Source organism: Pedobacter sp. GW822-FHT03F06, assembly GCF_058801365.1.
In genome coordinates this window covers 1-57,671 of sequence record NZ_JBXANE010000012.1, presented here as the reverse complement: position 1 = coordinate 57,671, position 57,671 = coordinate 1, and the positions used below count along the sequence as shown (strand labels likewise).

The 57,671-nt window shown below is 38.8% G+C and carries 46 protein-coding genes and 1 tRNA gene (1 of these 47 running past the window's edge); 20 read left to right on the top strand and 27 right to left on the bottom strand.

The features are described 5' to 3' along the window. The 8 genes from proC to AC1RJ8_RS19735 all read right to left on the bottom strand — a co-directional run. Window positions 1-66, bottom strand: partial view of a pyrroline-5-carboxylate reductase gene (proC, locus tag AC1RJ8_RS19770; protein ID WP_492955275.1) — the 5' portion only. 747 nt of this gene lie to the left of the window's left edge; only the first 66 of its 813 coding nucleotides appear in the window; it begins with the start codon at window positions 64-66; its stop codon lies off the left edge, out of view. 168 nt (window positions 67-234) lie between these two features. Further along, window positions 235-1,065: an acetylglutamate kinase gene (argB, locus tag AC1RJ8_RS19765; RefSeq protein ID WP_492955274.1), complete on the bottom strand. Its 831-nt coding sequence runs from the start codon at window positions 1,063-1,065 to the stop codon at window positions 235-237. Between the two features lie 99 nt (window positions 1,066-1,164). Further along, entirely contained in the window at window positions 1,165-2,136 is a 972-nt protein-coding gene (locus tag AC1RJ8_RS19760; RefSeq protein ID WP_492955273.1) for a Rossmann-fold NAD(P)-binding domain-containing protein, read from the bottom strand. 47 nt (window positions 2,137-2,183) lie between these two features. Next, window positions 2,184-3,314, bottom strand: coding sequence for an aspartate aminotransferase family protein (locus tag AC1RJ8_RS19755; protein WP_492955272.1), 1,131 nt, complete (start codon window positions 3,312-3,314; stop codon window positions 2,184-2,186). A gap of 52 nt (window positions 3,315-3,366) precedes the next feature. Further along, window positions 3,367-3,735: a four helix bundle protein gene (locus tag AC1RJ8_RS19750; RefSeq protein WP_492955271.1), complete on the bottom strand. Its 369-nt coding sequence runs from the start codon at window positions 3,733-3,735 to the stop codon at window positions 3,367-3,369. A gap of 45 nt (window positions 3,736-3,780) precedes the next feature. Next, entirely contained in the window at window positions 3,781-4,761 is a 981-nt protein-coding gene (gene argC / locus AC1RJ8_RS19745; RefSeq protein ID WP_492955270.1) for an N-acetyl-gamma-glutamyl-phosphate reductase, read from the bottom strand. An 83-nt stretch (window positions 4,762-4,844) separates the two neighbouring features. Then, the gene (gene argG, locus AC1RJ8_RS19740) at window positions 4,845-6,032 is read right to left on the bottom strand and encodes an argininosuccinate synthase (RefSeq protein WP_492955269.1); all 1,188 of its coding nucleotides are present in this window, start codon (window positions 6,030-6,032) and stop codon (window positions 4,845-4,847) included. A 1-nt stretch (window position 6,033) separates the two neighbouring features. Continuing rightward, window positions 6,034-6,732: a GNAT family N-acetyltransferase gene (locus tag AC1RJ8_RS19735; protein WP_492955268.1), complete on the bottom strand. Its 699-nt coding sequence runs from the start codon at window positions 6,730-6,732 to the stop codon at window positions 6,034-6,036. 580 nt (window positions 6,733-7,312) lie between these two features. Here AC1RJ8_RS19735 and AC1RJ8_RS19730 point away from each other — a divergent pair. Then, on the top strand, window positions 7,313-8,014 hold the full coding sequence (locus tag AC1RJ8_RS19730) for a DUF4397 domain-containing protein (protein ID WP_492955267.1): 702 nt from the start codon (window positions 7,313-7,315) through the stop codon (window positions 8,012-8,014). A gap of 60 nt (window positions 8,015-8,074) precedes the next feature. On the opposite strand, the gene AC1RJ8_RS19725 is transcribed toward AC1RJ8_RS19730, so the two are convergent. Further along, the gene (locus AC1RJ8_RS19725) at window positions 8,075-8,545 is read right to left on the bottom strand and encodes a hypothetical protein (RefSeq protein WP_492955266.1); all 471 of its coding nucleotides are present in this window, start codon (window positions 8,543-8,545) and stop codon (window positions 8,075-8,077) included. Further along, window positions 8,545-9,765 (bottom strand): DUF4221 family protein, encoded by a 1,221-nt coding sequence (locus tag AC1RJ8_RS19720; protein WP_492955265.1) that lies wholly within the window; start codon window positions 9,763-9,765, stop codon window positions 8,545-8,547. Before AC1RJ8_RS19720 ends, AC1RJ8_RS19725 begins: the two co-directional genes overlap by 1 nt. 1,046 nt (window positions 9,766-10,811) lie before the next feature. On the opposite strand from AC1RJ8_RS19720, the gene AC1RJ8_RS19715 reads away from it, so the two are divergent. The 8 genes from AC1RJ8_RS19715 to AC1RJ8_RS19680 all read left to right on the top strand — a co-directional run bounded on the left by AC1RJ8_RS19715 (window position 10,812) and on the right by AC1RJ8_RS19680 (window position 24,668). After that, the gene (locus AC1RJ8_RS19715; RefSeq protein ID WP_492955264.1) at window positions 10,812-13,250 is read left to right on the top strand and encodes a TonB-dependent receptor domain-containing protein; all 2,439 of its coding nucleotides are present in this window, start codon (window positions 10,812-10,814) and stop codon (window positions 13,248-13,250) included. A gap of 25 nt (window positions 13,251-13,275) precedes the next feature. Next, window positions 13,276-15,693: a TonB-dependent siderophore receptor gene (locus AC1RJ8_RS19710; RefSeq protein ID WP_492955263.1), complete on the top strand. Its 2,418-nt coding sequence runs from the start codon at window positions 13,276-13,278 to the stop codon at window positions 15,691-15,693. 66 nt (window positions 15,694-15,759) lie between these two features. Beyond that, window positions 15,760-16,470 (top strand): DUF4198 domain-containing protein, encoded by a 711-nt coding sequence (locus AC1RJ8_RS19705; protein WP_492955262.1) that lies wholly within the window; start codon window positions 15,760-15,762, stop codon window positions 16,468-16,470. A 78-nt stretch (window positions 16,471-16,548) separates the two neighbouring features. Then, window positions 16,549-17,769 carry a PepSY-associated TM helix domain-containing protein gene (locus AC1RJ8_RS19700; protein ID WP_492955261.1) on the top strand — a complete coding sequence of 407 codons (1,221 nt, stop codon included), beginning with the start codon at window positions 16,549-16,551 and terminating at the stop codon, window positions 17,767-17,769. 8 nt (window positions 17,770-17,777) lie between these two features. Beyond that, window positions 17,778-18,716, top strand: a complete 939-nt coding sequence (locus AC1RJ8_RS19695) for a DUF6607 family protein (RefSeq protein ID WP_492955260.1) — start codon at window positions 17,778-17,780, stop codon at window positions 18,714-18,716. 535 nt (window positions 18,717-19,251) lie between these two features. Beyond that, window positions 19,252-20,391 (top strand): M28 family metallopeptidase, encoded by a 1,140-nt coding sequence (locus AC1RJ8_RS19690; RefSeq protein WP_492955259.1) that lies wholly within the window; start codon window positions 19,252-19,254, stop codon window positions 20,389-20,391. 157 nt (window positions 20,392-20,548) lie between these two features. Next, window positions 20,549-21,625 carry a DUF5694 domain-containing protein gene (locus AC1RJ8_RS19685; RefSeq protein WP_492955258.1) on the top strand — a complete coding sequence of 359 codons (1,077 nt, stop codon included), beginning with the start codon at window positions 20,549-20,551 and terminating at the stop codon, window positions 21,623-21,625. A gap of 268 nt (window positions 21,626-21,893) precedes the next feature. After that, the gene (locus tag AC1RJ8_RS19680; protein ID WP_492955257.1) at window positions 21,894-24,668 is read left to right on the top strand and encodes an outer membrane beta-barrel protein; all 2,775 of its coding nucleotides are present in this window, start codon (window positions 21,894-21,896) and stop codon (window positions 24,666-24,668) included. Between the two features lie 131 nt (window positions 24,669-24,799). Here AC1RJ8_RS19680 and AC1RJ8_RS19675 read toward each other — a convergent pair whose 3' ends face one another. The 4 genes from AC1RJ8_RS19675 to AC1RJ8_RS19660 form a co-directional block, all read right to left on the bottom strand. Continuing rightward, complete coding sequence (locus AC1RJ8_RS19675; protein ID WP_492955256.1) at window positions 24,800-25,804, bottom strand: LLM class flavin-dependent oxidoreductase; 1,005 nt, start codon at window positions 25,802-25,804, stop codon at window positions 24,800-24,802. A gap of 73 nt (window positions 25,805-25,877) precedes the next feature. After that, window positions 25,878-26,615, bottom strand: coding sequence for a class I SAM-dependent methyltransferase (locus tag AC1RJ8_RS19670; protein ID WP_492955255.1), 738 nt, complete (start codon window positions 26,613-26,615; stop codon window positions 25,878-25,880). Between the two features lie 205 nt (window positions 26,616-26,820). Next, complete coding sequence (locus AC1RJ8_RS19665) at window positions 26,821-28,221, bottom strand: MBL fold metallo-hydrolase RNA specificity domain-containing protein (protein WP_492955254.1); 1,401 nt, start codon at window positions 28,219-28,221, stop codon at window positions 26,821-26,823. A 62-nt stretch (window positions 28,222-28,283) separates the two neighbouring features. Then, window positions 28,284-28,511 (bottom strand): YtxH domain-containing protein, encoded by a 228-nt coding sequence (locus AC1RJ8_RS19660; protein WP_131032139.1) that lies wholly within the window; start codon window positions 28,509-28,511, stop codon window positions 28,284-28,286. Between the two features lie 79 nt (window positions 28,512-28,590). Here AC1RJ8_RS19660 and AC1RJ8_RS19655 point away from each other — a divergent pair, with 79 nt between their 5' ends. Continuing rightward, the gene (locus tag AC1RJ8_RS19655) at window positions 28,591-29,214 is read left to right on the top strand and encodes an HAD family hydrolase (RefSeq protein ID WP_492955253.1); all 624 of its coding nucleotides are present in this window, start codon (window positions 28,591-28,593) and stop codon (window positions 29,212-29,214) included. Between the two features lie 508 nt (window positions 29,215-29,722). Here AC1RJ8_RS19655 and AC1RJ8_RS19650 read toward each other — a convergent pair. Beyond that, complete coding sequence (locus AC1RJ8_RS19650; RefSeq protein WP_492955252.1) at window positions 29,723-31,408, bottom strand: DUF6600 domain-containing protein; 1,686 nt, start codon at window positions 31,406-31,408, stop codon at window positions 29,723-29,725. 279 nt (window positions 31,409-31,687) lie between these two features. Between AC1RJ8_RS19650 and AC1RJ8_RS19645 the strand changes: the two genes are divergently transcribed. Together AC1RJ8_RS19645 and AC1RJ8_RS19640 are read left to right on the top strand one after the other, a co-directional pair. Continuing rightward, window positions 31,688-32,389, top strand: coding sequence for an SAM-dependent methyltransferase (locus AC1RJ8_RS19645; protein WP_492955251.1), 702 nt, complete (start codon window positions 31,688-31,690; stop codon window positions 32,387-32,389). Between the two features lie 180 nt (window positions 32,390-32,569). Continuing rightward, a complete protein-coding gene (locus AC1RJ8_RS19640; RefSeq protein ID WP_057931837.1) occupies window positions 32,570-32,749 on the top strand; it encodes a hypothetical protein in 180 nt (59 codons plus the stop codon). Between the two features lie 89 nt (window positions 32,750-32,838). Here the strand turns inward: AC1RJ8_RS19640 and AC1RJ8_RS19635 are convergent, their stop codons facing one another. Together AC1RJ8_RS19635 and AC1RJ8_RS19630 are read right to left on the bottom strand one after the other, a co-directional pair. Beyond that, window positions 32,839-33,363: a DinB family protein gene (locus AC1RJ8_RS19635; protein ID WP_492955250.1), complete on the bottom strand. Its 525-nt coding sequence runs from the start codon at window positions 33,361-33,363 to the stop codon at window positions 32,839-32,841. A gap of 137 nt (window positions 33,364-33,500) precedes the next feature. Continuing rightward, window positions 33,501-33,818 carry a hypothetical protein gene (locus tag AC1RJ8_RS19630; RefSeq protein ID WP_492955249.1) on the bottom strand — a complete coding sequence of 106 codons (318 nt, stop codon included), beginning with the start codon at window positions 33,816-33,818 and terminating at the stop codon, window positions 33,501-33,503. A gap of 308 nt (window positions 33,819-34,126) precedes the next feature. Here AC1RJ8_RS19630 and AC1RJ8_RS19625 point away from each other — a divergent pair, with 308 nt between their 5' ends. Next, complete coding sequence (locus AC1RJ8_RS19625) at window positions 34,127-34,885, top strand: M57 family metalloprotease (RefSeq protein WP_492955248.1); 759 nt, start codon at window positions 34,127-34,129, stop codon at window positions 34,883-34,885. Between the two features lie 88 nt (window positions 34,886-34,973). Here the strand turns inward: AC1RJ8_RS19625 and AC1RJ8_RS19620 are convergent, their stop codons facing one another. Next, entirely contained in the window at window positions 34,974-35,645 is a 672-nt protein-coding gene (locus AC1RJ8_RS19620; protein ID WP_492955247.1) for a Rossmann-fold NAD(P)-binding domain-containing protein, read from the bottom strand. A 139-nt stretch (window positions 35,646-35,784) separates the two neighbouring features. Between AC1RJ8_RS19620 and treF the strand changes: the two genes are divergently transcribed. Continuing rightward, window positions 35,785-37,362: an alpha,alpha-trehalase TreF gene (gene treF / locus AC1RJ8_RS19615; protein WP_492955246.1), complete on the top strand. Its 1,578-nt coding sequence runs from the start codon at window positions 35,785-35,787 to the stop codon at window positions 37,360-37,362. Window positions 37,363-37,480: 118 nt separating this feature from the next. Here the strand turns inward: treF and AC1RJ8_RS19610 are convergent, their stop codons facing one another. The 4 genes from AC1RJ8_RS19610 to ppsA form a co-directional block, all read right to left on the bottom strand. Further along, window positions 37,481-38,989 carry a RagB/SusD family nutrient uptake outer membrane protein gene (locus AC1RJ8_RS19610; RefSeq protein ID WP_492955245.1) on the bottom strand — a complete coding sequence of 503 codons (1,509 nt, stop codon included), beginning with the start codon at window positions 38,987-38,989 and terminating at the stop codon, window positions 37,481-37,483. Between the two features lie 18 nt (window positions 38,990-39,007). Then, window positions 39,008-42,034: a SusC/RagA family TonB-linked outer membrane protein gene (locus AC1RJ8_RS19605; protein WP_492955244.1), complete on the bottom strand. Its 3,027-nt coding sequence runs from the start codon at window positions 42,032-42,034 to the stop codon at window positions 39,008-39,010. Window positions 42,035-42,906: 872 nt separating this feature from the next. Beyond that, window positions 42,907-45,042 (bottom strand): S9 family peptidase, encoded by a 2,136-nt coding sequence (locus tag AC1RJ8_RS19600; RefSeq protein WP_492955243.1) that lies wholly within the window; start codon window positions 45,040-45,042, stop codon window positions 42,907-42,909. Between the two features lie 335 nt (window positions 45,043-45,377). Beyond that, window positions 45,378-47,993: a phosphoenolpyruvate synthase gene (gene ppsA / locus AC1RJ8_RS19595; protein WP_492955242.1), complete on the bottom strand. Its 2,616-nt coding sequence runs from the start codon at window positions 47,991-47,993 to the stop codon at window positions 45,378-45,380. Window positions 47,994-48,364: 371 nt separating this feature from the next. Between ppsA and AC1RJ8_RS19590 the strand changes: the two genes are divergently transcribed. Together AC1RJ8_RS19590 and AC1RJ8_RS19585 are read left to right on the top strand one after the other, a co-directional pair. Continuing rightward, window positions 48,365-49,168 (top strand): SDR family oxidoreductase, encoded by an 804-nt coding sequence (locus AC1RJ8_RS19590; protein ID WP_492955241.1) that lies wholly within the window; start codon window positions 48,365-48,367, stop codon window positions 49,166-49,168. Between the two features lie 60 nt (window positions 49,169-49,228). Next, window positions 49,229-50,137, top strand: coding sequence for a helix-turn-helix domain-containing protein (locus AC1RJ8_RS19585; RefSeq protein ID WP_492955240.1), 909 nt, complete (start codon window positions 49,229-49,231; stop codon window positions 50,135-50,137). Between the two features lie 19 nt (window positions 50,138-50,156). On the opposite strand, the gene AC1RJ8_RS19580 is transcribed toward AC1RJ8_RS19585, so the two are convergent. The 3 genes from AC1RJ8_RS19580 to AC1RJ8_RS19570 form a co-directional block, all read right to left on the bottom strand. Then, window positions 50,157-50,241 (bottom strand) — tRNA-Ser (locus tag AC1RJ8_RS19580). 88 nt (window positions 50,242-50,329) lie between these two features. Then, on the bottom strand, window positions 50,330-51,760 hold the full coding sequence (pyk, locus tag AC1RJ8_RS19575; protein WP_057931851.1) for a pyruvate kinase: 1,431 nt from the start codon (window positions 51,758-51,760) through the stop codon (window positions 50,330-50,332). Between the two features lie 147 nt (window positions 51,761-51,907). Then, window positions 51,908-52,327 carry an IPExxxVDY family protein gene (locus AC1RJ8_RS19570; protein ID WP_029274996.1) on the bottom strand — a complete coding sequence of 140 codons (420 nt, stop codon included), beginning with the start codon at window positions 52,325-52,327 and terminating at the stop codon, window positions 51,908-51,910. Between the two features lie 158 nt (window positions 52,328-52,485). On the opposite strand from AC1RJ8_RS19570, the gene AC1RJ8_RS19565 reads away from it, so the two are divergent. The 3 genes from AC1RJ8_RS19565 to rnc all read left to right on the top strand — a co-directional run bounded on the left by AC1RJ8_RS19565 (window position 52,486) and on the right by rnc (window position 54,821). Continuing rightward, window positions 52,486-52,722: an acyl carrier protein gene (locus AC1RJ8_RS19565; protein WP_008508386.1), complete on the top strand. Its 237-nt coding sequence runs from the start codon at window positions 52,486-52,488 to the stop codon at window positions 52,720-52,722. A 21-nt stretch (window positions 52,723-52,743) separates the two neighbouring features. Beyond that, window positions 52,744-53,997: a beta-ketoacyl-ACP synthase II gene (gene fabF / locus AC1RJ8_RS19560; protein ID WP_029274997.1), complete on the top strand. Its 1,254-nt coding sequence runs from the start codon at window positions 52,744-52,746 to the stop codon at window positions 53,995-53,997. Window positions 53,998-54,092: 95 nt separating this feature from the next. Beyond that, complete coding sequence (gene rnc / locus AC1RJ8_RS19555; RefSeq protein ID WP_025145353.1) at window positions 54,093-54,821, top strand: ribonuclease III; 729 nt, start codon at window positions 54,093-54,095, stop codon at window positions 54,819-54,821. Window positions 54,822-54,993: 172 nt separating this feature from the next. Here rnc and AC1RJ8_RS19550 read toward each other — a convergent pair whose 3' ends face one another. Together AC1RJ8_RS19550 and AC1RJ8_RS19545 are read right to left on the bottom strand one after the other, a co-directional pair. Beyond that, complete coding sequence (locus tag AC1RJ8_RS19550; RefSeq protein ID WP_492955239.1) at window positions 54,994-55,704, bottom strand: hypothetical protein; 711 nt, start codon at window positions 55,702-55,704, stop codon at window positions 54,994-54,996. Between the two features lie 6 nt (window positions 55,705-55,710). Then, window positions 55,711-56,427 carry a hypothetical protein gene (locus AC1RJ8_RS19545; RefSeq protein ID WP_492955238.1) on the bottom strand — a complete coding sequence of 239 codons (717 nt, stop codon included), beginning with the start codon at window positions 56,425-56,427 and terminating at the stop codon, window positions 55,711-55,713. Window positions 56,428-56,645: 218 nt separating this feature from the next. On the opposite strand from AC1RJ8_RS19545, the gene AC1RJ8_RS19540 reads away from it, so the two are divergent. Further along, a complete protein-coding gene (locus tag AC1RJ8_RS19540) occupies window positions 56,646-57,374 on the top strand; it encodes a lysophospholipid acyltransferase family protein (RefSeq protein WP_492955237.1) in 729 nt (242 codons plus the stop codon). Window positions 57,375-57,671: the final 297 nt, after the last annotated feature.

Sequence of the window (57,671 nt, the reverse complement as noted above, 5' to 3'; positions counted from 1 at the left end):
TACCAAACCTTTCGCTAAAGATAAACCGATATTTCCGCTACCAATTATGGTTATTTTTTTTGTCATGATTATTTTCCCTTTAGTTTGCTTACACAGATTTTATTTCTTTTTCTCCTTCGGTTTGATTGCACCGATTATTTGATTGCACCGATTTTTTTGTGTTTGAAAAGCAAACGATAAGTTTAGGCACCTCGACTAAAAACCTTACACCCTCAACCTACTTACCTTCTACCTTTACTTCAGCATTTTTGTGCCAAAAGTTCCCTCAGCAAGTTCAGCGAGCTCATCGGCTTTGCCGATATAAACCGCAGAAACTCCTTTTTTAATCGCTTCAAAGGCATTGTGCAGTTTAGGGATCATTCCACCTTGCACAGTTCCATCGGCTTTTAAATCTTCAAACTCATCAGCTTTGATTTCTCTTACAACAGAAGCATCATCATTAACGTCCCGAAGTACTCCCTTTTTCTCAAAGCAATATACCAAACGTGTTTCATATAAGTTCGACATCGCTACTGCAACAGAAGAAGCAATGGTATCAGCATTGGTATTTAGAAGCTGAGTGTCACCATCATGTGTAATGGCACATAAAACTGGAACCAATCCGGCTTTTAGCAAATTATCTAAAGTTGTTGAAGACACCGAATTTTCATCCAAATCGCCCACAAAGCCATAATCGATTACGGCTCCAGCCATAGGACCAGCTTCCGGCCCATAGGTTTTGGTACTAACCGGTCGTTTTTTTGCTTTGATCACATTACCATCAGCACCACTTAAACCAATGGCATTACTACCTTTGGCCTGTAGTTGGGCAACCATGTTTTTATTGATCAAACCCGCATAAACCATCGTCACAATCCGCAGCGTTTCGATATCGGTTATTCTTCTCCCCTCAACCATTTTGGCTTCAATGCCCAACGATTCGCCCAGTTCAGTTGCAATTTTACCCCCGCCGTGCACCAGGATTTTATCTCCTGGCAATGCAGTAAAATCCAATAAAAACTGGTGTAGGTTTTCTGAATTATCGATTACGTTTCCGCCGATTTTTATGATAGTGAGTTGTTTCATAATTTATTCTTACCGTGGTTCGTGTCTCCACGAACCACATTAATAGTTTTGTTTCACCAATAATTTCGGTTCGTGAAGACACGAGCCGAGGCATATGATTTACAATTCCTCCAACATTGCTTTTATCACCGCCTGTGCTGCCCATAAACGGTTACCTGCTTCGTGGATAACCAATGAATTTGGTCCATCCAAAATCTCTGATGATAATTCCAGATCACGACGAACTGGCAAACAGTGCATCACTTTCGCATCGTTTGTGAACTTTAACTTCTCATTATTCATCATCCAGCCATCGGGATAAGTTAACACTTTTCCATACTCTTTATAACTGCTCCAGTTCTTCACATACACATAATCAGCACCTGCTAAAGCTTCTTCTAAATTATATTGAATATTGGCATTTGGTGTAAAATCTTCCGAAAGCTCGTAACCTTCAGGCTGAGCGATGGTAAAATCGATCATACCTTCTGCCTGAGCTTTGCACATCCATTCTGCAAAAGAATTCGGCACCGCCTGAGGCAACGCTTTAACATGAGGTGCCCAGGCTAAAACTACTTTGGGTTTACGGCCATCAGGTTTCTTTGTCCAGGTTTCGTGAATGGTAATGATATCGGCAAAGCTTTGTAAAGGGTGACGTGTTGCACTCTCTAAACTCACTACTGGCACAGCACAATATTTCACAAATTTATTGAAGAAATCTTCGCTATAATCTTCCTCGCGGTTATTCAGTTTTGGAAAAGAACGTAAACCTAGGATATCGCAGTATTGTCCCATCACCGCAGCAGCTTCGCGGATATGTTCAACTGTAGAGCCATTCATCACCACGCCATCCTGTGTTTCTAAAGCCCAGCCTTCTTTATCCAGATTCATCACCATTACATTCATACCTAAGTTTAAGGCCGCTTTTTGGGTACTTAACCGGGTACGTAAACTTGGATTCATAAAAACTAAACCTAAGGTTTTGTTCTTACCTAAATCTTGGTGCGCATAAGGATTCACCTTTAACGCTAGCGCATCATTTACAAACTGTTTGATGCTTGGAACATCGTGTACGGAAGTGAAAAGTTTCATTTTTTAAAGCTTAAAAGGGTGCTTCGACAGGCTCAGCATGACAATATCTATTTTACTAATTCTCTAAAAGCTGCCAAAAACTCGTCAGCATGTGCTTTTGTTAAATTTAAGGCCGGCAATAAACGGATCACGTTCGGTTTTGCCTCTCCAGTAAAAATATGGTGTGTAAACAATAATTCTTTTTTAACATGCGCCAGTTCGGCAGATAGCTCGATACCGATCATTAATCCACGGCCACGTACTTCTACCACCTGCTCAAATTTCTTCAATTCGCTAATTAAGTAACTTCCCACTTCTTCAGCATTTTTCATCAGGTTTTCCTGTTGCATTACCTCTAAAACAGCTAAAGCCGCAGCGCAAGCTAAATGGTTACCACCGAAAGTTGTACCCAACTCTCCATGCCAAGGTTTAAATTTAGGCGCAATAGAGATCCCTGCCACTGGAAAGCCATTACCCATTCCCTTTGCCATGGTATAAACATCTGCTTCAACCCCAGAATAATCGTGCGAGTAAAACGTTCCTGTACGTCCGTAGCCGCATTGTACGCTATCGGCAATGTAAACCGCATTATATTCATCACAAAGTGAACGGATTTTCTGTAAGAAACTCTTCGAAGCTTCTTTGATGCCGCCAACACCTTGAATGCCCTCAATAATAACGGCCGAAATTTCATTGCCTTGTGCTTTAAAAATTTCCTCTAACGCAATCTCATTATTAAAAGGTAAAAAAATTACATTTTCGGTCTGGTTAACCGGTGCCACAATTTTAGGATTATCGGTTACGGCAACTGCCAAAGATGTACGTCCGTGAAAAGCACCTGTAAAAGCGATCACCTTTTTTCTTCCGTTGTAAAATGAAGCTAATTTTAAAGCATTTTCATTTGCCTCAGCTCCAGAATTACATAAAAAAAGCTGAAAGTCTTTCTTACCAGAAACGGTTCCCAATAATTCTGCAAGCTGAACCTGCAAAGGGATTTTTACTGAATTTGAATAAAAACCAACTTTATTTAACTGATCGGTTAAACGGTTTACATAATGTGGGTTGGTATGCCCGATTGAAATTACAGCATGGCCGCCATATAAATCTAAATATTGTTGATCGTTAGCATCCCAAACATTGCTGCCTGCCGCTTTTGTTATTTCTATATCGTTAAGTGGATAAACGTCGAATAAGTTCATTTTTTAATAAGGTTTGAAGGTCGAGGGCTGGAAGGTAGAAGGCTGATACTGCCTAACCTTTTCCACCGCCTCTCAAAAATTTAATAAATGCGATTAACATCGCCTTAATTTCATTAACACTTTTATTCACAGCTTCGTAAACTTCTAAACTGATATAAGCTAAATCACGTATGAGAATAAAAGTATATTCTATTTCTTTTGTAGAGCCAAGTGCGTTATCAAGATAATGAACAAAATCCTTATCTGTGTTTTTACCGCTTCCTTCTACAATATTTAAAGGGATAGAATAGGTGGCCCGCCGAATTTGTTGGGTTAAAGCAAATTTTTCTTCAATAGGCATGATAGGTAGGATTTCCTTATAAACCTGTAAAGTAAATAAGTGAGCCTTTTTCCAAACATCTAGTTTTTGATAGTCTCTCATACATTTAAAATTTTAGATCTGAATCCAGACCTTTTTGCCTTCCGCCTAAAAGTTGGCTGCTTTTAATTTGAGTCCCACTGTTTCATCCAAGCCGAACATTAAATTCATATTCTGAACCGCTTGTCCGCTGGCACCTTTTAACAGGTTATCAATGATACTGATGATAAATAATTTACCACCGTGTTTTTCTATATGTACCAATGCCTTGTTGGTGTTCACAACCTGTTTTAGATCGATGTTTTTCCGGCTTACATGCGTAAAAGGATGAGTACTGTAGTACGCTTCGTAAATGTTTTGCGCTTCTTCTAAACTTAAATCACTTTCCAGGTACATTGCAGCTAAAATACCTCTGGTAAATGCACCACGCTGTGGGATAAAACTTAAAGCTTCAGAAAGTGATGGTTGCAACTGCAACAAACTCTCACTAATCTCATTCAAATGCTGGTGTTCAAATGCTTTATAGACAGAAAGGTTATTGTTTCTCCAACTGAAGTGCGAGGTGGTAGATAAACCCTGCCCCGCTCCTGTTGATCCCGTAGTTGCATTAATATGAACCTCATTTTTAATCAGCCCTTTAGCAGCCAATGGTAACAAACCCAATTGGATACAAGTTGCAAAACAACCAGGATTAGCAATATTTTTAGCTGCTTTAATTTTATCGCGGTTTAGTTCGGGTAATCCGTAAACAAAGTCTTTGGTCGAAAAGTTGGCATTTGCATGCAACCTGAAATCTTGCGACAAATCGATGATTTTAATGCTGTCGTTAATTGGATTAGCGGTTAAAAACGTCTTCGCATCCCCATGGCCAACACAAAGAAAAAGCACATCAATATCCTGTGGAATATCGCTTACGAACTTTAAATCTGTATCGCCAATTAAGTCAGTATGTACATCAGAAATTAAGTTTCCGGCATTACTCGTACTGTTTACAAAAGCAATTTCAACATTTGGGTGGTTAACCAAAATGCGTAACATTTCGCCTCCGGTATAGCCCGCACCACCAATTATTCCTGCTTTAATTTTCATATTTAAAAGGGTTTAGGGTTTGAGGTTTAACGTTAGGGCGCTTTAACCTTACGCCTTCAACCTTATACCTCAAACCTCCGAGGTTATGCCTCGTTGTTTACTTTATGCCAGATCATTACCTGGTTACCAAATATTTTAGAGAAACCTTTAACGTCTTCTCCGCTCCAGGCGTTATTCATTTCGCCATAGCTACCAAATTTATTGCTCATTAAATCATGGTTAGATTCAATTCCGATAACCTGGAAACGGTACGGCAACAACTCTACAAATACTTTACCGCTCACAAATTTTTGTGTATCGGCTAAAAAAGCCTCAATATTCCGCATAATTGGATCGTGAAACTGGCCTTCGTGCAGCCAATTGCCATAGAAAGACGATAGCTGTTCTTTCCAGCTTAACTGCCATTTGGTTAAGGTGTGTTTTTCTAAAGTATGGTGTGCTTTGATAATAATAATGGGGCCAGCAGCCTCAAAACCTACGCGACCTTTAATACCAATGATGGTATCACCAACGTGGATATCTCTACCGATGCCAAAAGGCTGAGCGATTGCCTGTAATTTTTGGATTGCACTAACAGGTGCTAATTTTTCACCATCAATAGCAACCAGTTCACCTTTTTCGAAGGTTAATTCTACCCTGCGCGATTCGGTTTCCGAAACCTGGGTTGGCCAGGCGCTTTCTGGTAAGGTTTCGTGAGAAGTTAAGGTTTCCTTTCCTCCTACCGAAGTTCCCCATAAACCTTTGTTTATCGAGTATCTTGCTTTTTCTGCACTATATTCTACACCATGTTGTGCTAAATATTCTATTTCCGCTTCGCGGGATAATTTTAAATCTCTAATTGGGGTAATGATTTCAACCTCTGGAATAAGGATATTGAAGATCATATCGAAACGCACCTGATCGTTACCTGCACCGGTACTTCCATGGGCTACATAATCTGCACCAATTTTTTTCACGTAGTTGGCAATAGCCGTTGCCTGACTAACACGCTCTGCACTTACGGATAATGGATAAGTAGCATTTTTTAATACGTTACCAAAAACCAGGTATTTAATACACCCTTCATAATAACTTTCAGTTTCATCTACAACAGCATGCGATTTTACGCCTAAAGCATATGCTCTTTTCTCAATTTCCTGTAACTCTTCATCAGAAAAACCACCAGTATTTACAATTACCGAGTGAACTTCCAATCCACGGTCTTGTGCCAGGTAAATACAACAAAATGAGGTATCTAAGCCTCCGCTAAATGCTAAAACAACTTTTTTCATGCTATTTAAATAAAAAGGTAAATAAAAATAAAAGGGCTTTTAAGCCAGTTTTTGGCTTAGGTTTAACAACTAAACGCTGCTTAATGCGCATAAAACGCTCGTATAATTTGGGTTTCTTCTGCAGTTCTTCGGCAAACTGCTTGGCTACCTCATGTTTCTTCTCGGCCGGATCGTAAAGCATAGCAGTACACATACAGTTTTTGCGTTCCTTCATTTTTAAAATTTCGAAGTTTACACAGCTTTGGCAACCTTTCCAAAACTCTTCATCCTGGGTAAGTTCGCTGTAGGTTACAGGCTCATAGCCTAAATCTGAATTGATTTTCATTACGGCCAAGCCTGTTGTTAAACCAAATATTTTTGCCTTTGGATACAACTTTCTCGATAAACCGAAAATCTCATTTTTGATGGCTTTTGCTAATCCAGCTTTGCGGTACTTAGGACTTACCACTAAACCACTATTGGCCACAAACTGTCCGTGGCTCCAGGTTTCTATATAGCAAAATCCTGCCCAAGAGCCATCTTTATGGAAAGCAATAACCGATTTGCCTTCTTGCATTTTATTAGAAATATATTCCGGCGAACGCTTAGCAATCCCTGTTCCACGAGCTTTTGCCGATTCTGCCATTTCGGTTACTATTTCTTCTGCAAATACACGATGTTCAGGAAGTGCAACCTGCACTATAAATTCGTTAATATCCATTCGTTTTCTAACGAAAAATTATAAGTATTCTTGTTAATTGGGTTTTTAGAGAGGATCAATTCCTCGTTACGTTTAGTGTAGGTACTAAATACGCGGAGTGAAATTTTGCCGGCTTGTGGGATAATAAAATACAGGCTGAAAATGATTAATAAACACACCTTTTCCAGACACATTTTGTGCTGTGGAAACAGAAAGTTTATGTAAAATTTGTTTAATCATTTCTTGCGTATTAAAACGGCTTTAACTCTATTGAGGTGCAAAGGTTTAAATAAAAATCGAGTTACACAATAATATCATCATTTTTTTATGTTAAGCTTTCCATTTTATTGAACTAATCTGACTTAAACAAGTATTGAGGCTATTTATAAATTTAAAAAAATTCGTGTATCGTACATTTAAGCTACAGGTTCTATTGCCAATTTTAACATTGTTAAAAAAATGCGACGAACTTTAACATCTGCTTAACATCATTTAACATCCTGGAATATGGTTTAAACTCAATATTTGTATGTCTGTAGCGAATGCAATCTGGCTATCGTTTTATGGATACTCTTTAAATATTAAATCAAATTTTAACCGTATGAAGAATTTTACTCCATTCCATTTCAAATCGATCCCTTTATTTGTTCTAATTGCTTTTACAGCATTAACTTCATGTAAAAAAACTGAAACTGCCGATCCTACAATATCTTATTTAAGGGTAATTAATGCATCACCTTCTCTGGCTACCTACAATGCTTACTTTAATGGCAGCATGGTTAATTCGGCAGCTTTACCATTTGGAGGCTCTGCTGCTTATCTTTCTTATGCCGCAGGCGCTTACAGTTTAAAATTTACGACGGCCAGTAGCGCAGAGAGCTTGTTAACCAAAACCGTTACTTTAAATGCAAGCACTTATTACTCTGCTTACTTAATTAATAAACCGGCTGCGCTAGATGTTTATACCATTAGTGATGATCTTTCCATTCCATCAACGGATAAAGCTTACATCCGTTTTATCAATTTATCGCCTGATGCACCGGCTTTAGACCTGGCCAAAACCAGCGCAACTACCATGCTGGTTACGAATAAAGCCTATAAAAGTGCGAGTGGTTTTATTGCTGTAGATGCAGGAACTTATACATTGGATGCAAAAGAAACTTCATCGGGAACAGTTAAAGCTACTTCCGCCAGCACCAGTTTTACAGCGGGTTATCACTATGACATTATTTGTGGTGGTTTGGTAACACCTGCAAATGAAACTGAACGCCCTTTAAGTTTACAGGTGATATTGATCAAATAATAGATAAAAATATTTTATGATCGCTTTATATTATTGGGGTTCAATATATAAAGCGATTTTTTATTTGAGCATGAAACTGTATTTTTTTGCCACCGTATCAACGTTATCCAGATACAACCAATCTTTATAAACCAGTTTGGCATTCTTAAATTCAAAAAAAGCATTTCGTTGAAAGTTGACTCCATATTTTTCCAATTCAAATCCTTCATCAACGATGAATTGTATGTTGGAATTTTTTATCGAATCTAAAACCTCAGCATTATTGCTGGGGATTACAACTATTTTTTTATAATCCCTAAATTTATTTTCCTTCTTGTCTCCAAGCTGCTTGAGAAATTTAATAGTCTTTTCTGTACAAGATCCACAGTTTCCTGAAATTACAACTATGAAAAAATTATTTAATTTAAGTAGATCTGTGTTTTGCTTTTCTTTAAAATACATATTAAGATGTTCCTCGTCTCCCGACATCTTGCGCTTGTTGCATGCGGTAATTATTAATAAGACGACTAAAATAAAGCAGTACTTTTTCATTATGGTTTACTTTTTATAACCTTTATAATATCGAATCTCAAATGTAATGGATCCACAAATTTACTTTTTCTATGCGTTGGTGAAATGAATAAGCCCTCTTTTGTAATAAACCATGTATTTGGCGAATATTTATACATGGGCAATTCTATTTCCTTAATTACTTCGAACTTTTCATTAAAAATCATTAACACCAAAGGCTTATCCAAAATGGAATTAAAATATTTACCATTCTCCTGTAATATATTTCTTAAGCTAAACCTATAATAGACATGCCTGTATTTATCATACATTACATTGAAGAACTGGCTGTTTTCTATATTATGGGTTACCCATTTTTTAGGATCTTCACCTTTAATATAAGATACTGAATCAGCCAGATACTTGCCTTTTGAAGGTGTTCCACCATAACTAGTGATGGTTGAATTTCTAGGGTTATACTGATAGATATTAGATTCATAGAGATAGCTATACGTCAGAACGCCCTGTTTTTGATGTTCACTCGTAACAATAGATGTTAAAAAACCTGCGCTCCCCTTAATTTTGTATAGATAATCAGAATAAGAAATTGGAAGAAATGTGAGTTTCCCAGTATTCATATTTAAAGAAACAAAAGCGGGCATTTTTTTATTCCAATTAAAATCGTAATATACCTGATTCAAAACAAGCCTATTATTATAAAGAAACATTTTAAAATCATGACTGTATGAAATAGGTTTCCCAGGCATATTATTTTTAATTGATATGCTGTCCATTGAAATCTCTTGCTTCTTGTGCAGATTCGTATCAATTATAACCAGTTTTTCATTGCCATAATTAAGTATAATAGAATTAAAATTTATTATAGAAATATCCGCTATACTTCTACTTTTATCTAAATCCTTCTTATCCAGGTTTTTGAATGACCAGCTTTTACCAACTAAATTTAATTGTTTAACTAAAGTTCGGTGCGTCAAATCAAAAATATCAATACTTGATAAGGCAGGATTATATCCAATGAGATAATCTACATTATGCTCGCTATATTGTGTATAAGTAAAATATGGGCCACTATACTCTTGTTCAACTGGGATCTGAATTGAATCTGTGTTAACTTCATATTTCCAGGTATCTTTAGCTGATTTCGAACTTATTATGTATTTATCTTGATCAGTGTTTTTACAAGAAATAACACAAGTACAAATCAAACTAAATAGGCAAAAAACAAATAGGTATTTAAACATAAAAACTATTTAGTCTGGTGGAGTTTGGCAATTCACCAAAGGACTACAACTAGGTCCACCGATTGGTGACCCAGAAAAACATCCAAATGCTATACTTCCAAAATTGCATGGAGATGGATGATTTTCCCCAGGACATATTATTGCAGACGGACAAGTAGGACCGCTTTGGAGGCCAGCTTTGCAACCAATTAAACCTGAGCCCGAACAAGGATATTGACGGAGTATAGGTTTTGGTGGAGTGGTACAAGGTTGTTGAGAGATTTCGCACACTATCCCGGATGTAGCACCACAGCCACTAAATCCATCTGGACATGCCTTTACATAATTTCCAGTATCACCACTAGTGATATTATTTGACGAACTTATACTTTGTTCAAGTGACATTGCCTTTGTTACTTTGTAATTCATTTCATCTTCCTTGCTACAGGAGAACAAACAAATAGTTGCAAAAAAGAGCGAGATAATAAATACTGTTTTCATAAGGTTATAGTTTGTGAGTGTTATTTAAATTATAATATGTTCCCAATATCTGTTTTACAGATATTGATTTTTACATTTCCCTCTTCCAACATATTCACTAATACAGCTTTTCAGTTGATTTAGAATTAGTTACCCTTAATTAATACATAAATATATATGCATTTCACATCGTATTCTAATTTTATTTTAACCATAAATCCCCACATTTTAACACAAAAAATACAACTCTTCATATTTAATTCTACATTACAATGCTGTTATCATAGATAAAAAATAATATTAATCATACTTATACTCACATTCTCAGCTCACGAATTGGCATGTACCTGCTTTTAGCAACACTAATTCATTGGTTTACTTCAAACCCAAATTTCAAAAAACCTAGACAATCATATCCAATAGCTCATTAGTAGAAAAATCAAGGTTTGTTAATTGGATTATGTTATCAAACCACATCTTCTTATTATCGAAACATTACTATTTAGAATAATTCAAAATAATTTGGATAATAAGATTTTCTACCGTTATTTTGCAGCAGTTTAGAATTAATCCAAATAAATATTATAATGCTTAAAATCAGACTTTTCTGTATATCATTTTTTTTAACTCTTACCAGCCTACTCTCCTTTGCCCAGCAGTTTTCGACCATTAGCGGTACAGTTACCACTTCAGATGGTAAACCAGCCGCTTATATTTCGGTTGGTTTAAAAGGCAAAGGACTAGGAAATGTGACCAATGAAAAAGGCATTTTCGAAATCCAAAGGGTTAAACCTGGCTCTTATACCTTAAGGGTATCGGCTGTTGGTATCCAAAATATAGAAAAACCGGTAGTGATTGCCGCCGGAGAGCACAAAACTGTTGATTTTGTAATCAACCAAAATTCAAATCAGCTTAATGAAGTAAATATTAACCAGGGCGTAAATAAGTACATCGCAAAGAAAAGTGAATTTATTTCGAAAATGCCGTTAAATAACTTAGAAAACCCTCAGGTATATACCACGATTACGAAAGAAACAATGGCCGATCAGCTTGTGTTTTCGGTTGATGATGCAGCCCGTAATGCAACCGGCGTTCAAAAAATGTGGGAATCAACTTCGCGCGGTGGCGATGGTGGTGCTTATTATGCATCAAGGGGTTTTATTGTACAGGCAAAATTAAGAAACGGAATTGCTGGAAATGTAACCGGCCGTAATGATGCTGCTAACTTAGAAAATGTAGAGTTTATTAAAGGCCCATCTGCTACCTTATTCGGTAGTACATTAACCTCATATGGTGGCTTAATTAACCGCATAACCAAAAAACCTTTCGAAGGAATGGGAGGTGCGGTTAGCTTTTCGACGGGTAGTTACGATTTTAACCGGGTTAGTACCGATTTCAATTTTCCTGTTGATAAAGATAACCACATTTATGCCCGGTTAAACACTTCTTACAATTACAAAGGTTCTTTCCAGGAGAATGTTTATGATAAAGGTTTCTTTATTGCACCTAGCTTGTCATATAAAGTAAACGATAAATTAGACTTTCTTTTCGATGCCGAAATTGCGAACGGTACAAGCACCTTAAAACCTTTCGTTTTCTTCTATTTTCCCGTAAAAGACCTTGGTTTTGATAGGGCTGATCAATCCGGAATAGCTTACGACAAATCCTTCACTGCTGATGCGATGAAGCAAAAATACAACAGCTCAAACTTTTTCGGGCAGGCCAATTATAAGTTTAACGAAAACTGGTCTTCGCACACCAGCTTTTCAAGCAATTATAGTTTCTCTAACGGCCGTGGTACGTATTTGTTCTTAGTCCCGAACAACTACCCTCCATTGGGCAACCCAACGGCTGCACCAGGTGCCGATTTGATATCAAGAGCAGATCAGTCAACTGATAACAGTAAGGTTTTTACTTACGAGGTACAGCAAAATTTTAATGGCACTTTTAACTTAGGTTCGGTAAAAAACAGAATGGTTTTAGGCCTTGATTATTTACGCCAAAACTCCGATCAATTGTTTTATTCGATCGACACTTTTGATCTGACCAATAAAGATGGAAGCGGCGCTAACTACAATAATTTCACTGAACACAATCTAGCGGCATTTTATGCAGCACTCCCTAGTGTTCCGAAATATCCGTATAACTTCAAAACCAATACATACAGTGCTTATGTTTCTGATGTGATTAATGTAACAGATAGGTTAATCGCCTTAGCTGCATTAAGAGTAGACCGGTTCGACAATAAAGGCAATTCTGATCGGGCAGGTTCGGCTCCAAAAGGTGCCTACAAACAAACTGTTTTTTCTCCAAAATTCGGTTTGGTATTTCAGCCGATTAAAGATCAGCTATCCTTATTTGCCAATTACCAGAACGGCTTTAACAACTTAAACGGTATAGATTATCAAGGTAATGCTTTTAAACCAGAGCAAGCAAACCAAATTGAAGGTGGGGTTAAAACAAACATATTTAATGGCAAGTTAACAGGCGCTGTATCTTACTATTATATTAAAGTTAAAGATATTGTTAGGGGCTATAACGGAGATCCATCAAATCCAAATGCACAAATCCAGGATGGCAATAAAATTAGCAAGGGTATCGAAGCTGAAATTATTGCAAATCCCGTTGACGGTTTAAATATTATTGCAGGTTTTGCATATAATGATAATCATTTAGAAAATGCATCGCCGGATGTAGAAGGCAGAAGAGATGCTTATTCTGCAGCACCCTACTCAGCAAACTTATGGATCAGTTATAAATTCCATGCAGGCTCGCTTAAAGGTTTTGGATTGGGCGCCGGTGGTAATTATGCCAGCGATAATAAAATTGTAAATAGTGTAAGCCAGGGTGTATTTATATTACCTGCTTATGAGGTTTTCAATGCCTCTGTATTTTACGATCATTCAAGATTCAGAATCGGAGTAAAAGCAGACAACTTTACCAACCAAAAATACTGGACAGGTTACAGCACCATGAACCCTCAGGACCTGAGAACCTTTACCGGAAGTGTTACTTATAAATTTTAATTAAAAACAACATAAATATTAAAAAATGAATAAAATTAAACCCATTAGTTTAACGTTCTTACTCGCTCTTTTTAGCTTATTCTCATTTGCGCAACAATTTGGAACAATAAAGGGAAAGATTAGCACTTCTAATGGAAAACCAGCGGCCTTTATTTCAATTGGCTTAAAGGGCAAGGGTCAAGGAACTACATCAGATGATGATGGTTTATACACCATAAACCGTGTTAAAGCCGGTACTTATACAATTAAAGCTTCTGCAGTTGGTATCAACGCCTCAGAAAAAAGCATTACAATCGCTGCAGGTGAGACTAAAATTATCGATTTCATATTGAAAGAAAATGATCAGGCGCTTGAGGAAATTACCATAGCAGGAATTAATCAGAAATACAAAGTAAGCTTACCTTCTGCTACACTTAGATTAAACGAACCATTATTAGAGGCACCACAAAACATTCAAATCGTAAGTAATGGAATCCTTAAAGACCAACAGATCATTAGCATGAGCGATGGGTTGATTAGAAATGTAAGTGGTGCAGTTCGTCTTGAACACTGGGGAGACATGTACACCAATATTTTAATGCGCGGATCGCAAATTCAAGCCATGCGTAATGGTTTCAATGTAGTTTCATCTTACTGGGGACCATTAACCGAAGACATGAGCTTTGTTGACCATATTGAGTTTGTTAAAGGTCCTGCAGGATTTATGTTGGGCAATGGCGATCCAAGCGGGATGTATAACGTGGTGACCAAAAAACCTACTGGTTTAAACCAGGGCGAGGTTTCGTTTACTGCTGGAAGCTTCGATTTATACCGTACAACAATTGATCTTGACCACAAACTAACAGCTGATGGCAAATTCTTATTCAGGTTAAACGCAGCTGCACAAAATAAGGGATCGTTTAGACCTTTCGAACAAAATGATCGCTACAGCTTTGCACCCGTGTTAAGTTATCAAATAACGCCCAGCACTAAGCTAACAGCAGAGTATACTTTACAAAATGCAAAAATGACCGAAGTAGGTTCCTATTACATTTTTAATACCACTGGGTATGCCAGCTTACCAAGAGAGTTTACCTTAACACAACCTGGTGTACAGCCTACCCGAATCAACGACCATAGTTTAACATTGAACCTAACCCAACAACTAGGTCAGAATTGGAAATTAACTGCACAAGCAGCTTATTATAAATATTTACAAAATGGCACAAGCTCATGGCCATCGGCAGTATATCCAAATGGCACCATTATTCGTAATGTTGGTATATGGGATGCTGAAAGCAGCATGAAATTAGCGCAGTTATTTGTGAACGGAACGGTTAAAACAGGCGGTATTGTACACCGCATTTTAGCTGGTTTTGATGGTGGTAAGAAAAATTATATGGCCGATTGGGGTCAGTCTCACGATTTAGATCTCGCCAGTTCTCCATTTAATTTATACAACCCTAATTATGGCTTCCCATCAAATGGTTATCCAAACTTTGACCGTGTTACTCCATTAGAACAAAGGGCTATTGCAGCTGGAGGTTTAATGGATCAAAAATACCTAAGCGGTTATGTTCAGGATGAATTAGGGTTTTTCGATAATATTGTTCGTTTAACCCTTGCAGGTCGTTATACTTATGTAAGTCAATCGGCCTGGGGTGGTTCTCCTGATAAAGCAAAACACGTTACCCCAAGGGTTGGCTTAAGTGTATCCGTTGATAAAAACACTTCTGTGTATGCTGTTTATGACGAAGCCTTTACACCACAAACCGGTTTTTTCCGTGATGGTTCTACTGCAAAACCAATTACCGGGAATAACAAAGAATTTGGCATAAAGAAAGATTGGTTTGACGGCCGTTGGAATACCACTTTATCCGTATACAGAATTACCAAACAAAACGAACTTACCGCAGATCCACTTAACAAGGCTGGAGAAACTTTCAGTATTGTAATTGGCGAAAAAAGAGCACAAGGCATAGAGTTCGATTTACGCGGTGAATTGGCAAAAGGCTTAAACCTAATTGCAAATTATGCATATACCGATGGTAAAGTAACAAAAGTTGCCGATGGAGTTTCAGGTGTTTTTGTTGGCCAAGTAGTACCAGGTTTTTCAAAACATACCACTAATGCATGGTTAACCTACTCATTACAAAATGGCCCGCTTAAAGGTGCAGGAATTTCCGGAGGCTTTACCTATTTAGCCGACAGGGCAGTAGGCACCTACAGTGGTGAAAATGCTAACGAAAATCTTCCTGACTATTTCAAACTCGATGGAGGTTTATTCTGGTCACATAAAAAAATAAAAGTGACCGCAAATGTATTTAACATTTTGGATAAGTATTTATACAGCGGCGCGTATTACACCAACTACTGGAATGCTCCAACCTACGATCAACCAGCCTACTCATGGCAAGCCGAAGCCCCAAGAAACTACAGAGTAAGCATAGCATATAAATTTTAATTAAATCAATCGCGGGAGGCTGAATCAGATCAGTCTCTCCCGACTTTAAAACCCAACCCAGAAAACATGAAAACTAAAATCTCATTACTATTTTTCTTCCTAGCCTTTAGCATTTCGAGTGCATTTGCACATGCTTTATGGATAGAAACAGCCTCAACAGGCAAAAAAGGACAAGCACAGGAAGTAAAAGTTTTCTTCGGAGAATACGAAAGCAACGAACCAGATTCTGCCGCAAAATGGTTCAGCAACTTAAAAGAATTTAAGCTGGTTTTAACTGCTCCAAACGGAACAACGAAGGTTTTAGCCACTGCTCCTGATGTACGTTTCTTTAAAGCAAGTTTCACTCCAGATCAGGATGGTACTTATAAACTTTCTGTAGTGCATGAAGTTGCTGACATTTATGAAAAAGCTAAAATTGAATATTATGCTTTTGCTGATGTGGCTGTAGGAAATTCAAAAATAAACACGGCTTTCCCTGCAACTGCAGCACTAACCATCAGACCAGATAAACATGCTTTAAAAGTGGGTGAAACTTCAGTTCACCAGGTAATCTACAACAAAACACCTTTTGCAAAACAAAAGTTAACTGTTGTAAATGCAGCGCGAAAAGCACAGCCTATTGAAACCGATGCAGAAGGAAAATTCACTTTCAAACCAGAACAAAAAGGAAATTATTTTCTGGAAGCTTTTACAGAAGATAAAACACCTGGAAAATTAAATGGAAAAGATTACGATAAAGTTTGGCATTTAGTAACTTATACTACTGAAGTTAAATAATCGAAATTTTTATAAAAATTTAAAGCCAATTAGCCTTAAGAAAGGTTAATTGGTTCTTTTATTCATATAGCTTTGCTAATGGCACTAACAAAAACATCAACCAAATCAAAAAATAAGAAATCGCGTTTAAGGCGGATAAGCGACTGGCTGCACCTATGGCTGGGTATCGCATCTGGTTTAATCGTACTGATGTTGGGCGTTACCGGATGTATTTATGTTTTTCAAAAAGAAATTACCGAACTCATTCACCGCAAGGAGATTTTTGTAGAGGTTCCATCAAATCCTAAAACCCTACCATTAAGTGTGCTACAGGCCAACGCCGAAAAAGCTTTGGGGAATAAAAAGAAAATCACCTTTGTTTCTGCTTATAAAGCACCAGAAAGGGCATGGGAGCTTGGCGTTTATAAACCTGGCAACCCTAATGCATTCTGGTATTTCGATTCTATAGATTATTACGATGTTGTGCTGATTAACCCTTATACCGGAAAAGTAACTTTAGTTTCCGATTATAAATATGAGTTTTTTGGGGTAGTTAAAATGATCCATTGGAGTTTGTTGATCAATCACCCCATTGGCCAGCAGATTATTGGATGGTCTACCTTCATTTTTGTATTTCTCCTCATTTCGGGAATGGTGATGTGGTGGCCTAAAAACCTCAAAAAATCAAACTTAGATAAAAGCTTTAAAGTAAAGTGGAAAGCCAAGTTTAAACGCATAAATTACGACATGCACAATGTGCTGGGTTTTTATGTAATGCTGATCTGCCTTATGCTGGCCTTAACCGGTCTGGTTTGGGCATTTCAATGGTTCCAGACCACGGTTTACGTAGTAGCATCGGGAAGTACCGCGCCCCCAAAAGTAGTAGAAGTTAAATCAGATTCAACCAAAACCATTACTGCAATTCCTTTCGATATGGCTTTTGAGCAAGCCAAAAAAATATTTAAAAATGAAGATCGCATTGCCATGTCGCCTGCCAATGGCGGTTCGGCAACCATTTACGCCACAGGATACCGGGGCAAGGAAACGTATTGGAATTACGACGTACTTCAGTTCGATCAATATTCCGGCAAATTGTTGCACAGAGCAAACCAGTCGGAGAAAAATGCCGGAGAAACGGTAATTGGTATGAACTACGATATCCACGTAGGGGCGATTTTAGGATTAACCGGAAAAATAATGGCATTTTTTGCCAGTTTAATTGCAGCAAGTTTACCCATAACCGGATTTGTCATCTGGTGGGGGAAAGGAAAAAAGAAAAAAAATACCGCAGTGGCGGAAAGCTTAGTACACCCTAATTAATAATAAAAATGAAATTTTTAAACCTTATTTTAGTATTAACTGGTTTGATTACCCTTAATGCTAATGCACAAACAAAAGTCGACTCTCCTGAAGAAAAACTAGACAAGGATAGAAAAGCAATAAAATCATTGGCTGGTTTTTATGAAGTGAATTTCAACTACGGTGAAGTTACCGCCCCAGACCCAAACTACAAATTCAGTAAGCCTTACGAAAGCCATGGCAACGAATGGGCAGAGATTATTGTTGATGAACCTAAAAGAATTGTAATTCAGCACATGCTGGCCATTAACGATACCACGGTTATTAAACACTGGCGCCAGGATTGGACATATGAAGACACCAACATTATGCTTTATACCGAAGGTAATGCATGGAAAAAAGGCAATTTAACGCCAGCTGATGTAAAAGGAAAATGGACACAAAAAGTTTATCAGGTTGATGATAGTCCACGTTACCAGGGTTATGGAACATGGAGTCATGTTGGTGGTCACGATTCATGGTCGAGCGAAACCGATTCTCCACTACCAAGAAGAGAATCTACTGTGCGTAAAGATTACAATGTATTAAACCGTGGCAGCAGAATTACCATCACTAAAAATGGTTGGATGTTTGAGCAGGACAATAAAAAAATAGTACGTTCTGCTGATGGCGATAAACTTTTAGCTGTTGAAAAAGGTTACGAGGAATTTACGAAAATAGATCCTAAAACTTTCGCATATGCACAAAAATGGTGGGCCAGCCAGCAAAATTATTGGGCAGATGTTCGTGGCGTTTGGGCTGATATTATCGGCTCGCAAAATACATTCAAAGTACAAACTATGGCAAATGGAAAATTGCTTTACGAAACACTTTTTAACCTGGGCGACCAATCTATTAAAGAAAAATGGACAGCAAGCCAGAACAAAGAAAAAATTAAAACTGCTTTACAGCCTTATCTGGTAAAGTAAAACAGTTGTTTTTATAGTGAATGGTTGGTGGTTAATGGGCAACGGCCGGTTAACCACCAACTATTTTTTGCATAAACCTTACAAGCGATAAGCCATTTAAACTTCAAATTATTAACCGCCAATTGATAAGGGCGTTTCCCAAGCTACGCAAGGGCCAGGCTTTTCAGGGCTGCGCTGCGCTCCGGCACCGGTGAAAACCGGCACAGAACCCTTACAATCCCTAACGCAGATTTACAATATTAAAAGACCCCACAGGGTTCAAAATACCCTGTGGGGCTTTGATTAGCTTCGTCTTTAGGCTTAAGAACTACAGGCCCAAGTTAAATAAACCTGATAGAACGGAAAGCCCGGAACGAGACACGAGTGAGGACTTGAAGTGATAGCAGGACTTTCGTAACCGAAGCACACCGAACCTTGATTTCCAAAAAAAATATCGCGCCCCTAAGACACCTTAGCACAGTTATTATAGGGTTTAAGATTCCGCCGTTTAAAAAAACACGAGGTTTGATAACAATTTAATTCACTAAATTTCGGGATGAAAAAATTTGGCTTTATTATCTTCCTGTTTTTAGCAATCAACACTTTCGCACAAGATTCTACTTATACCAGAAATATAATAAACACCCTTACATCAAAAGAATTTTGGGGCAGAGGTTATACCAAAGACGGAATGAAAAAGTCTGCCGATTACCTTGCTGCAGCGTATCAGAAAATTGGCCTGTTGCCAATGGGTCTATCTTATAAGCAGCCTTTTAATTTCCCTGTAAATACATTCCCAGGAAAAATGATGGTGGCAATAAATGGTCAAAAACTTATCCCCGGTAAAGATTTCATTGTGAGTAACGAAAGTCCTGGTGCTAAACAAAAAGCAATTTTAAACAAGATGGATAGTCTTAATTATCAGGCTTCTCCATCATTAAAAATTTTATTAAAAGATAAATTAACCTGGTCTGTAGCTACAGAAGTTGGCGATATAACAATGATCCAGCTCAATAAAAAGAGCTTTACCACAATACCGAAAGCAATTAGCGTTGATATTGAAAATAAATTCATTCCGAACTTTGAGGCAGCTAACGTTTGCGGTTTAGTTAAAGGCACTAAATTTCCCGATTCCCTTTTAATCATTACCGCGCATTACGATCATTTGGGCGGAATGGGTGCAGAAACTTACTTCCCTGGCGCAAACGATAACGCTGCCGGTGTAGCCACTTTATTGAGTCTCGCCAAATATTATGCCGCCAATCCCCAACCCTACTCCATTGGTTTTATCTGTTTTGCGGGCGAAGAAGCTGGGCTGTTGGGATCGAGATATTTCGTAGAAAACCCTTTAATTCCTTTAAGCAAGATTAAATTCCTAATCAACTTAGATTTGGTTGGAACCGGCGAAGCCGGCATGACGGTGGTTAATGCATCCGTTTATCCTAAAGCATTTGCGCTGCTAAACGCCATCAACAATCAAAATCATTATCTCTCAAAAATAAACTCCAGAGGTAAAGCAGCCAACAGCGATCACTATTTCTTTACCGAAAAAGGTGTTCCGGCATTCTTCATTTATACTCAGGGTGGTCCCTCAGCCTACCACGACGTATTCGATAAACCTGAAACATTGCCGCTTACGGCGTATAAAGATCTGTTTAAACTGATCGTTGGATTTAACCAGAAACTGATGGAGTAACTTCATTTTCATAACGAACCCCTTAAATCACAATACAAACCATTAATGCTCAATTTCTCCAGTTGGGATAATATAATAAGCCATTGGGATAATTAAATATAGCAGCTAAGTGTGTATGCTCATCTTTGAATCAACAAAAACCAAAACAAGATTCATTATGAAAACTATACAAAAACTCAGCTTAGCATTTTTATTGTTAATCGCAGTTGCGGTTAAATCGAATGCCCAGAACCAAATCGAAATTGTTATAGTAGGCTCTGCCCACGACAATTCTAAATCGACACAAAACTTTCAGGCAATAATTGATAAGCTTAAAAACTTTAAACCCGATATGGTTTTTGGCGAATACTTACCGCAAGGCGATTATGCCAAATTGGAAGAAAGCAACTGGGCCAAAAAAGTATTTAGAAAAGGGCATGATTATATAGAAAAATTAAATCCGGTATCTCCCAAAAATATTGATGCACAAATTAAAAAGGACCAAAAGGCGCTCGCTAAATTTGCCTACTACCATAAAACCAGAATGGATTTAGCTGTTAATTATGCTAAAAACTGGGACAGGGGCAATGCCGATTATCAAATCTTCGTACTCGAAAATTACATGAAACAAAGCTTTGGCAAAGAAGAACAGGTTGAATATGCAAAAATGTTCGGAAATACCGATTCATTAAAGAAAAAAGGTTTCTGGAGACCTGGAAGTGAGTATAGCAAAATCTATTTCCCTCTTATTTACCAATTAAAACAAGATCGGATTTACAACATGGATTGCCAAACCTATGATAAACCATGGAGTGAAGCCTGGGGTAAAACAGATTCTTTATACAAAATTTTAATCAACAAAGCGAAAGCCGATAGCACCTCGCAGGAAGCCGCTACCATTAAAGCCATAGAAAAATATTGGGCTTACAATGAAGCTGAAGCGAAGGTTTTCAATGCGGATCCATATGCAGGAATGAATACCGTGAAATACGGCGTGTTGGATGAAGCCTGGAACTTTTATGGTGGCCGTCATTTTTATGGTTATGCAGGTTTTCCGACCGAGACAGTAAAAGAGATGATTGCGCAATGGACTTTAAGAAACGAAGGCATGTGCAAAAACATCATCGATCAGGCAAAGGCAAAAAAAGCAAAAAGGGTTGTAGTTGGAGTTGGTGCCTCGCACCGCAAATGGATGGAAGAAATTTTAGCCAAAAACCCAGATGTTAAAATTATCAATTATAACGATTTGCACTAAACTAATAATGTGCGCTTTCTCAGCCCCATTGCATTAGCTTGGGGCTTTTTCTTTTTAGCGTTATGTAATTTTTTCGTTTAGTATTTGCAAAAACACCTTAAGGCAACTACTTTTACCTAAAAGATTAGTTGTTTTAATTAAGTGCAACGTTCAGTCAGCCAGTACGTCTATTAGATTTTTAGTCTGTCACATTTTTTATATCGTTCATCACATTTATCTGTACCATAAAAGCATAGCGCCTAATTTTAGCTTGTTATTTAATATATATATGAAGAAACTCTTACTTTCAATCGCCCTTACCTTAGCAATTTTTAATTTATTTGCACAAAAAAACGGAAGCATTACCGGAATTTTAGCCGATAGCGCCAATCACAAGACCACCTTAAATTACTCAACAATCTCAGTATATAAAGTTGGCGATAGTATATTAAGCACTTATAAATTATCGGATGATAAAGGCGTTTTCAAAATCAATGGTTTAACCATAGGTGTAAAATACCGTTTAGTGGTAACCGCGTGGCAATATGGAACTTACCGAAAAGAGGTCGAACTAACTGCGGCCAATCCCGCATTAAATTTGGGCACCCTCTATCTTTCCGTTAAGGCAAATGACTTAAACGAGGTTGTAATTTCGGGAGAAAGGCCACCCGTAGTTGTACGTAAAGATACCATTGAATTTAATGCAGAATCATTTAAAACCCTGCCATCAGCAGTGGTAGAAGATCTGTTAAAAAAGCTTCCTGGCGTTGCCATTGCAGCCGATGGTTCTATACAGGTTAACGGTAAAACAGTTAGTAAAATTTTAGTGGATGGAAAAGAATTTTTTGGTGGCGACCAGCAGATTGCCACCAAAAATTTGCCCGCTAATATCATCGATAAGGTACAGGTGGTTGATGATAAACAGGCCAAAAGACGTGATCCGGATTTAACGGCAGCAGAAATCCCACAGATTATCAATTTAAAATTGAAAAAAGCAATTAAAAAAGGAGCTTTCGGCAAATTATATGCTGGTGGAGGTTTAAAAGACCTGTATCAGGCCGGTGGATTAATGAACTTCTTTAGAGATACCACACAGGTAAGTATTTTGGCTTATGGCAACAACATCAATCAACCAGGCTTTAATCCCAACGATGTACAGCGAATAGGTGGTTTTAACCGAAGTGGCATTAATTCCATGATGATGAATTCTACAGGTTATTTCGAGTTTAATGGCATTAATTTCGGCGGCAGTTATAATGGTGTTCAAACCTCTTCGGGTGGTGGTTTTAATTTTAACACTTTAACCAAAAAAGGAATCAAAATTAATACGCAATATTTCTTTGGCCGATCGGATAATCTTCTGGAGAAACTCACCAATACCAACCAAACATTAGGTACCGACAGGCTGATTACCAATGCCAGCGAAAACACCAATACACTGATATTGAAACATAATATAGGTGGAAAATTAGACTGGCAAATCGATTCTTTAACACAACTCACTATCGAGCCGGCAATTGTACTAAGTTCTAACAATTCGGTAAGCAAGGTCTCTTCTCGTAACAACAATGCGAATAGTCAGCTCATTAATGCCCTCGATAATCTGAATGACCTGAATACTTCAAACAACAAATATCAGTTAAGGGCCGATTTTAGTAAGGATTTTAAAAAGGCTGGAAGAGCTTTCAATATGGGAGCCGATATTTCTGCAACCCCAAATCCCGTTATCAATTACAACAGAAGCACCAGTGTTTTTTACCTCAGCCCGTCCACTTCAGAGATCGATCAGTTGAGAAATAATACCATCGATAACTTCAGGTCTTACCTCTATAGCAACTATACCGAACCAATCAGCAAAAAACTGAATTTTAAAGCAGATGTAAGCGGAAATATCATCAATAACGAAAATGCATTAAGCACTTTTTACCGCAATCCGGCTAACCAGCTGTACGATATTGCCATTCCCAATTTATCGCAAACAGTTAAACAGGCAGGTTTTAAAACCAATACGAACATCAGCCTTGGGTATAAAGTAACTAAAGATCTTTACCTTCAACCGGGATTGGTACACAACTATATTTCGTTAAACAACCGCTTTACCAATACTGTAGATATTAATCAGCGTTATAATTTTATATGGCCAACCTTTCAATTAAAATATAAAATATTCCGCTTTAACTATTCGGCCCGTTTTACAGAGCCCAATGTAAGTTATCTTCAGCCAGTGGCCGACAATACCAATGCATTTTACATTAGAAATGGAAACCCAAATCTACTGCCCGCCCGTGTGCAGGGTTTAAGCATGAATATGTACAAATATGATCCTAAAAGCCTGATCAATTACAATTTATACGGTTACGGTAATTTCACAAAAAACGGCATTGTTAACGCTATTACCATTAAAGATGGTGTACAAACGGTTAACCCGGTTAACAAAAACGGTATCTATAATTTTAGTGGTGGGGCCAATATTTCGAAAGATTTCAAAAAAGATAAAACAAGTTTAAAAGTAGGTTTGGGTTTCTGGGCCAATTTTGATCATAGTCCGGTTATTGTGAACAACATTGAGAGCGATGCAAATGTGTTTTATGTAGGCCCTAATGGAAGTATAAGGTTAAACCTCAATGATAAAGTAGAAATTAACCAGTCGTATTCGGTAAACCTGAATCGCAGCAGGTACGATGATAGCTATTACACTAACATTAGCTACAACACCCACCAAAGCACATCCGAACTGATTATCCGTTATCCAAAAAAACTGGTTTTCGAAACCAGCTATTCTTTAACCATCAATGATCAAAAAATCGCCGGATATAATAATAACATCAAATTCTGGAATGCTGCTCTCACTTACCTATTCATGAAAAACGACAGGGCGCAGTTAAAATTCTCGGTGAATGATATTTTGCAGAGCAATGTACGTAGGAACATTCAGATTACGGGCAATAGTGTTATCGATACGCAGAGTAATAACCTGGGTAGATATGGCATGCTCACCCTTACTTATAATATCCAAAATTTTGGCCAAAAAGTTGGCGGCAGACAGACGTTTTTTAATTTTTAATCCCGTGGTCTGTGTCTCCACAGACCACATTAAAACTCTTTGTTTCAAACCCTTCATAATGATCTGTGGAGACACAGACCATGGAAGTAGATTTCTCCACTACGTTGCACTGCGATCGAAATGACGATTTATTAAAAAAATATCTCCGCAAGCAACCCGTACGATCTTATACGGTCTTCAAAATGCTCGGTAATGGTAACAGCCATCAGTTCATCTACATCATAATCTGCAGCCAGTTTGGTCAATCGCTCTTTAATTACCGCAGGGGTACCGTAAATCATCCGTGGTTTATTGGCGTTAATCCGTTCCTGCTCCGCAGCACTATAACTGATATCTTTAATATCGTTCCAACCTACAGCAGTTAAGCCTCCACCCTTTTCTAGCTGGAGAAAACGGTAAGCCATTAAAGCCTCCTGTTGTTTTACCTTTTCTTCGTCTTCTGAGCAGAAAACAAAAAGCGCCACGTTTTCGACTGGTTTTGCCAGATCAACCGAAGGTTTAAAATGTTCCCGGTAGTATTGAACAGCCTGTGGTCCTCCATGTGGGTTAATAAAATGTGCAAAAGAAAAGCCCATTCCAAAATGTGCCGAAAATAAAGCACTTTGTCCGCTGCTGCTTAAAAGCCACTGTTGCGGAACGGTCTCAGCAATCGGAATAGCTTTTATTTTTGCCTGGATACCACCATCAGAAGTATCATGCAGGTAATGCTGCAGCTCACGCAGTTGTTCTACAAAATCCTGCTCGCTCCAATTGTTTGAGGGGTTAAGCATCGAAGCCGTAATGCGGTCGGTACCCGGTGCACGCCCCATACCCAGATCGATCCGGTTAGGGTGCATCACTTCCAGCAAACGAAAACTTTCTGCAACCTTTAACGCACTATGGTTAGGCAGCATAATGCCACCGGAACCGATCCTTAAAGTTTTGGTATGATTGGCCAGGTGCGCAATTAAGATTTCGGGTGTTGAACCCGCTAAACTGGTGGTATTGTGATGTTCTGAAACCCAGAAACGGTGGTATCCCAATCTTTCGGCTTCCTGTGCTAGTATAGTGGTTTCTTCAATGGCCCGGCGGGCTGTAACACCCTTGCGCACCGGCGATTGATCTAACACACTTAGTTTAATTTTCGTATTGCTCATATTCGTATCTAACAAATTTATGAGCATACTCATTTAAAATAGACGTGCAAAAAGCTTTATGACTTTTAGATTATTACGCCAAAGTCAATTTGACCAAATACTGATCTTCACCATCATCAAAAATCAATTCAGCATCCCATCCTGTTTCATGGGCCATACGCTTAATGGTTTCTTCATCTATATAAATCCAGTTAAACCAATTGCCTTTTTCGCCTTTATATTCGTACTGATAAGATACCTCTCCATAATACTGGTTTTGCGGTTTCGGCATATCTTCGTATAAATAAGCAATATCAGAAGAATCGAAAATCACCTGTCCATCGGGGTTGATGAGGTCTTTTAATTTGATCAGGAAATCCTTAAAGCCGGGCAAAGTTCCGGTTAAACCGATACCGTTCATGAGCATGATAATGGTATCGAATTTCTCCTGATAGGTAAAAATATCCTGTATGAATGCTTTTTTTACACCACGCGCTTTCATAATATCCACAGCTGCTTCCGAAATATCAATAGCAGTTACATCGATATTAAAAGCCTGTAAAAGTAAAGCATGACTGCCTACACCGGCACCAATATCCAATACCTTTCCCCTGCACATGTGTAACGCCTGAAGTTCTAGAACGGGCATATCTTCATCATCACGGAAGAAGAATTCTAAAGGCATTTCTTCCGGCTCTCCATACGAATTGTGCAACCAAAGCGTATCGGCCTCGCCTGTTCTATAAATATCTGTTAACGCTTTACCAAAAACATCCATGCGGGCAAAGATAGGGAAAATGGAAGATGGATGAGGTGAGATGTGTGATGTCATTCGAAGGCAAGACGCATCTGTAACTAATGAACAGACTTTTTATTAATTGATTTCATAAGAAAGTCGTCATTGCGAGGCTACGAAGCAATCTTAAGGCACAAGCTAATAGCGATCGTTGTAAGATTGCTTCGTCGGCTGAAAAAGCCTTCTCGCAATGACGATCTTATAAAGGTCAGGATTAAAAATCCAGACCAGCACCTCAATATTATTCAATCTCAAATACCTGATGATATTCGGGGATAGCCACATGTTTAAAGCCTGCATCTTTCAGTTTGCCGGCAAAATGTTGCTGTACTTCATATTCTCCATGTACCAAAAACAGCTGTTTTACTTTAGCCGGATCCTGACCTGATAAAAATTGCAGTAAATCTTCATAATCGCCATGTGCGCTCATCGATTTTATCGATTGTACTTCTGCCTTAACCTCATATTCGTCGCGGAAAATTTCTACTACCTTTTGTCCGGCAATTAACCTACCGCCAAGCGATTTAGGTTCGCAATATCCTACCATCAAAATGGTATTTTTCTGATTGCCGATATTATTCCTGATGTGGTGTTTTACACGACCAGCCTCAGCCATTCCCGATGCCGAAATAATTACACATGGCCTGGGATCGGCATTTAAAGCTTTAGATTCTTCTACACTTTCGATAAAACGCAAGCCTTTAAAACCAAATATATCATGATCTACCTTTAAAGTTTCTTTAACGCCATTATTGTATACTTCAGGATGGTTTTTAAGAATTTCAGTCGCTTTTGAGGATAAAGGACTATCTACATAATAAGGTACATCAGGTAATTTACCTTTTAATTCTAAACCATTTAAGGCATAAAGCAGCTCCTGTGTACGGCCCACAGCAAAAGCTGGGATAATAACTTTCCCCTTTTTAATTTTACAGGTATGGTTAATAATCTCTAAGAGCATGTTTTCGATCGGATCGAGATCTTTGTGTAACGAATCGCCGTAGGTAGATTCCATTAAGATATAATCGGCCTGATCAAACTGCTGCGGGCTTTTTAAAAGCAGATCACCGTAACGCCCAACATCGCCAGAAAAGGTAATCCGTGTAGGTTTTCCTTCTTCTGTAATGGTAAGATGTACCGCAGCACTGCCTAAAATATGCCCTGCATCAGTAAACTTTAACCGAATGCCCGCCTCAATTTCGAAATCTTCTTCATACTCCACTATCTTCATCAGACTAAGCGTTTTGGTCACGTCATCATCGGTGTAAAGTGGCTCTTCCATTTCTTCGCCTTCGCGTAGGTGGCGGTTAGAAAACTCTGCATCCTGCATCTGGATTTTGGCCGAATCCATCATTAAAATGCGGGCCAGGTCCATCGTTGCCGAAGTACAGAAAATCTTACCTTCAAATCCTTCTGCAACCAGTTTAGGCAATAAGCCGCAATGGTCTATATGTGCATGTGATAAAATCAGATAAGTAACCTTTTTGGCATCGAAACCAAAAAAGTCGTTTAATTTATCGGTAACACGGCCCATCCCCTGGAATAAGCCACAATCTAATAAAATCTGGGTACTATTTTTTAAGGTAATAAGGTGCTTACTCCCCGTAACCGTACGGGCGGCACCATGAAAAGCAATGTTCATCAAGATGGTGGTTAGAAATATGTAGCATAAAAATGCCGGATATTTCCGGCACTTCCAATTCTTTATGCATTTATTTCTGCTATTTTATCTTTCACCTTATCGGCTACGCCAGTCGCTTTATCTGCTAAACCAGCTAACTTATCTTTTGAAGCGTCTAATAGATCAGCAAAAAAATCTGATACTTTACCTTTTAAATCGCTTGTCGAATCTGAAGATAATGCCAATGCGATTGTTGCACCAAGTGCTGCTCCAGCTAATACGCCTACAATAATTTTTGTTTCCTTTGTCATAACTTTTATTCTTTAATAATTAAACATTAATTGGCACTGGTTGTTTTGCTTTTATTCTAACATAAATCATTCCATTTACATGAAGCATATTTTTTTTATCGATTTAGACAATACCATCTATTTTACCAAACCGAATGAAGAACAGTTGATGGGTGAACTTTATCGTTACTTAGAAAGCCTGGATTTAGGAATCAGCGATGAAAAATTTCAGTTAGCCAAAGGGGAAATGCTGAGAACGCCTTTTGTAAAAGTGGCTAAAAAATATGGTTTTAATGAAGAGATAATGCCTGAGGTGATTTCATATCTGCACAGTAGAGAAGTAACCAAGCCCTTAAACCCAAGCGATGATTACCATTATATTAAAAGCCTTAATGGCCGAAAATTTATTGTAACGGCGGGTTTTCCGAAACAGCAAACCTCAAAAGTGAAGATGCTGGGTATCGCTGATGATTTTGAAGCCGTACATGTTGTGGATGTTTCGACAACCAACAAAAAAGAAGCTTTTAAACTGCTGATTGAAAAATATGGTCTAAAAAAGGATGATATTTTAATTATAGGAGATGATGCAGAATCGGAAATTAAATTCGGACTGGAACTGGGGATAGCTACTTTTTTACTCGATCCCGAAAATCTGCACCCAAATGCCGAAAGCACTTTTAGGGGAACCGATTTAAGTAACCTTCATACAGCGGCTGGGCAGTAAACCAATCTTTTTCTTGGGTTGTCGCCTGGCGTAGTTGAAGGGTGAACACATTCGGATGAAGTGCATTAACCAACACTTACTTTCATCATAAAATAAACCATTAATGTTTTGGAGAGCCGCTTTCTGCAACTATTTCAGTTTCTCCCCGCTTTCCGTTTTACTTATCCCAGTTGGAAAACTGGGATTGCGTGTTCACTCCAATCGGGTCTAGATAGGCCTGATCATGCTACTATTAATGACTGGGCGTTAAATTAATACCTCATCCAGGTGGAGAACTGCTATTTTTTGCACAAACCTTTGTTTCTAAACCCGGTAGCAGCGGCAGCCTCCTCCCGATTTTACATCGGGATTCATCGGAGCTATAGCGAATAACGGGAGTGTTGTTCCCGAAGCAATGCTGAATGTTCATTTCCAAAACAATAGAGTGAACAAAATCCTTACTTTCTTATTTTAAGATTACAAAGTCTTTAAAATAAAAAAGTCCCGATTTTCATCGGGACTTACCAATCTATCCTCTACCACCTCTTGATGGTCTTCCTCCTTCAGAGCCGCTTCTTTCACCACCTCTTTGTTGCTGTTGTTGCGGTGCTTCTGTTCTTCTTTGTTCTTGTCTTTGTTGCATTTGCTGCTGCTGTTGCTGTGCCCTTTGTTGTTGAACCTGGGCATCACGCTGTGCACGTTCCTGCTGCTGTTGTTGAGCTTGTTGTGCACGTTGCTGTTGCATTTGCTCATTACGTTGTGCTCTTTCTTGTTGCTGAGCCTGAGCCTGCTGCGCACGTTGCTGTTGCATTTGCTCGTTTCTTTGCTGTTGCATCTGCGCATCGCGTTGAGTCCTTTCCTGTTGCTGGGCCTGGGCTTGTTGCGCACGTTGCTGTTGCATCTGTTCATTACGTTGTTGCTGTACCTGAGCATCACGTTGCGTACGCTGCTGTTGAAACTGCTCGTTACGCTGTGCCCTTTGTTGCTCCATTTGAGCTGCACGTTGTTGTTGATCTGCCTGACCACGCTGCTGTGTTTGCACATCGCGTTGTGTACGTTGCTGATCCTGGCTCATACGGTCTTGCTGTGTACGCTGTTGTCTCATCTGCTCCAAACGTTGCTGATCCTGACCACGGTTTACATTTTCCTGTCCGTTTCTGCCATCTACACCATTGGCATTACCGCGGCTAAAACGGCCATTAGCATCCCTATTATAAACTTCACCTCTGTTATTAGGCTGATTATTATTGTCTCGGCTTATGTTACCGTTGTTCCTATCAGGTTGCCCGGTACGGTTATCCCCTCTCGATCCAAAACGGTTATCGTTATTATTGCTATTACCACCTCTTTGATCGCGGTTGGTATAACCTTCATTCCTTCCGCCTCTGCTAATGCCGGCATTGCCTTGTTCAAATTTTCTTGGCGCTGCACTACGATTATCAGCATTACGCTCTGGTCTAGGTCTGTAGATAGAAACCTCTCTACCACCAACCCTACTCGCACCAGGTCTTGAACTCTGCGCATACCTGTAAACGGTTACATCCCTGTTGGTTGCACGTCTGATATCTTCAACCCTCGGGCCTCCATAATAGGTCCTTCTGTTATAAACATAAGTATTATTGATAATGGTGGTGTTTCGGATATATACATTGTTGCGCCCGTAATCATATCTTGGAAACACATTGATATAGATATTGCGTTGTGGAATAAAGTTCCAGCAAAATTCTGGTACTACGTAACGGCGGCCAAAACTTAGGTTAATACTAATACTTGGTGCCATTGGAGCCCATCCGTAATAACCATCACCACTTCTCCAATCTACCCAGGCTGGTCCCCAATTGGTATCAGGTAACCAGATCCATTGTCTGTAACTGTTAATTACCCAGCGGCCATAGTGGAAAGGTGCCCAGCCCCAATCGTAATTGGAAACCCAGGTATTGCCGTATTCAGTCATCGCCCAACGTCCGTTGGTATAATATGGACGAAATTCGCTTTGATCTACATCCGGACGCCAAACGTAGCCATATTGAGGGTCTTGTATCCAGGTACCATAAGGCGAAAGTTCATCGTAAAAAGTCTGTAAAGAAACATTGCCAGTGCTGTAACCATCGTCCTGGTAATCGTTTTGATAGTCTTGTGCCCTGACAAGGGTTGTGGTTCCGGCAAGGAGCGCAAATAGCCCCAGCACAAGTGCCGTAGATTTCAGTGTTTTCATTTGTGTGTTTTATTTTAATAACCTAATGTGTGTGTATCAATTAGAGAACCAAAAATGTAGAAGGTTTAATATGCATGCATAGTTTCTGCATTTTCCTTCAAATATTGCCTTACGAGGCATATTTAACTAATATTTAACGTTTTAAGCACATTTTAATTGTGCAGAAAATTAGTCAGTTAGAAATAAAATTTGCTACACCTTTGTTCACAAAAGAGATTATATTGCCAGTACCCTAAATTTTAGAACTTAAATTCTATTTATTGTGAGTATTTTTGCAGCATGCAAAAAGGCACTTTATACCTTATTCCCGTACCATTGGCTGAAGAGGTAGCACATAAAACTTTTACCCCTTATTTGGTTGATACCATTAACCAGATTGATACCTACATTGTAGAAAACAGTAAGACAGCCCGTCGCTTTTTAAAAGAGGCTGGTTTAAAGACTCCACAAAAAGATTTGATTGTACACGATTATGGCAAACATAACCGGACAGATTTAGGTCAGTTTTTTGTTGAGCTTGCTGCCGGAAAAGACGTAGGCTTAATGAGCGAAGCTGGTTGCCCTGGCATTGCCGATCCTGGAGCAGATATTGTTGCAGAAGCACATAAACGCGGCATTAAAGTGGTGCCCTTGGTAGGCCCAAGTTCAATTTTACTGGCTTTAATGGCCTCAGGTTTTAACGGACAGAGTTTCGCCTTTTGGGGTTATTTACCTATTGATAAAGAGCAACGTACCAAAAGGATTAAAGATTTAGATTTATCGGCAAGCCGTTACAAACAAACACAGATATTCATCGAAACACCTTTCCGCAATAACCAGCTTTTTGAAGAGGTGCTGAAAAGCTGCAAACCCAATACGCAGGTTTGTGTAGCCAGCAATCTTACTGCAGAAAATGAATTTATTAAAACTCAAAGTGTTTATAACTGGCGCAAAGAGGAAATAGATCTTCATAAACAGCCTACTATATTTTTGTTGTACTAATGATCTGGTTCATTGGCCATTAGTTCATTGGCCATTGGTTCATAACAGTATTCGTCATTGCCTCGTCGGCTGAAAAGGCTTCTCTAGCAATGACGAACAATTTCAAAAAATCAAAACATATCTATTCTTACATGGGTTGTTATCATAGCGCTTTGCAATTATTCACTAAATTTTACAGTTATGAAAAATACAAGCACACCAAAAAACAATCCAACGGTTCAGGGCAGTTCAATAGCTGATCGGGCTAACCATGATGTTAAAACGGACAAAAAAATCCAGGGAATAACCAATGGCGGTGGCCAACGGTCAGATCAAACTTCCAATAAGGACAATCAACGGAAGTACGACAATAAAAAATAATTGAAGGTTTTTTAATATGCAAAAAAGGCTTGTCAGAAATCTTTATTGAATGAGATTTTCTGACAAGCCATTATCTAAAAAATGGCAATCTATTTCGCCATTACATTATAGAAATTATAATCCGTCATAGGGGCCCCTGTTATGCCTAAATTGTGGCAAATGGTAATGATCTGGCCACGGTGATAAGTACTGTGATTGAAAACATGTAGCACATATTCAAAATTCTGAAAGTCGGAAGTAAACCAAGGACTTTGAATCTCCGTTTTCTGATTAAATCTATCTTCACTTATTGCAGTAATATAAACGGCTAAGTTTTCTGACTGTTTCAACAGTGCATTAAAAATATCATTCAAACTTCCATATTCGCGGAATTCGAATTCGGTTTTAGTTAGAATTGAATACCAATACTCCTGTGCCTGTAAGATATGGGCGAGTGTTAACTTTACACTCTTGAAACTCGATAATACTTCCTGCTCCAATAATTCTTCCGGATGATTTTTTAACCAATTTACCAAGGTTAAATTTGCCCAGAAATTATAGTTTGCATAATTTTTCATTAAATAAACAAGGGAAGTTTCTTCCATTGTTTCTGAGAATAATTGTTCCTGTACCATGTCTTTTTTGTTTTAGTCACACAAAGAAAATACAGGCCACTGACAACCCTATGGCAGTGTAAAAATCAACATAAAAATATTTTTAAATGAAGTGTTTTTATCAATTCAGGCCACATTCCCATCATTCATTTTCCATCTTACCTGATCATCCTGTCAGGAGAAAAAGCAATAAAATATTCCGATCCGGTTTGGATACTAACATTAAGATCTGGCACGTTAATTTTAGGTTGTTCTTTAAGCTGCAATAATACGCTTGCTGCAAAATCATGTATCTTTTTTGGGTCTACCTGAACAGAAACCGTAGGAAAGAAATCGTGTTCTATTTCGGCCTTTCCCTGCTCACTTACCTGGCTAAATTTCCACGATTCTTTGACCCGAAAACCATTTTCGTTGTTGGCATTGTTTAAATGGTATAAAAACACTTTCGCCTGTAAGGCTATACTCTCATTTTGCATATTATAAAATTTGGGCTTTTTTGGCCATAATTTGGCAAGGTAAGAAGAATTAACTGGTAGTACTCTTTTTTTGATTGGTAAGCGATATGGAATTAATCTTGTTTTCTTTGGCAACGCTCATTTAACTAAAATATTATCGATAAAACAGACTATTCATGTAAATTTTTAAATACAAATACAGCTTTGAAACATTACAAACCGTGTTAATTAAGTTTTCGTGTAAAATTATCCTACGGCCAAAAATTAATGTAACAAGTTCCGTTACATTTGTTTATCAGCTCCGAAAGGACTTAACTAACTTAAACTTCATGAAAAATAATCTAAAAAAGATTGCCATCGTTGCCATGGTGGCAGTGGTAATTGCAGCCTGTAAAAAAAATCAGGAATCAATCGCTGAGCCTCAAGAAACGGTAAAAAATTCGGACAAAGTTTTGCAGTACATTAAAGACCTGGGCTTCCCCGCTACAAGTATTGTTGATAATGGAAATGAATTTATCGTAGAAGAAGATATTACATTCCCTAAAAACATGGAAATCCCTGCTAATGGCGCTGGGGCTAAAACCGAGCAGTATTATACCGGAAGCATTGTAAACAGCACTAAAAAGCTAAACATTAGAATTTTTGTAGATCCGTCTATGACTTCTATGAGCAGCGAGATCAATAGTGCAATTGCGCAATGGAATGGTGTTCCAAATTCGACCTTACGTTTTAGCGTTGTAACCACAGCACCTTACGACATCCTGATCAAAGATGAAAATTTAGGAAATGGTGTTTGTGGGCAAGGACAGTTCCCATCGGGAGGAAGTGCAGGTGCTTTGGTTAAAATCAATAAAAATTATATTGCCGGTAATTCGTTTGCCCAACGCGCAAGAACAATATGCCATGAATTCGGTCACTGTATTTCCTTCAGACATACCAATTGGGCAGCCCAGGGCGAATCGACTGCTACAAATGTTCCTGGTGTTACCGGAACTGATGCCCTATCACTTATGAATGGTGGCCAATGCGGATCAGGTGCAACGGTATTATCGCAAAAAGATAAAGATGCTACTGCTGTATTATATTAAAATTTGCTAAAAAACAACTAAACAAACCTAAACTGGTCTATAAGGAGCTGATAATTATAAGCCCGGGAGCTCATTGCAGCACCCGGGCTTATTCTTTTGATAAGGCAATAATATCTTTTCCTTCTAAAATCCTCCGCTCGCCATTATGGTTTAAAGTATTAATCATGGCATTGCCGAGCTCGGCCATGGTGCAAAACCCACTTGGATAAACGGCCCTTCCAATAGGAAATAACCAGTTGATATATTTATAAAATTTATGGGCATATTTTTGTCCTGGCAGCGGCTTAATAAAACCCGGGCGAAAATTAAACACCTGCCCAAAAGGTAATCTCATTAAATCGTTCTCCGTTTTACCCTTTACCTGTGCCCATTTCAACCGTCCATTTTCATTGGTTCCGCCACCGGAAACATAACAAAAAGTCATATTATCGTTCAGCTTACTTAACGTTTCGGCAACATGCATGGTTAGTGTATAGGTCATTTTGTAATAGGTATCGCTATCAACGCCTACCGAAGTAATTCCTAAACAAAAGAAACAGGCATTATAACCCGAGAGCTGATTTTCAATCTGCGAAAAATCAAAAAAATCGGGATGGATGATCTCCTTAAGCTTCGGATGGCTATAACCACATGGCTTGCGGTTAATCACTAAAACAGCATCAATTTCCGGACTGTTTAAGCATTGCATCAATACGCCTTCGCCCACCATTCCGGTAGCACCGGTGATGATTACATTATTCTGATTTCTGATTTTTCCCATCGGAAGTTTATTTAATAATCAAAACGAAGATAAGTTAATCTTTGTTTGCTAAATAAGCCAGTTGGGTTTCTCTTGGCTTCGTCAAGGTAAAAGAAGGTAAATTTTATGATAAATTAATTATATTTAATAAAACAGCAATATGATGAATCAAAATTTGTTAAGCATTAAAATGATGGTGCTTACCTGCTTATTATTTATCTCTAGCCAGTTAATTGCACAAAACGAATTAAGTCCGAGGCAAACCTATCCCGATTTATTTGAGAAAGTTCAAATGGCAAGAATTTATCCTGATAGTAAATCTTTTGCAGATGCCATCCCAAAAAAGAGTCCTTCAGAAATCATGAAGGCTTATAACACACTAAAAAACAACCAAAATTTTGACTTAACGGCATTCGTAAATGAATATTTTAATATGCCAGAAAGCCATCATGCGACTTACCAATCAGATATTAGTGCGGGTATAGAAAAACACCTGGATACCTTGTGGACGGTGTTAAAAAGAGATCCTGATACGGCTTCCACCTACCAAACATCACTGCTGCCATTACCGAAGCCTTACATTGTTCCCGGTGGCCGGTTCAGGGAAATTTATTATTGGGATTCTTATTTTACAATGCTCGGTCTGCAAAAGGCTGGCAGATCAAAAACCATAAAAGATATGGTTGACAATTTCGCTTACCTCATTAATAAATATGGTTTTATCCCCAATGGAAACCGTACTTATTATTTAACACGTTCGCAGCCCCCGTTTTTTGCTGCTATGGTTCAGTTGCTTACCCAGCATAATAAAAATGTAAAACTTGCAGATTATAAGGACCTTCTGGAAAAAGAATATAATTTTTGGATGAAAGGGGCTAGCCAGTTAAGCAATGGCAAAGCGATAAACCATGTGGTAAAACTTGCTGACGGCACTATTTTAAACCGTTACTATGATGCCGGCGATCAGCCCCGCGAAGAATCGTACAGGGAGGATTTTGAAGCCGCTAAATTAACCAAACAGGTTCCGTCCACGTTTCTTAGAAATGTACGCTCTGCTGCAGAATCGGGTTGGGATTTTAGCAGCAGGTGGTTTGCTGATGGTAAAAGTTACAACCAGATTATTACCACGGATTTGCTTCCGGTTGATTTAAATACTTTATTATACAATCTCGAAACTGCCATTGCCACGGCAAACAACGAGGCAGGCAACAAAACAAAGGCTGCTCTATTTAATAAAAAAGCTAATCTGCGTAAAATAGCTATCCTAAAATACTTCTGGAACAAAAAACAGGGCTTTTTTACTGATTATAATTGGAAAAACCGGTCACTTTCTAACCAGCTTACCCTTGCAGCAGCATTTCCATTGTATTTTAAATTGGCAACACTGGCACAGGCCAAAGCTGTTAAAGAAAAACTGGAAAGGAATTTTCTTAAAACAGGTGGCTTAATTACCACATTAACCACCACAAAAGAGCAATGGGATTCGCCAAATGCATGGGCACCGCTGCAATACATCAGCATTGCGGGATTGCGCAATTATGGATACGATAAACTGGCCGACACCATTAGTATGAGATGGATAAACCTTAATATTTCTGTATTTAAAGGCACCGGCAAATTAATGGAGAAGTATAATGTGGTAGAAACGGACAGTAAAGGTGGTGGCGGGGAATATCCACTTCAGGATGGCTTCGGTTGGACAAACGGCGTACTCTTAAAACTGATGAAAAACAATTAAGTAGCATTTCTTTTTTAATGTTTTTTTAATCGATTTTTATAAAAATAAAGAAGCCGTAACGTTAACAGTATATAATCAGCATGCTAACCGTTACGGCACCTTGTGTAGATATTAAATTTTAATAACCCGGATTTTGGATCAGGTTGGGGTTACCAAGTTGATTATCGGGAATAGGGAAAAGCAGGTATTTAGCCTCACTTGCCGGTTTTTCCTGCCATGCAGCGAGAAATTTACCAAAACGGATTAAATCCTGTCTCCTAAAGCTTTCCCAGTACAACTCACGTCCACGTTCGTCCAATAAAATATCCAATGTTAAATTTGGTAAAATTGAAGCGCCCCTAACGGTTCTGATCGAATTTACAATGATTAAGGCAGGAGCTGGTTGCGATGTTCTTAACTGGGCCTCGGCTTTCATCAATAATACATCGGCGTAACGGAAATAAACCCAGTCGTTATCTGGTTTTTTAGATCCTGAGTTGGCATAGTCAATCGGATACTTGATAACACGGATACCTGCCACTTCCAAATGGTTGGGGTCTCTTTCTATAATGCTTACTTCTGGGGTGAAGGCCAATGGGTTACCTTTTCTATCCTTTAGTGCTACACCATTCTGGTTTACCTGTTGACCAACCAAAAACCCTACCCTAACACCTGAAACGTTGGTTTGGCCAGCATAAGTTCCACCTCTTCGTGTATCAGCAGCCTCAAATTTTGCATAAAAGTTTGATAGGGTCGAAAAACCATTATAACCGCTTGGGTCCTGATTATAGTGTGTGGTACATTTCCATTGTCCATCTAAATCACTACCATTTACCCCCCCTAAGTTTTGTGCAGTAAAAATGTTTTCGGTTGAAAGCACATTATTTGTTGGGGCAAAATTATCGAAATAGTTTGGCGTGAGTATATAACCGCCAGCGGCTATTTCATCTGCCAGCGAAATTACCTTGGCCATATCCGCAGCATCGAAAGTTGGCGTACTGCGGTTTAAAAAAGCTCCTTTGTTAAGGTAAAGTTTCATTAAAAGTGTCCTTGCTGCATTTTTATTGGCAACATTTGCTGGCCCGGCAGGCAGATCGGGGATGATCGCCGTTAACTCGCTAATTAGGTAGGTAATTTCATCGGCAGCATTCCGAACACGCGATGGTTTGGTAACACCCTCTCCCGGGTCCCTGTATGGCACCTGTCCCCAGCCATCCAAAACCGAAAATTGGGCAAATGCACGTAAAAAGCGTGCCTGTGCAGCCTGCTCCGCATTCGGACTCGCATTTAGAACACTCGTAGCCACATAAGAAATGCTATTTAAATCCCTAAAAACATCCGAAATCCGAGTATGATCCGGTGACCATTTATGTAGGTGCAGTGCCCGCCAGGCACCGTTATCGTCCCAGTCGCCAGCACGTGTAGGCACGATAATCTCATCTGATGTAACCTCCTGCAAAGCAGCCCAGTTCCATGGGGCTTGGTAAGGGCCGATCATTGCGGCATAAGTGGCACCCAATACCCCTGCAACATTATTTGATGATACTGCTCCACTGCCAACCTGTCCATTCAGGTTTTCATCTAGCTTGGTACAGCCAGAAAAACTCAAGGCAACCACAGCAAAAGTGAAAATATATTTATTTTTCATGTTATTATAGTTAAAAGATTAAAGGGAAAAATTAACACCAAAATTGATGGTTCTTGCCGTAGGGTAAGCCGTATAATCTATACCTGCAGATGGAACCCCGCTTACACCTTTATTCACATTCACCTCTGGATCAAAACCAGTATATTTTGTAATTACGAATAGGTTTTGGCCGTTAACATAAACATTAAGCGATTTGATTGATTTACCGATATTGCCAATGTTATAGTTAAGCGTAGCATTGGCCAATTTTAAGTAATCGCCTTTTTCGATATACCTTGATGAAGCAGCGATTGGATTGGCAAGCGACTCCTGTATAGGCGAATCAATTAAAGCGGCTGAAATATTGCGCTGGGCACCCAGGTTAGATATCGCCAATACCGAATTTGCGGTGTTGTTGTAAATATCCTGACCAAATGCACCGTTAAAGTTTGCCGTTAATGAGAACTTCTTATACCTTAAATTTGTGCTTAAACCCAAAATTACTTTTGGATTGGGATTACCTACATAATAAGCAGTAAAACCATCATCGGTATATTTCGAAAATCCACTGGCATCCAAACCATTATATTGGCGCGTAACCATAGCAAAAAGCGGCAGCCCATTTTGGATCACCTCGGTGGTTACACCACTCAAACCCTGCCCGTTTAACGAACCTGTTTTGATAATGCCATTAATATTCTGTACTTTATTGTTGATAAAAGTAGCATTACCTCCTAAAGACCATGTAAAGTCATCCTGATCGATAATCGTACCGTTTAAGGTCAGCTCCAGCCCTTTATTGATAATCTGGCCCGGTAAATTTACCCAGGTAGGTACATTGCCCCCAACTGCCGGAGAAAATGCAATCTGTGGAAATAATAGATCTTTTGTTGTTTTATTGAAATAATCAATCGATCCGGTTAACCTGTTTTTAAACAAACCGAAATCGATACCCACATTGGCCTGTTTGTCTGATTGCCATTTTAAATCGACATTTTCATTGTTGATCGGTGTTAAAATTGGCGAACCGTTCGCATTTCCAAAATCGTAGCGGAGCTGCGCAGAACCTGAAGGAAAATCCTGGTTACCTGTTTTACCATAACCAACGCGTAATTTAAATAGATCCAACCATTGGATATCAGACATGAAACTTTCTTTTCTGATATCCCAGGCAGCTGCAAAAGAAGGAAAATAACCATAACGATTTGATTTACCAAATTTGGTAGAACCATCAGCCCTAAATGTAGCGGTTAAGATATATCTATTATCGTAATTAAAAATTGCCCTTGCAAAATACGACTGTAATTGGGTTGTAGGATTGTTGAAGGTAGAAAATGTACGGTTAGCCGGGGCCGTGGTTTGAAAGGCATCGGTATAGTCGGCGGCTATATCCCCAAAACCAGTTGCTGTATTGGTTGCTCCTTTATTGATAAAGTTAGAATACTCGTACCCTAAAATAGCGTTCAGATTCAACTTACCCACAATTTCCTTGTTAAAATTTAAGGTATTGGTAAACTGTTGCGTAATTAACTCATTGTTGGAGTAGCTCGCATAACCGCCAAGAAAAGTTCCTGATGGCTGGATGCCTTGCAGGTTTAGGGTACTTCTTGTAGAAGCCCTTCTGATACCCGTGCTATAATTTACACTAGCCAGCATGCGGTACTCTAACCAGGGCGTAATTTTATAATATGGAGAAACACTCCCCAGAATGGTAGTAACTTTCGATTTATCGTTATTTGCTGCCAAGGCAGCCAAAGGATTAATCGTGGTGGAACCATAATCTATAAATAAGCTGCCATCAGGATTATAAAAAGATTGGGTAGGGTTCCATGATAGTGCCTGCGAAATCAAACTTCCCGTAAAACCTGCATCAGTGGTAATGGGTGCTACACTTTCAAGGTATTGATTACTGATAACGTTAACGTCTAAACCTAGCTTTTTGCTTTCTAGGAATTTGAAATTTCCATTAAAACCAGCACTATATTTTTTAAAATCGGTAGTTTTGATAATCCCCTGCTGGTCCTGATAACCGAGTGAAGCGCGGAAGGTATTGCCGTTGGTACCACCGCTTATGCCCACCGAGTAATTTTGGTTATATGCAGTTCTGGTAATCGCATCCAATGCATCAACACTGGTTCCGAAGTTACCAGTGTTAAGATTATATTTCGATAATGCGGCACGGTACTCATCGCCCGTTAAAACATCAACTTTTTTAGCAATATTGCTTATACCTGCCGAGGCGCTTACATCAATTTTGGTCTCACCTGATTTTCCTCTTTTAGTGGTAATTAAAACCACACCATAAGCAGCACGCGAACCATAAATTGCTGTAGCCGATGCATCTTTTAATATCTCCATCGATTCGATATCGGCCGGATTGATAAAGTTTAGCGGGTTACCATCGGGCGCGGTACCGATACCTGCACTGCTTGATGGTCGTGCCGATCGTCCATCAAGTGCCACCCCATCTACGACATAAAGAGGCTGTCCGGTTCCGGTAATGGCTGAGTTACCCCTTATCCGAACGGTAGAGGCACCACCCGGTTGCCCACTGTTATTGATCATTTGTACACCTGCAACTTTACCCTGTATTAACTGATCGGGTGCATTTAGCGGGCCTTTGTTAAAATCTTTGGCCGATACTGTTGTTGCAGCTCCTGTTAAATCATTTTTTCTTACAGATGCATAACCGATAACTACAACGGCCTCTAAATTATTCAGCGAACTTAAGGTAATGTTTAGCAGGGTTTGATTATTGATATTTACAGTTTGTGATTCATAACCCACAAAACTTACTGTAAGCCGGGCTGTTCCAGTTGGAGCAGTAATCTGATATTTACCTTCAGCATCGCTTTGGGTTCTTGTACTAGTACCGGTTAACTGTACAGTTGCGCCCGCTAAAGGCGTTTTATCACTATCGTATATTATACCTTTTACGGTGATTTGGGCAAAAGCCGCTGTGCTCAATAGTAGCATCAGGAGACTTAAGCCTATCAGTTTCTTTAATGAATACAATTTCTGTTTTAGGGATAAAACAGACCGATTGCCTGTTAAAGTAATGTTCATAATTGATTTAATTAATTGGTTAGAAAATAGGTGTAGTTAAGGATTCAGAATTTCCTGTTTTAAGGTGGAGTATGTTTCATAGTTTCTATTTTTATGTTCGTATTAGTCGATTATACCTTTAATATTTGTGCAGTGGGACAATTCAAAATTTACGGGATCGTTCCCGACATTTATGATGTCAATATGATTGAGCATTTTTAACTCATATTTATTCTTATCTACAAGCGAAAGACATTTTGTAGGCGTATTTTGATAATTGTAAAGATCATTTCCTTTATTTTCAAAACTGCTGGCAATAGGCAGCGGCTGGCCGGTAATGAAAGAAAGCAGGAGGGATAAAATGATAAACAGTTTCAATTGTCTCATAATTTTCGGTACAATAAATCGGATCCCTACGAATAGGAACCTGAGCTATTGTGATTTAGTTTAGTATTTGGTTAATGTAATGATTAAGTGTCTGTGCTGAACGATTAAGTTTACACATCTTATCCATTTTATAATATGAAGATAGCTTATAAATTATGTAAAACCATAAAAAGGATAATAATTTATCGGGGCAACTTACTATCGGAGAACTGCTGCGATTTATAAGATATTGACAAAGAGGGTTTGGCCAGGCAGCAATTTAGCATTAATAACACCGACAAAGCCTTAAAAGGCTACAAATTGACTTTTTGGTAGTATGAATTTAAAATTGATTTCCGTTGTCTTTACACATAGATTTGCTTTGAGAAAAGTTATTTGAAGATATATTTAGTCATGGAGACTCGGAAAACATAACAAAAATTGTGGTCAATTTTGATATAAATAGTGAACCCCAAAAGTTTTATACAACTTTTGGGGTTCAATCAAAAAAATACTGTCTTTAAAAATTATCTTGCTGTGGGGCCTTTCATCTGGTAATCTTTAGGTGGTTCTGCTCCTAAAAGATGTTGTACAAAGTAGTCCCAGCGGCGGCGGGTCATATAAGGTGAGTAATCACCATAACCGTGTGCACTATTTGGAAAAATAACCAGATCGAAAGATTTATTTGCTTTTTCCAATGCCTCTACAACTAATAGTGTATTGTAAGGCGGTACATTATCATCCATCATACCGTGCACCAGCATCAGTTTTCCTTTTAAGTTTTTAGCATAGTTCTGGTTGGCCTGCGCTTCGTAATCAGAATTTTCTACCAGACCATTGTAACGTTCGCCCCAATCGTCCTCGTAGTTTCTGTTGTCGTGGTTCCCTGATTCTGAAATTCCTACTTTAAAGAAATCCGGATAACGGAACATGGCTGCAGCAGTAGCAAAACCTCCACCGGAATGTCCCCAGATACCTACCTTAGCCGTATCAATAGGGTATTTGGCAGAGAGCTGTCTGATGGCTGCAATCTGATCAGGCAAAGTATTCTCAGCCATATTGCCATAACTCATATCATGAAAACTTTTAGAACGGTCTGGATTACTGGTTCCTTCTATTACCACAACGATAAAGCCCAGTTCGGCCAAAGCCTGATTATCGCCACGTGAAGCCGCAAACGACCAACTGCCTACGCTACCTCCCTGAGGACCCGGATAAATATAATCGATAACCGGATATTTCTGCCCTGCATCCATTTTTGTTGGTGTGAAAACCAATCCGTAGATATCGGTTTTACCATCTTTGGCTTTAACAGAAACTGGGGTAGGTGCTTTCCACCCTATAGCAGCTAATCTAGATACATCTGTTTTCTCTAAAGTGTTGATCAGTTTGCCACTGATACTTCTTAAAACCGTAACGGCTGGTACATCTGGTTGCGAATAAGTATCTACAAAATATTCGAATGATGGAGAAAATACCACCTGATGGTTACCTTCTTCAGGGGTTAACAATGCCAGGTTTTTTCCGTCGAAACCGATTTTGTATAAGTGGCTAAAATAAGGATTGCCTTTTTCCCGGCCGTTAGCCATGAAGTAAAGCGTGCGTGTTTTTTCGTCAACTTTAATTAAACGGGTCACTACGAAATCGCCTTTGGTAATCTGGTTCTTCAATTTTCCGCTAGTCGCATCGTACAAGTACAAGTGACCCCAGTTATCCCTTTCCGAATACCAGATAATTTCTTTTGATGCCGGAAGGTAACGCCAGTTGATGGCTCCCTGACCAGATTCGTACTGTGTTTTTACGGTTTCTTCGAAAACTTCGCGAACAGCACCTGTTGTGGTATTGGCAATGCGGAATTTTTCATTTTTATGGTCGCGGGAGGTAGACAGAAAGGCCACTTCAGTGCCATCTGCTTTCCAATTGATATCATCAAAAGTACCACTGCTCGAAATATCATCGCTTAAGGTAGCACGGTGTTGATCTGCAGGGATATTTAGCGAAACCATCTTTGCGTTTTCTACATCAATTACCACTCTTCTAATAGTGGCAATCTGCTTATCGCCAGGTAAAGGATATTTCCAGGCTTTTAATACCGGCGCGCCCACATTTGTGGTTACCAGGTACATATCTTTCGAATTTCTTTGATCTTGCTGAAAAGTGGCTATCTTTTTCGAATCGGGCGACCAGCGCAAAATTGGCGCATCGCTATGTTTCCATCCTGCATTATCGGTAGCATAACCATAATCTTTAATGCCATCAGTGGTTAATTGTGTTAATTTTCCTGTAGCTACATCTTTAACAAAGAGGTTATAATCTTTAATTAAAATGGCTTTTTTTCCATCGGGAGATAAAATTTCATTCCGGCTGCCCCCACGACGTGATGGCGTTGCACTGCCTTTATAATCGGTAGTTAAAGTTTTTGTTTTCTTTACCGGATCTACCAAAAAAGTCTGTTCAGTGCCATTGGTTTTAGTAGTATACCAGAATTTATCGCCGTCCACCCAGTTAGGTTGCACGCTGGCATGGTCGATATACTTTGCAGTATTATAACCCATAAAACTTTCCGCCCTTTCGTAATCTTTAACGGTTAAGGCCTTCTGCTGCGCATTTGCTGTAATGGCCAAAGTACAAGCCGTTACGGTAAGCCAATATTTATTCATCATGTTAGTTAATCTTGCGATAAAAATAAGACTGTTTTAGGAAATGATTGGTATTAATCGTGATACAAATTTTGGGTATATGATCTGTTTAACCGTAAAGGGGAAAAGCAAATGCCACCAAATTAGATTTTTCTTTTTTGCATAAACACCTCGTACTAACATCATCATTCATCTTTTTAAAGATCCTTCACTGCGTTCAGAATGACAAATCGCGAGTTCGGCTGTGAACGCTGGACTTTGGACTAATTGATTGGTTGATCTGCTCCAAACCCTCTACGCTAAACGTCCAGCTCAAGATAAATTGACTCATGACTCCAGACTAAAGACTTCAGACTTATTTATAAAATCTCCACATACCCATCCGTTCCGTTTAACCGAATGCACTGCCTGTCTTTGATCAGTTTGGTGGCATTTTCTACGCCAACCACCGCCGGCAGGCCATATTCTCTTGCAATCACCGCACCATGTGTCATTAATCCACCAACTTCTGTAACCAGGCCTTTTATAGAAACGAACAATGGGGTCCAACTCGGGTCGGTAAATGGGGTAACCAGTATATCTCCATCTTCCAGATCAGCATCTTCCACGTTTAGGATTACACGTGCCCGTCCTTCAATCATTCCTGAAGAAACCGCTAAACCTACAATGGCCTCTGCCGGTAGGTGCTCGCGATTGTACTTACCTGTGATCACTTCGCCATCAGAGGTAATTACCCGTGGCGGTGTAAGTTTCTCGTATTTGCTATACTCTTCTTTTCTTTCAACAATAAGCTGGTAATCAATTTGATGTGTGCGCACCACGTCACGAAGTTCTTCAAAAGTGAGGTAATAGCTATCTTCTTTTTCATGAAAAACACGAGCATTTACAAGTTTTTCGATTTCTTTTAACAAGGCCTGCTTATAAACGAAAAAGCGGTTAACAATGCCGTATTTTGGATATTCACGATAACCGGCAAAATTTCGGAGCAAACTGATCATTTGTTTTGTTTCCAGGGCTTTTTGTTCACTATCTGGTAAATGAGCCAATCTGCTCAGTAGTTCATTTTCCTTTTTTAAAGCCTCCTGTTTCCCTTGTTCAAATTTTCGCTTACCAGCATTGGGCTCAAAGTTTTTGATATTGCTAAGGATTAAGGGAATTAATATCGATGGTTTTTCGCTCCAGCGTGTATTCGTAATATCAATTTCTCCCGCACACCGCATGCCGTATTTTTCGAGATATGCGTAGATTGCATTCTGGGTTTCCTTGCCGCCATCAAATTGAAGCAGGTTATCTAAAAAATTACCCTTCTTTGTCTCCTGTAAATAATTAATTAGCGCTGGATAAGGACGGATTACATCTGCAACATCCAATAATGCCAAGCCCATTTCTGAAGTAATATTGTTGGGCGCCGACTGAGACAGTGCATCTGCCGGATTTTTTTCACCCAACCATTCTCCCAATTTTTCATTGAGCCAGGATGAAGCATTCATCGCGGCGATGATCACCCCCATGTGCTGCGAATCAAATACCATCTTCTTTGATTGCTCGATGTCTTCCAGGATAAAATCAAAAAGATCTGATCCTGATTGCGTTTGGATATTTTGTTTTAGTGTTTCTACTGATGCCTCATTAGTTTTGATCAGATCAGCAACTATAATAGGGTTATTTCCTACTTGTGCTAAAATATTGGCAGCCGACAGCCCCTTAGTACTTTTGGCCAGCACGGGTACCTTTCCGTCATCTGGTAGTTGTTTTATAAAATCGCCTCTTTCTGTGATGGTGATCAATGCATCTTTGATGAGCGGATCATGTTGTCCCATCGCATCTAATAAATTCGTCCTCCCAGCTGCGGTAGCCAGACTATCTGTTACATCAACAAACAATCTTCCCCCGGCTTTAAACATTGGCCTGGCTGCCCTTAACTGCCATAACGATAACCCTAATGGCTTCATGGCATCAGTCATCATTTGTTGATGGCCAACAGATATATATACATGATTTTCGGCGTCGTTTGTTTCTGGAATGGGGTATAAAGTGGTAATTGGCCTACTCTGCACCATATAAAAGATATCATCAACCAAACACCATTCGATGTCTTGCGGATGGCCAAAATGTGTTTCGATCTTCCTGCCCAATTGCTCAAGCTGTAAAATCTGTCCATCTGTAAGCACTTGCCTATTTTGCTCTTCCGCTGAAAGCGCTTGGGATTTTGTACCGCCATCCTTTAAGGCATAAATGGCCAGTTTCTTAATTGATATTTTTTTATTGATAATCCTGCCACTGCAAACCTGATAATTATCGGCATTTACCAGACCCGAAACCAATGCTTCACCCAGCCCAAAACTGGCATCAATAGATAACATTTTCCGATTCCCGGAAACCGGATCTGCTGTAAATAAGATTCCTGCTGCCTGTGGAAAAATCATTTTCTGCACAATGACAGCTAATTGCACCTTCCGGTGGTCAAAACCGTTCTGGATGCGGTAAATTACCGCCCTATCGGTAAACAATGAAGCCCAGCACTTGCTGATATGTTTTAAGATTGCTGTTTTTCCGATAACATTCAGGCAGGTATCTTGCTGACCTGCAAACGATGCTGTTGGCAAATCTTCAGCGGTAGCACTAGACCGCACAGCAAAAGCCTCATATTTGTCAAAACCAGCAAGATACTTTCCGATCTCTTCGGCAATATCTTCCGGAATGGATATGTTTTCAATAAGTGTCCTGATTTTGGCGCTGGTTTTACTAACCGCCTGCAGATCTCCTCTTTTGAGCTGGCTCAACCCATCCAATAAACGATTAAGTACCTTATTGTTTCCTGTTATTTCTTGATAGGCTCCGGTGCTTATGCAAAAGCCCCGTGGCCCTTGCATCCCGTCAATTTTGGATAGCTCGCCAAGATTGGCGCCCTTGCCCCCAACTTCTAAAACATCAGACCTGTCGATTTCCTGAAAATCAATTACATATTTACCCATATTTTTCCTGTTTTTATCTGGTAGATATTTAGTTCTTCCTTAGTCGCTCGAAACCAATTTAGCCTTGTTTATCAACACCTTAAGCTCAATTTTAAAGGAAGTAAAAAGCCAAAAATATAAGCTATAAAGTACCCAAACAACGTTTTTAACTATATTTTTCAAAGCGCAATAATGGTAGAAGTATTGGCGTTATCCTTACAACAAAGCAGCAATAATTAAGGTAAAATTATCTCGGATTTTCTCCCAAGCAAGGTGCTTTAGCTTCCCTCATTAAAAAAAACCGTCATTTAGACTACAAGCAAACTCAATTTGGCTACATCAGCACGTGCGCTTTGCTGCAACTTTGTATTGTTAATTTAAAACAATCAAAAATGCAAAAGACAATTTTTATTACAGGAGCTTCTACAGGTTTGGGAAATGCTGCTGCCAAATTATTTCAGCGCAAAGGTTGGAATGTAATTGCCACCATGCGCAACCCTGAAAAAGATACAGAATTAGGTGCATTAAGCAATGTTACCGTACTTCCTTTGGATGTGACCGACCTTGCTCAGATCCAATCGACTGCAAAAAAAGCAATTGAACAGGGTGTAGATGTCGTATTTAACAATGCTGGCTATGGTTTAATTGGGCCATTAGAAGCACTGAGCGATGAACAGATCGTAAAACAACTTAACACAAATCTGTTGGGTGTAATCCGTGTTACGCAAGCATTCATTCCTTATTTCAGAGCAAAGAAGGAAGGTTTGTTTATCTCTACAACTTCTATCGGCGGATTAATCGCTTTCCCACTAGGCTCAACCTATCATGCTACAAAATGGGCATTGGAAGGCTGGAGCGAAAGCATGGCTTTTGAGCTAAACACTTTTGGTGTAAACATCAAAACCGTATCGCCAGGTGGAATTGCAACAGATTTTTCAGGCCGTTCTTTAGAACTGGCAAGCAACGAAGATTATGATCCGATGGTACAATCAATGATGGCGGGTTTTGGTTCAATGATGGAAACGGCCTCTTCTCCTGAGCAAATTGCTGAAGTTGTGTATGAAGCGGCCACAGATGGCAAAAACAAACTGCGTTATGTAGCTGGTGAAGATGCCAAGGCCTTATATGCACAGCGACTGGCACAGGGTGATGAAGCTTTTAGGGCAGATTTTGCCAAGCTATTTTTAGGTAATTAATTACCGAGGGCAATGCAGACCCAATGATTTGTGTTGCCCTAATATTTGTACTTTTATATTATGGAAAAGAAAACTCCTTTACGCATTTCAACAATCTCTGAAATACACGCGTTGCTTCAGGTTCCCAAACCTGTCCATCCATTGATCAGTTTAGTCGATAATTCGCTGATGGTCACCGACACAGAAATGTTGGATCGCCCGTTTTTTTTCAACTTTTACAAGATTTCCTATAAATATTCAACAACAGGCCGAATGGGCTACGGACAGGGTTATTACGACTTTAACGAGGGTGGTATGATGTTTACTTCACCAAACCAGGTGATTTCTGCAGATAATGAAGCTAAATATTACGGGGCTACACTTCTGTTCCACCCCGACCTCATCCGGAACTATCCGCTAGGATCGACCATAAAGAAATATGGTTTTTTCTCGTACGAAACCAATGAAGCGTTATTTCTGTCAGACAAGGAGAAGAAAATAATTTTAGGACTATTCGATAATATTAATGATGAGTTAAACACTTCAATTGATGAAATTAGCCAGGATGTGTTGGTGTCTTATATCGAAGTGTTGCTCAATTATAGCAACCGTTTTTACAAACGTCAGTTTATTACCCGAAAGGTGGTTAACAATGATGTACTGACTAAAATAGAACACTTATTGGAGGATTATTTTACTGATGAAAAATCTTTAGTTAGCGGATTGCCAACAGTTGAATATCTGGCCGCAGAAGCAAACCTTTCGCCACGTTATTTAAGCGATATGCTCAGGGCTTTGACCGGGCAAAATACCCAACAACTTATTCACGAAAAGTTAGTTGAAAAAGCAAAAGAAAAACTTTCGACGACTGAATTGTCAGTGAGTGAAATTGCCTACCAACTGGGTTTTGAGCATCCACAATCATTCAGTAAGTTCTTTAAAACAAAAACGCATTTATCTCCCCTGGAGTTTAGGCATTCTTTTAATTAGAACGGGGATAGATCTAAAGCGGAGAGGGCGGGATTCGAACCCGCGGTACCTTGCAGTACACACGCTTTCCAAGCGTGCTCGATCGACCACTCTGACACCTCTCCGTGCTGGATTGCAAAAGTATATTTTTTATTGATAAAAAAAATGCTCCCGATTAAAATCAGGAGCATTTTATAAATATGATATTAGAAATTAATCTATAACCGTAATTTTTAACATGTTGGTTTTACCTTTTGCTTCCATTGGGATAGCGGCAGTATTGATGATGATATCACCTTGTTTAACCAACTTTTTGCTTTTTAAGAATTCGTTCACCTCAATAATGGTGTTATCGGTACTTTCCCATTTATCGTAATAGAAACCTCTTACCCCCCAAAGTAAACTTACTGCATTTAATAATGCCCTGTTGCTGGTAAAAATAAAAGTTAAAGCTTCCGGACGGTGACTTGAGATTTCGAAAGCAGTGTAACCGCTTAAAGTCATTGATACAATACCCACTGCGTTGGTTTGTTTCGCTAAGAAACAAGCTGAATCGCAAATGGCATCGCTTAAGAAAGATGGCGATTTTGGTTTTAAAAATTTATCAGGATTGAAAGGATAGTTGTTCTGCTCAATGTTCTGGATAATTTTTTGCATGGTTTCGATCACGATCAACGGAAATTCTCCAACTGAAGTTTCGCCGCTTAACATCACTGCATCAGCACCATCTAAAACAGAATTCGCCACATCATTCACCTCTGCACGTGTTGGGCGAGGTGTGGTGATCATACTCTCTAACATTTGTGTAGCCACAATTACAGGTTTAGAAGCTGCTCTACATTTAGCAACGATCATTTTTTGTAATAATGGAACTTCTTCCATCGGACACTCAACACCTAAATCGCCACGGGCAACCATAATACCATCTGTTACTGCAATAATCTCGTCGATATTGGCAATGGCTTCTGGTTTTTCGATTTTGGCAATTACACGTGCAGTTTTACCACGTTCTGCTATAATTTTTTTAAGTTCGATAATATCTTCTGCCTTACGCACGAAAGATAAACCAATCCATTCTACATCATTTTCTAAAACAAATTCTAAGTTTTCGCGGTCTTCTGGTGTTAATGAAGGAATAGAAACTTTAGTATTTGGAAGGTTTACACCTTTTCTTGAAGTTAAAATACCACCGTGAACAATCTCGCAAACTACTTCATCCTTTAAGTTGGTAGAAATCACTTTCATTTGAAGCTTTCCATCATCCAAAAGGATAATTTCGCCTGCCTGAACATCCTGAGGGAAGTTTTGGTAGGTGATGTAAATACGTTCTTCGTTACCAATACATTCGTTAGTAGTAATTACGGTAGTTTTACCATTGATGAGGTTAATGCCACCTTCTTTTACTAAACCGATACGGATTTTAGGTCCTTGTAAATCGGCAAGGATACCTACATTATAGTCGTATTTTTTGTTTAAATCGCGGATGGTATCCAAAACCGCTTGGTGATCTGCTTGTGATCCGTGCGAAAAGTTTAAGCGGCAAACATCTAAACCAGCGTTAAACATACTATATAATACATCTGGTTTTGCTGATGCAGGCCCAAGCGTGGCAACAATTTTAGTTCTCGAATGAAAAGGTTTCATTTAATTAATTGATTTTAGCAATGCAGTTTAAAGCATTAATTATTATCTAAAATAATCAAACTGCATCAAATTTTATATATTTTGTTCTTTTGTTCTTTGTTTGTAACCGTCAAATATAGTGTATTTAATACACCAAGTATATAATTTTTATATTACCAAATTCTCACGGCTCTTTAACTTGGCCGGATCTATCTTTGCAGCCACCTGTATATCAGGCAGTTTATTTAAACCGTTGATTAAATAATCCAAATCTTCCTTATCGATAAATTCTTTAATAATAATAAAAAAATCTACCTTGTTCATCTCCGGAATTAGAAAGCCATCGCTGCTTTTATTGCAAATTAAGTAGTATTCTACCTCACCTTGCTCTACAAAAAAGTAATATTTCGAGAAAGACCAGGCTGGTTCGTCGATATTAAAAAATATTTCATGATCTTCTATTTTTTCAAATTGAGTATTTAACCGGGTATTAATTTTGTGGCAAAGCACATAGTCTTTTAGGGGTGCTGTGATCGCAATTAGTATAAAATCAAGGTCTAAGGTAAGTTTTAGGTAAGTCTTATTCAAAGCGAAATAAATTATTTACAGAACGAAATTAAAAAACTAATTCTATATTCGCTGTGTTATTGAGATACCAAAATTACGTATCGAAATAAAAACATTTGAAAATTGTAAGAATTTATTTTTCTTTGCACAGAATTATTTAACCATTAAATTATAAAATTATGTCTGATATTGCTTCAAGAGTTAAGGCTATTATCGTAGAAAAACTAGGTGTTGACGAAAGCGAAGTTACGCCAGAGGCTTCATTCACCAACGATTTAGGTGCAGATTCTTTAGATACCGTAGAGTTGATTATGGAATTTGAAAAAGAATTCAATGTAGCTATTCCTGATGATCAGGCTGAAACCATCGGTACAGTTGGTCAAGCGATTGCTTATTTGGAAAAAAACGTTAAATAGAATTACGCTTTTTCAGTATAAATGGAATTAAAAAGAGTAGTAGTAACAGGGTTGGGTGCGCTCACTCCTATAGGCAATAATGTTCCCGATTTTTGGGAAGGATTGACTAATGGGGTGAGTGGCGCTGCTCCTATTAAGGGTTTTGATACTGAAAAGTTCAAGACCAAATTCGCATGTGAGGTTAAAAATTTTAATCCGGAAGACTTTTTGGAGAAAAAAGAAGCCCGCAAGCTAGATCCGTTTGTACAATATGCTCTTGTGGCAACAGATGAGGCTGTGAAGGATGGTGGTTTTGATTTCGAAAAATTAGATACCAACCGGATCGGTGTAATCTGGGGTGCTGGCATAGGTGGATTGAAAACTTTCCTGGATGAAATTTCGAATTTCGCCAAGGGGGATGGTACGCCAAGATACAATCCATTTTTTATTCCTAAAATGATTATTGATATTGCTCCAGGGCATATCTCGATCAAATACGGCTTACGTGGGCCAAATTTTGCAACTGTTTCGGCATGTGCTTCTTCAACAAACGCAATGATTGATGCATTTAACTATATCCGCTTGGGTATGGCTGATGTAATTATCAGTGGCGGTTCTGAAGCAATCATTAACGAAGCGGGTATGGGTGGTTTTAATGCCATGCATGCATTATCAACACGTAACGAAGATCCGGCAACAGCATCACGTCCTTTTGATAAAGACCGTGACGGTTTCGTAGCCGGTGAAGGTGCTGGGACGATTATTTTAGAAGAACTTGAACATGCAAAAGCAAGAGGTGCAAAAATTTATGCAGAGCTTGTTGGCGGTGGAATGAGTGCCGATGCTAATCACATCACTGCACCACATCCTGAAGGTTTAGGTGCTAGAATGGTAATGACCAATGCACTAAAAGATGCTGGTTTAACAACTGCGGATATAGATTATATCAATGTACACGGTACTTCTACACCTCTGGGTGATATTAGTGAAACCAAAGCCATTGGTACATTATTTGGCGAAGATGCTTATCGTTTAAACATCAGCTCAACCAAATCGATGACTGGCCACCTTTTGGGTGCAGCTGGAGCTATTGAGGCTATTGCAGCAATTCTTTCTGTTAAAAATGATATTGTTCCTCCAACAATTAATCACTTTACAGATGATCCTGCATTTGACCCTAAATTGAATTTTACTTTTAACAAAGCGCAAAAACGTACCGTTAGAGCTGCTCTAAGTAATACATTCGGTTTTGGCGGCCATAACGCTTCTGTTATTTTTAAGAAATACGAAGATTAATTTAAAACTGCCCTGCTATATAATTTTGTATGCTAGTTAAAAATAGATAACTTAGTTAAATATGCTAATTAGCCGTTAATTGTGTTATTTATTTAATGCCGATATTAAAATTATATAAACTTTACCTCTCTCCCGAAAAGGAGTTTGTTAAAAAGCTGAAAAACATTTTAGGCTTTGTTCCAGGCAATGTTACGCTCTATAAAATGGCGTTCAGGCATCGTTCTGTAGCAAAAGTTTTAAAAAATGGAAGCAGGAGCAGTAACGAACGCTTAGAATTTTTAGGTGATGCTGTTTTAGGTTCAGTGATTGCAGAACTGCTGTTTAAGCATTACCCCTACAAAGAAGAAGGTTTTTTAACCGAAATGCGTTCTAAAATTGTAAACCGGGCTAATTTAAATCAACTTGCAAAGAAAATTGGTTTTGATAAGCTTATTCAGTTCGATCAACGTTCCGTGAGCATACAAACCAAGCACAATTCGATGCTGGGCGATGCTTTTGAAGCCATAGTGGGCGCCATTTACATGGATAAGGGCTACAACTTTACCAAAGAATTTTTATTGCGTAGAATTGTAAAACCTCATATCGATATCCACACCTTAGAACTTACAGAAACAAATTTCAAAAGTAAACTGATCGAATGGTGCCAACGCCATGGTAAGGATGTTATGTTCGAACTGGCAGAGAATGGCGAAGGTGAAAGCGCTAAATTATTTACCATTAGTGCTGTAGTAGAAGGCGAAAAAGTGGGTACCGGACGGGATTACAACAAGAAAAATGCTGAAAAATTAGCTGCAGAGAAGGCTTGCGAAGCATTGAGTATATAAGTTCATTGGTTCAGTAGTCATTGGTTTATTTGGTTAATTGTATAAACTGGTTAATCGGTTAACTGAAATAGGAAAGCCTCAAAACTTTCGATTTTGGCTAAAGACACGCTCAACCCGAACACTAAACTGACTAAAGACTTCGGACTAAGGACTCTCAACTGAGAACTAAAACCTACTTACCCTTCCCTAATGTATCGGTAAATTTCTTCGACGATTCTTTAATGTATTTAATGTAATCGTAGCTGTTCCAGTGTTGTGCCTTATCAAATTCCGGGCGACAGTTTAACATGTATTTCTCTAGGGTATCACCTCTTAGTTCGGTGTTGTTTTTAATGATACTCTGATTGAAGTATACGTCAATCTGCGATTGTTTGATTTCATTGTCGGCATACCTGCCAAATCTTCGTGCATTTTTAGGATCGGAGCCAATTAAGTTGTATAGCGCATTTAACGGACTGAATATAGCAGACAAAAGCGTTGTTTTCCCACCGTTATATACGCCCTTGTTTTTAAACTCCTGCTTAATTTCGTCTAGATCCTGTTTTTTGGTATTTCCCCTAATGGTAACATCGGCCAGCGTAGTACTTCCTCTAACCAAATAAATTACCAGATCTTTTTCGCTGTTTACCACCACGCGCTGATCGATCAGATCCCTTTTAATTACCAGCAGCGTATCGCCGATTCTGGCTTTTAACTGGAACATACCGATATCATTACTGCCCACGCCTATTCCCGTACGCAGGTTGGTGATTTCTGATAATGCAATTCTGATATTCGAACCTTTTTCGATCACTACACCTTTCACAATAAAATCCTGTGCCTTTGCGAAGATGCTTATTGAGGTAAAAACGAAGAGTATAACGGCAAATTTAAAGTATTTCATGATGTGTTAATTTGTATGTTGCAAAGTATCGGTATATTTCTTAGCCGATTCTTTGATGTATTTCACCGCATCGTAATTGTTCCAATTAATGGTCATACTGCGCGTTGGATAGTAATCTAGCAGAAATTTGTCCAGATCTTTTCCGGTTAAGGAAGTATTATTCGAGACTAGATTTTTATTAAAAAACTTATCTACCTCGATTAAACTTAGCTCCTTTTTATAATAACGGCTAAAATTACGTGCTCTTGCCGGTGTTTTTCCAAAAAGCTCATAAAAAAATGTTATCGGACTCCCACCAAAAGGGTTTAACAAAATTAATGGAGGTTTACCTGCATAAAATGAGCCATTTCGTTTCAGGTCTCTTTTTATACTTTCCATTTCCTGCTTTTTGGTTTGTCCTTTAACCGTAACTTCCTCTAGCATGGTACTTCCCCTGATCAGATAAACAACCAGATCATCATCTGTTTTAACGACTACTTTTTGCTCATTCAAGTTTCTTTTTTGAATCAATAATGTATCACCAGTGCGGGCACTTAACTGAAATAGGCCAATATCGTTACTTGTGGCGCCCATTTTACTACGCATGTTGGTAATTCCTGCTAAAGCAATCCGTACATTCGAGCCTTTTTCAATTACTACACCTTTCAGCACAAAATCCTGCGCTTTTACTTTTAAGCCCTGCATTAAGATAATTGATAGAAGAATAATTTTTAAATGCTTCATCGCGTTAAATGGCAAGTTAAATTATCTGGTAGCGCAAATTGGCTTTCTATTTTAACAGCAGATCGGTTCTGTTGTTTGTTTCCTGCTTTAATTGTTACATCTTGAACAGAAAACTAATTTATCTTTCTTAATGAAGGGAAATACTTTCCCATCTACCAATATTTTTGTAAAATTAACATTTGTTAACCTTGCAAACTGTTAAATAAACGTTAATACATATGAGAAAACTAATGGGTGGATTTTATTTGCTCTATTCGGCAATTATATTTTTCTTGCTTATGCTTGTCGTTTGCCCATTTATTCTGATCAGCACAGGTATTTTTAAGGAAAAAACAGGAAGAAAAATTTCATTCTATTTTTTAAAATTCTGGGCATGGAGCTTTAGCGTTTTTACTTTTTTATGGTTTACCGCCGGTGGAGAAAAAATTGACACTTCGCGGGCTTATATCTACGTAGGTAATCACAGTTCATTTTTAGATGCTGTTGCCATTGTAATCTGCATTCCACAGGCCTTCAGTCCGCTAGGAAAGATCGAAATGCTTAAAATCCCTGTGTTTGGCTGGATTTACAAACGTTTAGTCGTGATGATTGATCGAAGTAGCCGGGAAAGCCGCGACCATTCTGTAGCCGAACTGAGAAAAGACCTGGCCGATGGACAATCAATATTGATTTTCCCCGAAGGAACGATGAATAAATCGGATCAACCTTTAAATCCATTTTATGATGGCGCCTTTCGCTTAGCCATAGAAACCCAAACAACGATTTTACCTTTTGCGATATTAAACAGTAAAGCACATTTACCAAGGACAAATCCACTTTTACTTAACCCCGGGATGATTAGAACAGTATTTGGAGAAGCCATTGAGGCGAAGGGATTGGTTGCCGAAGATATTGAAGAACTGAAGCGAAAAACATTTAATGCCATTTTGAGCTTGTTGGAAAAGTAGCGTAATGTTGCATTTTATTAGAAAATGAAGGCTCTGGTACTTTTGGCTAAACCAGCCCTGCTGTCCGTTTTATCCCGATGGAAGAATCGGGATGCTCACTTCCATCAGGTTTAGGAATAGCGGTTCTGCACCCTGTAGGTAACAGGATCCTGCCAAAAACTACTCCACGTTGTACATAAACCCGATTGCAGCGAACACGTAGTGTAACGGAGTAAAGCGTAAAGGTACTGTCTTTAAAAGCAAATAAAAGTTGATAAAATTTTATCTTCTGAGAAGCATTAATTTAAATGCTTTCTA

Coding starts and splice junctions, on each gene's coding strand:
- AC1RJ8_RS19730 (WP_492955267.1), top strand. CDS start 7,313: ATGAAGAATTTTACTCCATTCCATTTCAAATCGATCCCTTTATTTGTT.
- AC1RJ8_RS19665 (WP_492955254.1), bottom strand. CDS start 28,221: ATGAACATTGCTTTTCATGGTGCCGCCCGTACGGTTACGGGGAGTAAG.
- AC1RJ8_RS19705 (WP_492955262.1), top strand. CDS start 15,760: ATGAAAACTAAAATCTCATTACTATTTTTCTTCCTAGCCTTTAGCATT.
- AC1RJ8_RS19620 (WP_492955247.1), bottom strand. CDS start 35,645: ATGGGAAAAATCAGAAATCAGAATAATGTAATCATCACCGGTGCTACC.
- AC1RJ8_RS19760 (WP_492955273.1), bottom strand. CDS start 2,136: ATGAAACTTTTCACTTCCGTACACGATGTTCCAAGCATCAAACAGTTT.
- AC1RJ8_RS19680 (WP_492955257.1), top strand. CDS start 21,894: ATGAAGAAACTCTTACTTTCAATCGCCCTTACCTTAGCAATTTTTAAT.
- AC1RJ8_RS19715 (WP_492955264.1), top strand. CDS start 10,812: ATGCTTAAAATCAGACTTTTCTGTATATCATTTTTTTTAACTCTTACC.
- AC1RJ8_RS19720 (WP_492955265.1), bottom strand. CDS start 9,765: ATGTTTAAATACCTATTTGTTTTTTGCCTATTTAGTTTGATTTGTACT.
- AC1RJ8_RS19675 (WP_492955256.1), bottom strand. CDS start 25,804: ATGAGCAATACGAAAATTAAACTAAGTGTGTTAGATCAATCGCCGGTG.
- AC1RJ8_RS19685 (WP_492955258.1), top strand. CDS start 20,549: ATGAAAACTATACAAAAACTCAGCTTAGCATTTTTATTGTTAATCGCA.
- AC1RJ8_RS19655 (WP_492955253.1), top strand. CDS start 28,591: ATGAAGCATATTTTTTTTATCGATTTAGACAATACCATCTATTTTACC.
- treF (WP_492955246.1), top strand. CDS start 35,785: ATGATGAATCAAAATTTGTTAAGCATTAAAATGATGGTGCTTACCTGC.
- ppsA (WP_492955242.1), bottom strand. CDS start 47,993: ATGGGTAAATATGTAATTGATTTTCAGGAAATCGACAGGTCTGATGTT.
- AC1RJ8_RS19700 (WP_492955261.1), top strand. CDS start 16,549: ATGGCACTAACAAAAACATCAACCAAATCAAAAAATAAGAAATCGCGT.
- AC1RJ8_RS19670 (WP_492955255.1), bottom strand. CDS start 26,615: ATGACATCACACATCTCACCTCATCCATCTTCCATTTTCCCTATCTTT.
- argG (WP_492955269.1), bottom strand. CDS start 6,032: ATGAAAAAAGTTGTTTTAGCATTTAGCGGAGGCTTAGATACCTCATTT.
- AC1RJ8_RS19640 (WP_057931837.1), top strand. CDS start 32,570: ATGAAAAATACAAGCACACCAAAAAACAATCCAACGGTTCAGGGCAGT.
- AC1RJ8_RS19750 (WP_492955271.1), bottom strand. CDS start 3,735: ATGAGAGACTATCAAAAACTAGATGTTTGGAAAAAGGCTCACTTATTT.
- AC1RJ8_RS19690 (WP_492955259.1), top strand. CDS start 19,252: ATGAAAAAATTTGGCTTTATTATCTTCCTGTTTTTAGCAATCAACACT.
- AC1RJ8_RS19625 (WP_492955248.1), top strand. CDS start 34,127: ATGAAAAATAATCTAAAAAAGATTGCCATCGTTGCCATGGTGGCAGTG.
- AC1RJ8_RS19585 (WP_492955240.1), top strand. CDS start 49,229: ATGGAAAAGAAAACTCCTTTACGCATTTCAACAATCTCTGAAATACAC.
- AC1RJ8_RS19610 (WP_492955245.1), bottom strand. CDS start 38,989: ATGAAAAATAAATATATTTTCACTTTTGCTGTGGTTGCCTTGAGTTTT.
- AC1RJ8_RS19590 (WP_492955241.1), top strand. CDS start 48,365: ATGCAAAAGACAATTTTTATTACAGGAGCTTCTACAGGTTTGGGAAAT.
- AC1RJ8_RS19660 (WP_131032139.1), bottom strand. CDS start 28,511: ATGACAAAGGAAACAAAAATTATTGTAGGCGTATTAGCTGGAGCAGCA.
- argB (WP_492955274.1), bottom strand. CDS start 1,065: ATGAAACAACTCACTATCATAAAAATCGGCGGAAACGTAATCGATAAT.
- AC1RJ8_RS19755 (WP_492955272.1), bottom strand. CDS start 3,314: ATGAACTTATTCGACGTTTATCCACTTAACGATATAGAAATAACAAAA.
- AC1RJ8_RS19735 (WP_492955268.1), bottom strand. CDS start 6,732: ATGGATATTAACGAATTTATAGTGCAGGTTGCACTTCCTGAACATCGT.
- AC1RJ8_RS19630 (WP_492955249.1), bottom strand. CDS start 33,818: ATGCAAAATGAGAGTATAGCCTTACAGGCGAAAGTGTTTTTATACCAT.
- AC1RJ8_RS19550 (WP_492955239.1), bottom strand. CDS start 55,704: ATGAAATACTTTAAATTTGCCGTTATACTCTTCGTTTTTACCTCAATA.
- AC1RJ8_RS19605 (WP_492955244.1), bottom strand. CDS start 42,034: ATGAACATTACTTTAACAGGCAATCGGTCTGTTTTATCCCTAAAACAG.
- AC1RJ8_RS19645 (WP_492955251.1), top strand. CDS start 31,688: ATGCAAAAAGGCACTTTATACCTTATTCCCGTACCATTGGCTGAAGAG.
- argC (WP_492955270.1), bottom strand. CDS start 4,761: ATGAAAATTAAAGCAGGAATAATTGGTGGTGCGGGCTATACCGGAGGC.
- AC1RJ8_RS19725 (WP_492955266.1), bottom strand. CDS start 8,545: ATGAAAAAGTACTGCTTTATTTTAGTCGTCTTATTAATAATTACCGCA.
- pyk (WP_057931851.1), bottom strand. CDS start 51,760: ATGAAACCTTTTCATTCGAGAACTAAAATTGTTGCCACGCTTGGGCCT.
- AC1RJ8_RS19650 (WP_492955252.1), bottom strand. CDS start 31,408: ATGAAAACACTGAAATCTACGGCACTTGTGCTGGGGCTATTTGCGCTC.
- AC1RJ8_RS19545 (WP_492955238.1), bottom strand. CDS start 56,427: ATGAAGCATTTAAAAATTATTCTTCTATCAATTATCTTAATGCAGGGC.
- AC1RJ8_RS19600 (WP_492955243.1), bottom strand. CDS start 45,042: ATGATGAATAAATATTGGCTTACCGTAACGGCTTGTACTTTGGCCATT.
- AC1RJ8_RS19710 (WP_492955263.1), top strand. CDS start 13,276: ATGAATAAAATTAAACCCATTAGTTTAACGTTCTTACTCGCTCTTTTT.
- AC1RJ8_RS19695 (WP_492955260.1), top strand. CDS start 17,778: ATGAAATTTTTAAACCTTATTTTAGTATTAACTGGTTTGATTACCCTT.
- AC1RJ8_RS19635 (WP_492955250.1), bottom strand. CDS start 33,363: ATGGTACAGGAACAATTATTCTCAGAAACAATGGAAGAAACTTCCCTT.
- fabF (WP_029274997.1), top strand. CDS start 52,744: ATGGAATTAAAAAGAGTAGTAGTAACAGGGTTGGGTGCGCTCACTCCT.
- AC1RJ8_RS19565 (WP_008508386.1), top strand. CDS start 52,486: ATGTCTGATATTGCTTCAAGAGTTAAGGCTATTATCGTAGAAAAACTA.
- rnc (WP_025145353.1), top strand. CDS start 54,093: ATGCCGATATTAAAATTATATAAACTTTACCTCTCTCCCGAAAAGGAG.
- AC1RJ8_RS19540 (WP_492955237.1), top strand. CDS start 56,646: ATGAGAAAACTAATGGGTGGATTTTATTTGCTCTATTCGGCAATTATA.